The sequence below is a fragment of the Mycobacterium sp. MOTT36Y genome, assembly GCF_000262165.1.
GTDB lineage: Bacteria > Actinomycetota > Actinomycetes > Mycobacteriales > Mycobacteriaceae > Mycobacterium > Mycobacterium intracellulare.
On the sequence record NC_017904.1, the window covers coordinates 57,336 to 114,244 of the forward strand.

Here is a 56,909-nt window from a genome sequence, read left to right on the forward strand (position 1 = left end):
CCGATACGAACAGGAAGCTCAGAAGTCATGGCTCCACCGTAGGCCCCGTCAGGCCACCGGCGCCGCCTCGATCCGTTCGCGCACCACGCAATGCGTTCCGCTGTACACGGTGGGCATGCATTTCATGCAGTGGATGCACAACCCTTCGGTGGCGGAACCCTCTCGAAAACGGTTGACCAGGAAGGGATCTCGTAGCAGTGCGCGGGCCATGGCGACGAACTCGAACCCCTCGGCCAGGGCGTCTTCGACCGTGTCGAGCCGGTTGATGCCGCCGAGAAGGATCAAGGGCATCGACATCGCCGCGCGGAACTGGCGCGCGAGTGCTGAAAAGAACGCCTCTTCGAACGGATAGGCCCGGAACAGCCGCCGGCCCATCACGCGCAGACCCAGGCCGACCGGGCGGGGTTGGGAGGCGATGAATTCGTCCATGGGGACGTCGCCGCGGAAGTAGTACATCGGGTTGAGTAGCGAGCTGCCGCCGGTCAACTGCAACGCGTCGAGGTGCCCGTCGGACTCCAGCAGCCGCGCCGTGGGGATGCTGTCGTTGAGCCAGAAGCCGCCCCGCACCCCGTCGTCCATATTGAACTTGGCGGTGACGGCAACGGAGTCGTCGACGGTGGCCCGGACCCGTTCGGCGACGCGACGGGCCAGTTCGGCGCGGCGCACGGTGTCGCCGCCGTAGCGGTCGGTGCGCCTGTTCAGATTCGGGCTGAAGAACGAACTGAGCAAATAGCCATGGCCCATGTGGATTTCGAGCGCGTCGAATCCGGCGTCGACCGCGTTTTGGGCCGCTGTCCCGAAGCCGTCGACGACCGCGTCGAGTTGTTCGGCGGTGGCCGCGCGAACCAGTCCCATGGCCGGCGCGCTCACCCGGGTGGACGGCGCCAGGGTCGGCGTCCGGTTCGACAGCGTGTTGGCGACCAGCCCGGCGTGGCCGATCTGGGCGCACACGAGCGCACCCGCAGCATGCACGGCCTCGGTCAGCCGGCGCAGCTGGGGCACGCGGTCGCGGTCCAGCACGACGGTGTCGCGGTGAACGCGGCCGCCCGGCGAGATCGCGCAGTAGGCCACGGTCGTCATCGCGGCTCCGCCGCGCGCGACCTCGGTGTGGAAGTCGATCAGCGCGTCGCTGACGGTGCCGCGCGGCATCACGCCCTCGAACGTCGCCGCCTTGATGAAGCGGTTCTTCAGGGTGAGGGGACCCAGCCGCAGCGGGCTGAATGCCAGTTTCGATACCATTGGCACCGAAATATAGCACGACGGGCTGATCACAGATCGGAGAACCACGCATGCGCGTAGCCGTGACGGGCGGAACCGGATATCTCGGCGCGCATACGGTGCGCGCATTGATCCAGGCCGGTCACGAGGTGAAGCTGTTGGCCGCCCCCACCGACCCCACCGCCGTCCTCGACCGGCTACGAACGCTCGGTCCCGTGACGGTATTGACCGGTGACGTGAGGTCCGCCGCGACCGTCGAGGAACTCCTCGCCGGAGCCGACGCCCTATTGCACGCCGCCGGCGTCGTGGGCACCGACGAACGCCGCGCGCAGTTGATGTGGGACGTCAATGCCTATGCGACGGAAGCGATCCTGACCCGCGCGGTCGCCCTCGCGCTCGACCCGGTGGTGTTGGTCAGCAGCTACAGCGCGCTGTTCCCGCCGCCCGACGGCGTCATTTCGCCCGACTCGCCCACGGCGCGCGGCCGCAGCGCGTACGCGAAGACCAAGGGGTATGCCGACCGGGTCGCGCGGCGGTTCCAGGAGACCGGCGCGCCCGTGGTGGTGACGTACCCCTCGAGCGTCGTGGGACCGGCCTTCGGCACCGCCCCCGGCGTCACCGAACAAGGGTGGGCGCCGATCGTGCGGTGGGCGGTGGCACCGAAGGTGCGCGGCGGCATGCAGATGGTCGACGTGCGAGACGTCGCCGACGTGCATGCGCGGATCATGCGGGCCGGCCGCGGCCCGCGCCGCTACGTGTGCGGGGGGCAGCTGCTCACCTTCGACGAGATGATCGACGCGCTCGAAGAGGGGCTGGGCCGGCGGGTGCGGCGCGTGCGGCTATCGCCGGGCGCGTTGCGCGGCATCGGCCGCCTGGCCGACGTCGCCGGCCGATACATCGCGCTCGGCGACGGCCTCAGTTACGAAGCCGCGCTGCTGCTGACCGCCGCCACCCCCACCGACGACAGCAAGACCGTGGGCGACCTCGGAATCGCGTGGCGATCCCCGAAAGCCGCGATCGTCGAATCATTGCGGGTGCGACGCGGCGACGGCCGTGATCAACAGCTGCGCGATCCGGTTTCGTAGGGTCTCGGAGTCGTCCTCGACGGCGACCGTCGTGACGAACAGCGCGGCCCCCGCCGCCATCGCCAGGGTTGCCCGGGCGTCGACGTCGGCTCGGCGGCGCTTGGCGGACGTCGTCGCCTGCACGTCGTCGGCGAAAAGCTGCACGGCCGGCCCGCTGAACCTTGCCCACAGATCCCGGCGTAAGTCGTCGTTTTCGCCGAGGGCCAACAGCAGACCCGGAACCGCGGCCCGCACGTCGGGCCTGGCGAACAGCTCGTGACTTCCGCGCACCACCCAGTCGATCCAGCCGGTCAGATCGGTACCGGAAAACGGTGCCAGATCAGGGGTTTCACCGAGGATCGCGTGCAGCACCAGTTCCGCCTTAGACGACCAGCGACGGTTCAGACTGGATCGCCCGACGCCGGTCCGCACCGCGACGAGGCGCATGCTCAACCCGTCCCACCCGACCTCGACCAACAGGTCACGGGTCACCGACAGCACGCGCTCGTCGATCGAGGTGTCACGCGGCCGCCCGGAGGCCCTGGCGCTGCGGTCGTGGTCGGTCATGACGGCTCAGGGTGCGTCGAGCACCCCGCGCAGCAGGTCGATCAGCGCGAGGGGTTGGTCGCTCTGCACGGAGTGCCCCGAGTTCTCGACCACGTGGGCGCCGCGGAAATGCCTTGCGCGACGGGCGAGTTCGGCCGCGTCGTCGTCGCTGACGAAGCCCGAACTGCCACCGCGCACGAGTGTCACGGGTGCGGACAACGCGTCGACGTCGTCCCACAGGCCGGAGAAGTCGGGGAAGGTGCGGATGGCGTCGTAGCGCCACGTCCAGCTGCCGTTGTCGAGCTTGCGGGAGTTGTGGAACACCCCGCGGCGCAGCGCCTTCACCTCGCGGTGCGGTGCGGCGGCGATCGTCAGGTCCAGCATGGCCTGGAAGCTGGGGAACTCCCGTTCGCCGTGCATCAGCGCGACCGTGCCCTGCTGCTCCTTGGTCATCTCGGAATGGCGTTGCAGCGCCGAGGGGGTGACGTCGATCAGCACGAGTTCCTTGACCAGCTCGGGTGCCACCGCGCCCAGCCGGATCGCGGTCAGCCCGCCGAGCGACATGCCCACGACGAGGTCGGCCGACGGTGCGTGCTGGCGCAGGAGCGGCAGCAAGGTGTCGGCGTTGAGCCGCGGCGAATAGTCGCCGTCCTCGCGCCAGGCGGAGTGGCCGTGGCCGGGAAGGTCGACCGCCAGCGCGGGCTCACCGAGGCCGACGATGACCGTGTCCCAGGTGTGCGCGTTCTGTCCGCCGCCGTGGATGAACACGATGCGCGGCGCGGCGCCGCCCCAGCGCAGCGCGCTGATCTTGCCCTCACCGTTGCCCGATTCGACGCGCTCGACGTCGGGCAGCGGGCCGGACACCCCGGCCTGCTCGGCGTTTTCATGCAACAGCGCGAATTCAGGTAGCTGCGCCAGTTCGTCCTCAGATACGTCGGTCACGATCATTGACCCTAGACCGCTCTAGAGGACATAGCGGCGGCGAATGCCGCGGAAGCGTTCCCACATCTGGGCGGCGCGTTCTCCGGCGCTCACCATGGCGGTTCCTTCGGGGAGCGCGCCGCGCAGCGCGTCATACTTGACCACCCGGGTGTCCAGCGCGGCGGGTTCGCCCTCGAGCATGTGCCGATAGGTCAGGTTGCCGCGTTCGAAGCCCTGGGTGTCGAGCCAGTTGTGCACGCCGGGATCACGGTGAGCCATCACCAGCCGGATGCGTCCGTCGCGGTCGATCTTGGTGCGGCTCGGCGTGTAGCTCACCGGGCGGTACAGGTAGTCCATGCTGTTGAAGAAGACGCCCATGTTGGTGAACATCCACAACCCGTCGTGGGCGTCGAATTCGACGATCAGCGCCTCGTCGGCGGCCAGCTCCCAATACATGTTGGTGGCGGCTCGGCCGCGCTTGGTGTCGGCGTCGGTCGCCCCGGCGCCGGGAAACCTGTTCGGGTGGTCGGCGTCGACGCCGCCGTATTGGAATGGGAACTCGGGCCAATCCGACATCAGGCCGGTGACGAAATCGCCGGCCCACCGCATCGCCTCGACCATGTCGGCGGGCGTGGGCAGCGGTTTGGGGCCGGCCATGTCGACACGCTCGATGCGTAGCTGCGCGGGGAGCTCGTCCCAGCGGTCAAACCCTTGGCGGATGAACAGCTTTCGTGAGTCGGGTGTGGTGGGCAGCCAGTTCGGCCCGCGCTCCGGACCGCCGATGTAGAGCTCGAACGCCCCGTCTGCGCCGGTGCGGAGCTGATGGCCGAGCAGGTTGGCTTCCGGTGTGTCACCGAAGGGTTCGTGCAGCACGCCGGGTCCGGGGGTGCGTCGGCCCTGCACGGTGACGTTGAAGAATCGCGCGGTGCCGCGGGTGCCGGTGAGCCGGTAGGTCGAGTGCCCGTCGATCCAGGCCTGTTGATAGGTGAAGTCGGCGCAGTCACCGCCCAGCTTGCGGGTGGGGCCGCTGAAGGTGTGCAGCGCGGGGTATCCGGTGTCGCGAGTTTCGAGGGCCAGGTCGAAGGCCTGGCCAAGGTTTTGGGTGAGGAACCGGTAGGCGTCGACGCGATGACTGCCCGACGTGGGGTTGGGGTCCTTGAAGACGCGCTCGCCAGCACGCCGCAGCCGCTCACAGAATTCGGTCCACGCCGCCTGCAGGGCCGCGTCGTCCGGACCGTCACCGAAGGCCATGCTCACGCCCCCAGCCTGGCCAGCATCGCGCCGACGACATCGCATGCGCGCCGGGACGATTCGAGCCTGCCCTCGCGGTCGATGCGCGGCCCGATGAGCTCCAGGTCGAAGCCGTGCTTGTAACCGCCGGCGAGCACCCGGGCCACGAACGTTTCGATGGGGATGGCGCCGTCGCCGGGGACCGCCCGGTTCGGCAGCGCCCGGTCGCCGAGCACGTAGTCGCTCAGCTGGATGAGCGCCGTGCGCGGTAGCGCCCGCTGCACCTGGGCATCGAAATCGCCTTCGGCCCAGCAGTGAAACACGTCGATGCACACCTGTAAATCGCACATCTCCGCCAGGGCGACGGTGTCCCGCAGGGTGTGGGCGAGGTGGATGTCGGCGTACAGGCTGGACGCGTTCTCGATCGCCAGCGCCACTCCGGCGGCCTTCGCGCGCGCGGCGCACGGCGCGACCATCTCGCAGAAGCGCTCGGCGCCCTGGTTCCAGGTCAGCTCGCCGCGTCCGCCGGTGAGCATGTAGACCGTGTGCGCGCCCACCTCGGCCGCCGCGTCGATGACGGCGGACAGCGCATCCCGGGCGGCGCGGGCGTCGGAGGTCAAGCAGCCCTCGGCGAAGAGGTGGTACACCGCCTCCACGGTATAGTCGTTGTGCCGCACCGGGTTTGACAACTCCGGGTCGAGCAGCTGGCCGTCCAGGATGCTCAACCGGGATACGCCGAGCGCCGCCCAGTGCGCGTGCAGCTCGGCCAGCGAAGCGCCGTAGAAGGTGACGTTGTGGACGGACAGACGGTGGTGTGCGCCCGTCATGTCAGCCCCGGTTTTCGATCGCGACGCCGAACCGGTCGCGGAAGGGCTTGAATTCGGCGTGCAGGGCGTCGAGGTCTTCTCCGATGTCGGTGAGCAGTTGCGTGGAGTAGTGGAACTTGCCGTAGCGGTCGCCGCGATTGTCGGCCAGGTACGCGCGCATCGCCGCCTCCGCCTCGGCGGTCAGTTCGCGACCGCAGAACGTGTAGTAACGCCGCACGGCGCCAACGTGATCGGCGATGAAGTCGGCGTAGCGGAGGTGCAGGATGCGGGGATCATCGACCAGCGGGTTGCTCATGGTGTTGGCGACGCCGGCCCGCGTCAACTCCAGATGCATCTTGGCCAAGGCGTGCAGGTCGACGGTGCCGACCATGCCTTCGGCGATGTCGGCCATCATCATGGTGCGTGAGGCGGCGACCTGCACGGGGTCGCGGTGCAACCAGACCATCCGCGCGTCGGGATAGGTGTCGAACAGCTCCTTGAGCCGGAATCCGTGAAAGCCCTTCAGCACCCAATACTTTCGCGGCCTACGGTATTGCAGCTGTTGCAGCATGGCCTTGTGTAGCCGGTACTGTGCGGCCGAGTCGGTGGCCAGGCCGCCGACCAGTGACTGCATGGGCACCCGCCACCACGCGGTGGGTGTCATGACGCGGAAGTCGAATGCCCAGGTGCGTTCGTCCTCGGGCAGGCCGTCGCCCAGCATGTCGTTGTAGGGATGGCTGCGCAGCCATTTGGGCATCTTCGCGTTGATCTCGCGCCAGTCGGCGTCGGCGCGTGCCCGGCGCTCGTCGCTGGGTCCCGCAAGTCCCGGCGGCGGGGACGGATACATCACCTCCCAGAACCGTAGCGCCCGAGCGTCCGGGTCGACCGACATCAGGGCGTGCATCAGCGTTGTCCCCGAGCGGGGTTCGCCCGTGACGAACATCGGCGAATCGATCACTTCCTCGGCGATCGGGTATCGGTTGCGGTCTTCGATGAGTTCGAGCCGCGAGGTCAGCAGCCATCGACATACCTGCGCGGCTTCGAATCTGCCGTCGGCGTCCAGGCCGAGGCCGTTGAGATGGTCGACGGCGACGGCGAAGCGCTCCGGCAATGTCGGGTCGCCGTAGTCGTGCAGTCCGGTTTCGGCCTCGGCGGCGGCGAGCAACTCCGTGGCGTCCAAAAGCGTTGTCACGACGGGTCTCCGCAGAGCCGCATGAGTTCGTCCTCGGCGGCACGGACGTTCGCCGCCGAGGTCTGCGCGTAGGCCAATCCGGCCATGGCGCCGTAGTCGAGGATCTTGGGTACGCGCAGGCCGGCGTCCACATAGGTCTTGACGATTGTGGCGACCCCTTTCGGTGTCCCGTGGGGCACGACGGACAGCACCATCTCGGGCCGCACCTTGCCCAGGAACTCGACGATGCGGTCCCGGGTGAGGATCGCGGGGTCGATGTCCTGAAAGCCACGCCAACCGTCGCCCATGGGGTGTTCGAAACCGAAGTCGCGCAACGTCTTCGCGGACACCTGCAGCAGAAACGCCTTGACCAGGGGAGCCTGCAGGATCTCGGCGAGGGCCGCGTCGTCCTCGCCGATCAGGCACACCTGGATGAACGACGGTGTGATCGCCATCGGGTCCCGGCCGGAGCGTTCCGCTGATGTCCTCACCGCGGAGAGCATCTCGGCGTAGTGCTCGGGAGTCCAGGCGCCCGCCGGCCACCACCCGTCGGCGTGCCTGCCGGCGATGTCGAGCATCCGCGGGCCGCTGGCGCCGATCCAGATCTGCGGAGGCCGGCCCTCGTAGGGTTCAGTGTCCAGTCGGGCGTGGTGCAGCGAGTAGAACTGGCCGTCGAAATCGACCGGGCCGTCGCTGCGCCAGAGCAGCCGGATCACCGTCAATGCCTCCTCGAATCGGCTGACCGGACGGGAGAAGTCGAAGCCGTAGGGCAGCGTGTTTTCGCTCTCGCCGCTGCCCAGGCCGAGGATGAAGCGCCCCTTGGCGAGGTGATCGATGGTCAGCGCCGTCTGCGCGAGCATCACGGGATGGCGGCGCACGGTGTCGACCACGGCGCTCACGATCGGCACCCGCTCGGTCAGCACGGCCGCCGCGGCCGCGACCGCGAGCCCGTCGAGGTGACGGTGCGGCGATGGGGACGCGGTGGCCAGGTCGGTGAACTCGGGAGTCCAGATCGAGTCGGGCCAGAAGCTGACCATATGGTCGGGCAGCCAAATCGAGTGGTAGCGGCCGCTGTCGAGTTCGCCGAGCCGCGACAGGTCGAGGGGCAGCGTTGTGCGGAGGAACGCCGCGGGTTGAACGGTCATCGAGAGATGATGCTAAGCACCCGCACAGCGTTGTGTCGATGAATCGGCTATTGCGCCCTCAACCCCGGCCGAGGTGCGCCCTCAACCCCGGCCGAAGTGCGCCCTCAACCCCCGGCCGAAGTACGCCCTCAACCCCGGCCGAACGTCGAGTTGTTGGGCGCCTGCACGGCGTGTCGCCGCAACAACTCGACGTTCGCGGAGCAAGGAAGGAGCGTTAGCCCGAGATGAACTCTTCGAGCTGGGTGCGCGCGATGTCGTCGGGCAGCTGCTGCGGCGGGCTCTTCATCAGGTAGGCCGACGCCGGTATCACCGGGCCGCCGATGCCGCGGTCCTTGGCGATCTTGGCGGCGCGCACCGCGTCGATGATGACGCCGGCGGAGTTCGGCGAGTCCCAGACCTCGAGCTTGTACTCCAGGTTCAGCGGCACGTCACCGAAGGCGCGGCCCTCGAGCCGGACGTAGGCCCACTTCCGGTCGTCGAGCCAGCCGACGTGATCGGACGGGCCGATGTGCACGTCTTTGGTCTTGAACTCGCGCTGCAGGTTGGAGGTCACGGCCTGCGTCTTGGAGATCTTCTTGGACTCCAGCCGCTCGCGCTCGAGCATGTTGAGGAAGTCCATGTTGCCGCCGACGTTGAGCTGCATGGTGCGGTCCAGCTGCACGCCGCGGTCCTCGAACAGCTTGGCCATCACGCGGTGGGTGATGGTCGCGCCGACCTGGCTCTTGATGTCGTCGCCCACGATCGGCACACCGGCGTCGGCGAACTTCTTGGCCCACACCGGGTCCGAGGCGATGAACACCGGCAGCGCGTTGACGAACGCCACGCCGGCGTCGATGGCGCACTGGGCGTAGAACTTGTCGGCCTCCTCCGAGCCCACCGGCAGGTAGGACACCAGGACGTCGACGTTGGCCTCGCGCAGCGCTTTGACCACGTCGACGGGGTCGGCGTCGGACACCTCGATGGTGTCGGCGTAGTACTTGCCGATGCCGTCCAGCGTCGGGCCGCGCTGCACCGTCACGTTGGTGGGGGGCACGTCGGCGATCTTGATGGTGTTGTTCTCCGAGGCGAAGATGGCCTCGGACAGGTCGAACCCGACCTTCTTGGCGTCCACGTCGAACGCGGCGACGAACTTCACGTCGCGCACGTGGTACTGGCCGAACTTCACGTGCATCAAGCCGGGCACGGTGCTGTTCTCGTCGGCGTCGTAGTAGTACTGCACGCCCTGAACCAGCGAAGACGCGCAGTTACCGACGCCGACAATGGCGACTCGTACCTCCGTCGACGCAAGCGGCGCGTTCTGCTCACTCATATGGGCGTTCTCCTAACCTCTGACCTCTGACTGGGATGCTGGGTTCGTGCGGGGGATTATGTTTGCTCGGAGAGGCCGGGCATAGCCCGCTCCGCAGCAATGAGCTCGTTGAGCCACTTGACTTCGCGCTCACTGGACTCGAGCCCCAATTGATGAAGCTGGCGGGTGTAGCGGTCGAACGAGCTACTGGCCCGCGCCACGGCTTCACGCAGGCCCTCCCGCCGTTCCTCAACCTGACGGCGGCGGCCTTCCAGAATGCGCATCCGCGCCTCTGCCGGAGTCCGGTTGAAGAAGGCCAGGTGTACCCCGAAGCCGTCGTCGGTGTAGTTGTGCGGACCGGTGTCGGCCACCAGCTCACCGAAACGCCGACGGCCCTCGTCGGTCAACTGGTAAACGCGCCGGGCCCGCCGGACAGGCGTCCCGGCCGGCGCGGCGTCCTCGGCGATCAACCCTTCGCCCTGCATGCGACGCAGGGCCGGGTAGAGCGAACCGTACGAAAACGCCCGGAACGCGCCGAGTAAACCGGTCAGCCGTTTGCGCAACTCGTAGCCGTGCATGGGCGACTCGATGAGGAGACCCAGGATGGCAAGCTCCAGCATCGATTCACCCCCTCAAAAGACGGTTTGCATGGCTAGTTACGACGGTCCGACGCCTCGCGCAATCGTATCGTCCCGATATATTAGCCACAACACCACTCGGTGTTGGTTTGCAATTCGTCACAGCCCACGAGGGGGTCGAGTTACGCCGGGGGACGGGCGTTACGTGGGCAAACTCATCTGTTTGACGGTGCCGTCACCGCCGAAAGCGATGTAGCCGCCGCCGTAGTCGCTGGAGACATAGAGCGACAGCGTCAGCGCCCCGGGTGTGGTCGGGTCTTTTGCCGGCTCGACGATCAGGTACGTCGATTTCACGTCGGACGGCTTCATGCGCAGGGTCTGCGGGGCGCCGCGCATGATGCCCACCGCCGCGTTGACGTCGAATTTGCTCAGGTCGACCGGCACCGGACCGTCCGAGGAACTCTTGGCCGAGCTGGTCGGATCGCCCCAACCGCCCCGGTAGGTGTAGGCGAGGATCCGCCGGTCGTCGGAGGGGTCCGGGCGGTCCAACGCCGCATACGTCGGGTAGATCACCAGGCGGTAGCCCATGGTGTCGCCGAACCGTTTGCGCATCTGCTCGAGCAATCCCGTGAGCCCGCCGACCGAGTGCAGTTGCGTCGGCGGCGTCAGGACCACGGCGGCGACGCCGTCGGGCTTCGCTCCCGGGTCCGTGGTGAAGTCCAGCGGCGAGCGGGTGTTGCCGTAGAGGCCCCATCCGATGCCCATGCCCAGCAGGACCGAGACGACGAAGGCGGCGGCCGGTGTGGCCCACCCGCCCAGCCGCGATCGCCGGGGCCGCGAGTCGAGGGCGGGCAGTTCCCGCCCGGTGTTGGATTGCAGATCGCGCACCAGAGCCTGCAGGTCGCCCAGCGTCACCGCCTTGGTGGCCGCGCTGACCCTTTCCCGATGCTCCTCGGCGGAGACCTCGCCGTCGCTCAGCGCGTTGTCGAGGATCGTGCAGGTGTCCTGACGGTCGCTGTCCCTGGCGCGGGTGGACGCCGTCAACCCGCCGGCCAGCGGTGTCCCGAGCCATTTCGCCACGGGATGATCGTAGAAGTCCGGCTCGGGTTGGGCGCAGAAATCGACACCGAGCACCGCGGCAGGCCCGCCACAGTTTTGGTTGCGTATCACTGGTCGGGATGGCGTCGTACTCTGGTGGGCGTGCGACTGCAGCGACAAGTGGTGGATTACGCGCTTCGGCGGCGCTCACTGCTGGCCCAGGTGTATTCGGGCCGGACGGGCGTGTCCGAGGTGTGTGACGCGAACCCGTATCTGCTGCGCGCCGCCAAGTTTCACGGGAAACCGAGCCAGGTCATGTGCCCGATCTGCCGCAAGGAGCAGCTGACCCTGGTCTCGTGGGTGTTCGGCGAACACCTGGGCCCGGTCTCGGGCTCGGCGCGGACCGCCGAGGAGTTGGTGATGCTGGCCACCCGCTTCGAGGAGTTCGCGGTCCACGTGGTGGAGGTGTGCCGCACGTGCAGCTGGAACCACCTCGTCAAGTCATACGTGCTCGGCGCGGCGCGCCCGGCATCTCCTCCCAGGGGCAGCGGGCGCTCGCGGGCGGCGCGCAACGGCGCCCGCACGGCCACTGAATGAGCTCGAATGACGAAGGACGGCACAGCCAGTCGTCCGGTGACGAACGTGGGCCAGGGGCCGAGCGGGTGGGCAACCGCGACAACGACGACCGTCCGCAGGATCCCGGACAGCGCAATGCGCCGCGACCGTCCAACCGCCGCCGGCAGGGGCCGCCCGACGATCGCCTGACCACGATCCTGCCGGCGGTCAGAGACGACCGGGCGCCGCGGCGCTCCGACCCGATCGACGAAGTCAAAGCCGCCTTGGCCGGCCCGCCGTCGGCGCCCTTGCGCCGTGACGCGATCGACGAGGTCAAGGCCGCCTTGGACAGCCGCGGCCCGGCGTCGGGCCGGCAGCAGCGCGCCGGCTCCGGAGGTCGCCCACCCGGCGGACCTCCTCCGCCGCCGCGGCCTGGGCGGCCCGGCGGATCCGACGGGCCGGGCAGGCGGGCGGCCGGGCCGTGGCGCGACTGGGCCTGGACCCAGCAGATCAACTGGCTGTGGGTGCGCCGCGCCGCCTACCTGTGTGCGGCCGTGCTGGTGCTGTTACCGATCGTCACCTTCGCGATGGCGTACTTCATCGTCGACATTCCCAAGCCGGGGGACCTTCGCACCAACCAGGTGTCGACCATCCTGGCCAGCGACGGCTCGGAGATCGCCAAAATCATTCCGCCGGAAGGTAATCGGGTCGACGTCAACCTCAACCAAGTGCCCGTGCACGTCCGCCAGGCGGTGATCGCCGCCGAAGACCGCAACTTTTATTCCAACCCCGGCTTCGACTTCAGCGGCTTCGCACGGGCGGTGAACAACAACCTCTTCGGCAGCGGCGACCTGCAGGGTGGATCGACGATCACCCAGCAATACGTGAAGAACGCCCTCGTCGGGTCGGCGCAGCACGGCATCAGCGGCCTGATGCGCAAGGCCAAGGAATTGGTCATCGCCACCAAGATGTCGGGGGAGTGGTCGAAAGACGAAGTGCTGCAGTCCTATCTGAACATCATCTACTTCGGGCGCGGCGCGTACGGCATCTCCGCGGCATCGAAGGCCTACTTCGACAAGCCGGTCGAGCAGCTCACCGTATCGGAGGGGGCACTGCTGGCGGCCCTCATTCGGCGGCCCTCCACCCTGGACCCGGCCGTCGACCCCAAGGGCGCCCTGGCGCGGTGGAACTGGGTGCTCGACGGCATGGTGGAGACCAAGGCGCTGTCGTCGAACGACCGTGCCGCGCAGGTGTTCCCGCAGACCGTGCCGCCCGATCAGGCGCGCGCACAGAACCAGACGACCGGGCCCAACGGGCTCATCGAGCGCCAGGTGACCCGAGAACTGATGGATCTGTTCAACATCGACGAACGGACGCTGAACACCCAGGGGCTTCAGGTCACCACCACCATCGACCCCAAGGCCCAGCAGGCCGCCGAGAAGGCCGTGTCGAAATACCTCGACGGCCAAGACCCCGACATGCGCACGGCGGTGGTGTCGGTCGATCCGCACGACGGCTCGATCCGCGCCTACTACGGCGGCAGCGACGCCAACGGCTTCGACTTCGCTCAGGCCGGATTGCAGACCGGGTCCTCGTTCAAGGTGTTCTGCCTGATCGCCGCGCTCGAGCAGGGGATCGGCCTGGGTTATCAGGTGGACAGTTCGCCGTTGACCGTCGACGGCATCAAGATCACGAACGTCGAGGGCGAAAGCTGCGGGACGTGCAACATCGCCCAGGCGCTCAAGCAATCGTTGAACACCTCGTATTACCGGCTGATGCTCAAGCTCAAGGGCGGACCGCAGGCCGTGGCCGACGCCGCGCACCGGGCCGGCGTCGCGACCAGCTTCCCCGGCGTCCCCCACACCCTGTCCGAGGACGGCAAGGGCGGACCACCGAACAACGGAATCGTGCTGGGCCAGTATCAAACCCGGGTGATCGACATGGCCTCGGCGTATGCCACGCTAGCCGCCTCCGGCGTCTATCACCGGCCGCATTTCGTGCAGAAGGTGGTCAATTCCGACGGCCAGGTGCTGTTCGATGCGAGCAAGTCCGAGGACAACGGCGAGCAGCGCATCCCCAAGGCCGTCGCCGACAACGTCACCGCCGCCATGGCACCGATCGCCAGCTACTCGCGCGGCCACGCGCTGGCCGGCGGCAGGCCATCGGCGGCCAAGACCGGCACCACGCAGCTGGGTGACACCAACTCGGACAAGGACGCCTGGATGGTCGGCTACACGCCCTCGCTGTCGACGGCCGTGTGGCTGGGCACCGCCAGAGGTGACGAACCGCTCGTAACGGCTTCGGGCGCACCGGTTTACGGCTCGGGGCTGCCATCCGATATCTGGAAGGCCACCATGGACGGCGCGCTCAAGGGCACGTCCAACGAATCCTTCCCCAAACCGACCGAGATCGGCGGCTACGCGGGCGTGCCGGCGCCGCCGCCCCCGCCGAAGCCGCCGGCCGAAACCGTCATTCAGCCCACCATCGAAGTGGCGCCGGGCATCACCATCCCGGTCGGACCGCCCACGACGATCACGCTCGCGCCACCGCCGCCCGGCGGCGGCCCGCCGGGTGTTCCGGAGCCGGGCGGCGGTGTCCCGCCGGGTGGGCCCCAAGCGCCGCCCCCGCCGCCGTGACCGGGGACGCGGAACACGGCGCCACCATTTCACCGCGGCCGTTGGCCGCGGACCTACGCAGCGCCGACAACCGAGACTGTCCGAGCCGCACCGACTTTCTGGGCGCCGCGCTCGCCGATGTCGTCGGGGGTCCCGTCGGCCGGCACGCGCTGATCGGCCGCGCTCGGTTGATGACGCCGCTGCGGGTGATGTTCCTGATCGGGCTGGTCTTCTTGGCGCTCGGCTGGTCGACCAAGGCGGCCTGCCTGCAAAGCACCGGCACCGGCACCGGCGATCAGCGCGTGGCCAATTGGGACAACCAGCGCGCCTACTACGAGCTGTGCTATTCCGACACGGTGCCGCTCTACGGCGCGGAGCTGTTGAGCCAGGGCAAATTTCCGTACAAGTCGAGCTGGATCGAGACCGACTCCACCGGCGCCCAGCAGATCCGCTACGACGGCCGGCCCGCGGTGCGGTACATGGAGTATCCCGTGCTGACGGGGATGTACCAGTACGTGTCGATGGCGCTGGCCAAGACCTACACGGCGCTGAGCAAGCTGGCCCCGCTTCCAGTGGTCGCCGAGGTCGTGATGTTCTTCAACGTCTCGGCGTTCGGACTCGCGCTGGCCTGGCTGGCCACCGTCTGGGCGTCCGCGGGCCTGGCCGGGCGGCGGGTCTGGGATGCGGCCCTGGTGGCGGCGTCGCCGGTGCTGATCTTTCAGATCTTCACGAACTTCGACGCGCTGGCAACGGGTTTCGCGATGGCCGGATTGCTGGCCTGGGCGCGGCGCAGGCCGATGCTGGCCGGTGTGCTGATCGGGTTGGGGGCGGCGGCAAAGCTGTACCCGTTGGTGTTCCTGGGTCCCATGCTGCTGCTGGGAATCCGGACCGGGCGGCTGCGGGCGTGGGGCCGCACCGCGGCGGCGGCCGTGGTGACCTGGCTGCTGGTGAACCTGCCCGTGCTGGTGTTCTTTCCGCGCGGATGGTCGGAGTTCTTCCGGCTCAATACGCGACGCGGCGACGACATGGACTCGTTGTACAACGTCGTGAAGTCGTTCACCGGCTGGCGGGGTTTCGATCCCAGGCTGGGTTTCTGGCAACCGCCGACGGTGTTGAACACGGTCGTCGCGGTGTTGTTCGTGACGTGTTGTGCGGCAATCGCATTCATCATCCTGACCGCTCCGCGGCGACCGCGGGTAGCGCAGGTCGTGTTCTTGGTGGTGGCTGCTTTCCTGCTGACCAACAAGGTGTGGAGTCCGCAGTTCTCGCTGTGGCTGGTGCCGCTGGCGGTGCTGGCTCTGCCGCATCGCCGGGTGCTCTTGGCGTGGATGACCATCGACGCGCTGGTGTGGGTGCCGCGGATGTATTACCTGTACGGCAATCCCAATCGTTCGCTGCCCGAGCAGTTCTTCACCACCACGGTGCTGTTGCGTGACGTCGCGGTCATCGCGTTGTGCGCGCTGGTGATCCGCCAGATCTACCGGCCCGACGAGGATTTGGTGCGCTGGGGCGGACGGGTGGACGACCCGGCGGGCGGGCCGTTCGACCGCGCACCCGACGCCCCGCCGGGCTGGCTTCCGGACTGGCTGCGGCCGGTGGGCTCACGCCGCGCGAGCGCCCCCGTGCCCGAGGACGCCGACGAACAACCGGCACTGGCGCCATGACATGACCCAGGTCGCCATCCCGATCTTTCCGCGCTTCACCGCTCTGGACGCGGTGGGGCCCTACGAGGTGCTGCAACGCATTCCGTCGATCGAGGTCGCATTCGTCGGGCACCGCCGCGGTGAGGTGCGGACCGACAACGGAATGCTCGGCGTCACCTGCGACGCCACTTTCGATGAGGTGAGCGCCCCGGAGGTGGTGGTGTTTCCCGGCGGCATCGGTACCCGCCAACTGATCCACGACGAGGCCATCCGGGACTGGCTGCGGGCGGTGCATCCGAACACCAGGTTCACCACCTCGGTCTGCACCGGCTCATTGCTGTTGGCTGCGGCCGGACTGCTCGAGGGGTTGACCGCCACCACCCACTGGGGCGCCGCCGACCTGCTCAACAATTTGGGCGCGCGCTACGTGCCCGAGCGGGTCGTCGAGCACCTGCCGCAGCGGATCATCACCGCGGCCGGGGTGTCCAGCGGCATCGACATGGCGTTGCGGCTGGTGGAGTTGCTCGTCGACCGCCAGGGGGCGCAGGCCGCCCAGCTGCTCATCGAATACGACCCGCAGCCGCCCTTCGATTCCGGTGCGCTCGCCAAGGCCGATCCGGCGACGCTGGCCAGGGTCAAGGAATACATGGCCGCCCGGCGGTAGCGGGGTTGTCCCGTCGCGCGGATTTTCTGGTCAGCCCGGTATCCGGTAGCCTGGGGCGGTTGCCGACGCAGGCGACCCTCCTGCCACGGATCGACCGTGGCCGCTTGAGACCAGAGGAGGTGGTGAGGTTTCCATGCGTCCATACGAAATCATGGTCATTCTTGACCCCACGCTCGACGAGCGCACCGTTGCCCCGTCCTTGGAGACGTTCCTGAACGTCGTCCGCAAGGATGGCGGATCCGTCGACAAGGTCGACATCTGGGGCCGGCGCCGGCTGGCCTACGAGATCGCCAAGCACGCCGAAGGCATCTACGTTGTCGTCGACCTGAAAGCCGAGCCCGCGACGGTGTCCGAGCTCGACCGCCAGCTCAGCCTCAACGAGTCGGTATTGCGCACCAAGGTGATGCGCACCGACAAGCACTAACAATCGTGGCCGCGCCGTGGACCCACGGCGGGGTGCACCTGCGTAGGCTCAGCGAGGACACGCTCATGACATCCACTACCGGAGCGGCGAGCAACAGCGTGGAACGAGGAGGAAACTGTGGCTGGTGACACCACTATCACCGTCGTCGGAAACCTGACCGCAGACCCTGAACTGCGGTTCACTCCGTCGGGTGCCGCCGTCGCGAATTTCACAGTGGCGTCGACGCCTCGGATCTATGACCGCCAGAGCGGGGAGTGGAAGGACGGCGAGGCGCTGTTCCTGCGATGCAACATCTGGCGGGAAGCCGCCGAGAACGTCGCCGAAAGCCTCACCCGCGGCTCCCGTGTGATCGTCACGGGCCGGCTCAAGCAGCGTTCGTTCGAGACCCGCGAAGGTGAGAAGCGCACCGTCGTCGAGGTCGAGGTCGACGAGATCGGCCCCTCGCTGCGCTATGCCACGGCCAAGGTCAACAAGGCCTCGCGCAGTGGCGGTGGCGGCGGCGGCGGCTTCGGCGGTGGTGGCGGCGGTGGATCCCGCCAGCAGGCCGCGCCCGCGACCAGCGCACCGGCCGACGACCCGTGGGGCAGCGCGCCGGCATCGGGCTCGTTCGGCGGCGGCGACGACGAACCGCCCTTCTAAGAACTTCAGCAGTAGAAAAGGGAAAGAAAGACAGACATGGCCAAGTCCAACAAGCGGCGCCCGGCTCCGGAAAAGCCGGTCAAGGCGCGGAAGTGTGTCTTCTGCGCCAAGAAGGATCAAGCGATCGACTACAAGGACACCGCGCTGCTGCGCACCTACATCAGTGAGCGCGGCAAGATCCGTGCGCGTCGCGTCACCGGCAACTGTGTGCAGCACCAACGCGACATCGCCATCGCGGTGAAGAATGCCCGCGAAGTGGCGCTGCTGCCCTTCACCTCCTCGGCGCGGTAGGCGTCGAAGGCCGACTGAAAGTTACGAACGATGAAGCTGATTCTGACGGCTGACGTCGACCACCTCGGTACCGTCGGCGACACTGTCGAGGTCAAGGATGGCTACGGCCGCAACTACCTGCTCCCGCGCGGACTGGCGATCGTGGCCTCGCGCGGCGCGCAGAAGCAGGCCGACGATATCCGCCGGGCCCGCGAAACCAAGGCGGTGCGCGACCTCGGCCACGCCAACGAACTCAAGACGGCGATCGAGGCGCTGGGACCGGTCTCGCTGCCGGTGAAGACCGCGGCCGATTCCGGGAAGCTGTTCGGCTCGGTGACCGCCGGCGACGTCGTCGCCGCGATCAAGAAGGCCGGCGGTCCCAACCTGGACAAACGGATCGTCCGGCTGCCGAAGTCGCACATCAAAGCCCTCGGTACGCACCCGGTGGCGGTGCACCTGCACCCCGAGGTCGACGTCGAGGTCGCGCTCGAAGTGGTCGCGCAGAGCTAAGCGCCCGACATTTGCTCATTCCCGGCGGTGGCCTTGATCGGCCGCCGCCGGGCTTCGTTGCACTGCGTGCTTGCGGCCGCCGTTTGCCCCGGGCGGTCGCGGACGTGCTCCCTAGCGAACTATTTCTGGGGTCCAGCCGAACGGCCCGCGTTACCGGCCCGTAACGCTGGGAAAATGTGGCGGAAAGCCAACACGCCCGGGACGGTAACCGGGCCCGACACGCCGTAGAGATTCTTGTCCACATGGTTTTCATGGCGTTGTATGGCCGGTATCTGCACCGATGTCCTGGCCCTTTGCTTTAATCCACAGGTTCTCCACACCCCGCTCAACACAGGTGTCGATGTATATGCACACACGATGCACAGCTTCATGAACAGCACCCCTTTTACCTAGTAGCCAGCAACGTCTAACGTCGTCCCGGCGCCGAGCGTGAGGCGCTCTGAGGCGGAGGTGTCAGGACCTCGACCTACCCTCAATGTCGGCTATCGAATGTATGTTCGTATGAGTGGAGCACGGGAGAAGGGGATCCATGGCGGTCGTCGATGATCTGACGTCGGGCATGGATGCGTCGTCGCCCAGCGAGGACTTCGGACGTCAGCCACCGCAGGACCTCGCGGCCGAACAGGCCGTGCTCGGCGGCATGCTGCTGAGCAAGGACGCCATCGCCGACGTGCTCGAGCGGCTGCGGCCCGGGGACTTCTACCGCCCCGCGCACCAGAACGTCTACGACGCGATCCTGGACCTGTACGGGCGCGGTGAGCCGGCCGACGCCGTCACGGTCGCCGCGGAATTGGACCGCCGCAACCTGCTGCGCCGGATCGGCGGCGCGCCGTATCTGCACACACTGATCTCGACGGTGCCCACCGCCGCGAACGCGGGCTACTACGCGACCATCGTCGCCGAGAAGGCGCTACTGCGGCGCCTGGTCGAGGCCGGCACCCGCGTGGTGCAGTACGGCTACGCGGGCGCCGAGGGTGCCGATGTGGCCGAGGTGGTCGACCGCGCGCAGGCCGAGATCTACGAGGTCGCCGACCGGCGGACGACGGAGGATTTCGTTCCGCTCGAGGATCTGCTCCAGCCGACGATGGACGAGATCGACGCGATCGCGTCGAACGGCGGTGTGGCGCGCGGCGTGCCGACGGGTTTCACCGAACTCGACGAGGTGACCAACGGTCTGCACGCCGGGCAGATGATCATCGTGGCGGCCAGGCCTGGCGTGGGGAAGGCCCTGGCATTGGATACGCCGCTGCCCACGCCGACCGGGTGGACGACGATGGGTGATGTCGCGGTCGGTGATGAGCTGCTTGGCGCCGACGGGACGCCGACGCGGGTGGTGGCCGCCACCGACGTGATGCTGGGACGGCCGTGCTACGAGGTGGAATTCTCCGACGGGACGGTGATCGTCGCCGACGCCGCGCATCAGTGGCCGACCTCTGGTGGCATTCGCACGTCGGCACAATTGCGCTCCGGTGCGGACAGAATCGTCGTAGCGGGGTCCGCCGGTGGGTACGCCGAACAGCGGTCCGCCACCGGGCTGCTCGTTCCGGTAGTACAGATCGAGTCGGCACGCCGAGTGGCCAGCGTGCCGGTCCGCTGCGTCGAGGTGGACAATCCCGCGCACCTGTACCTGGCGGGTCGCGGGATGGTGCCGACGCACAATTCGACGCTAGGGCTGGACTTTTTGCGGTCGTGTTCGATCAAGCACCGGATGGCCAGCGTCATCTTCTCCCTGGAGATGAGCAAGTCCGAGATCGTCATGCGATTGCTGTCGGCGGAGGCGAAAATCAAGCTCGCGGATATGCGTTCGGGCCGGATGAGCGACGAGGACTGGACGCGTCTGGCGCGGCGGATGAGCGAAATCAGTGAGGCCCCACTGTATATCGACGACTCGCCGAACCTGACCATGATGGAGATCCGCGCCAAAGCGCGCCGGCTGCGGCAGAAAGCTGACCTGCGCCTGGTCGTGGTCGACTATCTGCAGCTGATGTCGTCGGGAAAGAAGGTCGAGTCGCGACAGCTCGAGGTGTCCGAATTCTCGCGCCACCTCAAGCTCTTGGCCAAGGAGCTCGAGGTTCCCGTCGTCGCGATCAGCCAGCTCAATCGTGGTCCCGAGCAGCGCACCGACAAGAAGCCGATGCTGTCCGATCTCCGTGAGTCGGGGTGTCTGACCGCCTCGACGCGAGTCTTGCGCGCCGACACCGGTGTCGAGGTCACATTCGGTGAGCTCATGCGGACCGGCGAGCGCCCCATGGTGTGGTCTCTGGACGAGCGGCTGCGCATGGTTGCCCGCCCGATGATCAACGTGTTCCCAAGCGGCCGGAAAGAGGTATTTCGGCTGCGGCTGGCCTCCGGACGTGAAGTGGAGGCCACGGGGAACCACCCCTTCATGAAACTTGATGGCTGGACTCCATTGGAGCGATTGCAGATTGGTGATCGTATCGCCGCGCCCCGGCGGGTTCCGGAGCCCATCGATACCCAGCGAATGGATGACGCGGAAGTAATTTTGCTCGCGCACATGATCGGCGATGGTTCATGTGTGAAAAGGCAACCTATCCGGTATGCGTCCGTCGACGAGGCGAACCTGGTCGCGGTGACCTGCTCGGCCGCGCATTTTGGTGTGAAGGCGGTTCGAGACGAGTATCCCGCGGCGCGAGTCACAACGTTGCGGTTGCCGGCGCCGGATCGCTTAGCGCGTGGTAGGCGCAACCCCATCGCGGCGTGGCTCGACGGATTAGGCCTGTTCGGAAAGCGCAGTCACGAGAAGCATGTGCCGGAAGCTGTTTTCCGTGCACCCAACGACCAGGTGGCGTTGTTCCTGCGTCACCTGTGGGCGACCGATGGCTCGGTTAGGTGGGACGCCAAGGTTGGTCAAGGGCGGATCTTCTATGCGTCAACCAGCCGACGGCTCATTGACGATGTAGCGCAATTGCTGTTGCGGGTGGGTGTATTCGCGCGGATCAAGCGTGCACAAAAGGTTGGTTACCGCGACTCATGGCACCTGCACATCTACGGGGCGCAGAATCAAGCCAAGTTCCTTCGGCATGTCGGAGTGCACGGTGCGAAAGCGGTGGCCGCGCAGCAGGTCCTGGCTCACCTGGACGGCTTGGTGCGGAATCCAAACCTGGACACTGCGCCCCGAGAGGTCTGGAAGCGCGTGCGGAATGTTCTGGCTGACAGGGAGATAACCCATCGCCAGTTCGCCTCGGCGATGGCATTACAGTTCTGCGGATCGACGATGTGGAAGCACTCGCCGAGCCGGTCCAGGCTGCATCGTGCTGCGGCATTAATCGACGACCGTGAAATTCATGCGTTGGCAACAAGCGACGTGTATTGGGACACAGTTGTAGAGATTACGAGTCTTGGAGAACAAGACGTCTACGACGGGACCGTCAGCGGCACACATAATTTCGTCGCCAACAGCATCAGCGTGCACAACTCGCTGGAGCAGGATGCGGACATGGTGATCCTGTTGAACCGGCCGGACGCATTCGAAAGGGACGATCCGCGCGGGGGAGAGGCGGATTTCATTCTCGCCAAACACCGTAACGGCCCGACCAAGACGGTGACCGTTGCGCACCAGTTGCACCTCTCGCGCTTCGCCAACATGGCGCGGTGACGTCCGACGTCGTTGGTCGAACCGGCGCTACTTTGCGCTCCCGCCACCATCCTTGGTGCTCGCCGCGCAGACGGCAGGCAGGATGAGCGTGTCGATGACTCTGCGGACGAACTTCGCGTCGACGGTTTGACCGCTGATGACCCGCATCAGCCCCATTCCCGTCAAGGTGTCGGCGATAAGGGTCCAGTCCCCGTCGGGTGCGACCTCGCCGCGGGCGGCGGCCTGTCGGAGGATGGCCGTCACCACGCGCCTGCCCTTGAGCAGCATCAACTCGTCGAGGGCCGATGCGAGCTGCTGATCGTGCATCGCCTCCATTGCCACTCGCAGCACCAGATCGCTGGAGATCAGGTCGTCATCGGCGCGCGCCACACGTTCAACCACCGCGTCGAAGTCACCGGCAAGGCTGCCGGTGTCCGGGGCATCGTCGTCGATGAGGTCGGGCCGCCAATACACAAGCGCATCGGTCATCAACGCGGCCTTCGACGCCCAGCGGCGGTATATCGCCGCTTTACCAACACCCGCTCGCGCGGCGATATCGTTCATATTGGTGTCGTTGTAACCGTTTTCGGCTAATGCGGCCAGCGCGGCGTCGAGGATCGCGGGATCGCGGGATCGATCGAGCCGGCCTTGGGTACGTTGGCGCAGTTTTGATTCCGTGTCTGACAAGCATTCCGCCGCGGCGACCAACCCCGCCGCCAGCTTGCCAGACTCGGTCACGGCTCTCACGCCCTCGCTGTCGCAAGGGGCGCAGTGTTGTCGTCGTCGACCGGAGTTGGCTCGGGTCCGCCACGGCCATGCCTGGTGATCTCAAAGGTGTTGAGCGGCCACCAGAACCAGCGGCCCAGCGCGGCGGCAATCGAGGGGGTCATGAACGCCCGCACGATCAACGTATCGACCACCAGGCCGATGCCGATGGTCATGCCGAGCTGACCGACCACGCGCAGGTCGGACACGATCATCGCCATCATGGTGAAGGCGAATACCAGGCCGGCCGCGGTGACGACGCGTCCGGTCGCCCCGATGCCACGGATGATGCCCGTGTTGAGCCCGGCGTGTAGCTCTTCCCTGAAGCGCGAGACCACGAGCAGATTGTAGTCCGAACCCACTGCCAGCAGGATCACCATCGACAACGGGATCACGATCCACTGCACGCCCAGCCCCAGGATGTCCTGCCAGAGCAGCACCGACAAACCACACGCGGTACCCAAGGATGCGGCGACGGTGCAGACGATCACCAGGGCGGCCACCACACTGCGCGTGATCAGCAGCATGATCGCAAAAATCAGGATCATCGCCGCGATGATCGCAATCATGAGGTCGGTGACGACGCCGTCCTGCATGTCGGCATACAGCGATGCCGTGCCGGCGAGTGAGACCTTGGCATTACTCAGCGGGGTGCCCTTGAGGGCATCTGCGACAACACCTTTGAGGCCCCGCACATGGTCGATACCCTCCACCGAGGCCGGGTCGCCCTGGTGGGTGATGATCATCCGGACTGCCTTGCCGTCGGGTGACATGAACATCTTCATGCCACGTTTGAAGTCGGGATTGTCGAACACGTCCGGTGGCAGATAGAACAAGTCGTCATTCTTGGCCTGGTCGAAGTACAGGCCGATCTCCGTCGCGCCTTTGGCCAGCTCCTGCTGCTGGGCCTGGGTGCCGGCCTGGGTGCTATGGGTCGCGATCATGAAGTCGCGCATCTTTGTCATCGAGGTGATGGTGTTCTGCAGCACCGGCAACATCTGCGGCAGCAAATGATCCAACCGATCCAAATCGGTGGTGAGGCCTTGTATTTGGTCGGCGAGGGCGTCGATTCCGTCCAGGGTGTCGAAGACTGACCGCAGTGAAAAGCAGATCGGGATGTCGTAGCAGTGCTTTTCCCAGTAGAAGTAGCTGCGAATGGGTCTGAAGAAATCCTCGAAATCGGCGAGGCTTTGCCGCAATTCGTTGGTGGTGTCCACCATCTCGTGCGTCCTGCCAACCATGCTGTGCGTGGTTTCGGTCATCTCCTTGGTGATGGTGTACATGCGTTGCATGTTGGCGATGGTCCGGCTCATCTCGTCGGCCTGTTCGAGCATCTGCGCCGAGTTGTCGTTGTTGAACTTCGCGGCCTGCAGGGTGCCGGCGTTTTGCGCACCAAGCAGGAAGGGGATCGAGCTGTGCTCGATCGGTGCGCCCAGCGGGCGGGTGATGGTCTGCACCCGATCGATGCCCCGCATGCGAAAGACATTCTTGGCGACCTTTTCGATCACGAGCATGTCCGCGGGGGTACGCAGATCGTGATCGGCCTCGAGCATCAACAGCTCGGGGTTCATGCGGGCCTGGGAGAAATGCCGGTCCGCGACGCCCATGGCCTCGTTGGCGGGCATATCGGCGGGGGTGAACTTCTGGTCGTTGTACTGCGGCACATACGTCATCAGGGCGACGAAACCCACGACGGCGATCACGCAGGTCACCAGGACGATCGGGATGGGCCAGCGAACCACGGAGGTGCCGACCTTGCGCCAACCCGGCGAGGAGACCACGTTGTGCTTGGGGTCGAGCAGACCGAACTTCGATGCCACCGTCAGGATCGCCGGCGCCAGCGTCAGGGCTGCGGCGATGATCACCCCAACTGCGATCGCGCAGGGCAGACCCATGGTCTGGAAGTAGGGCAGCGTGGTCATGGTGAGGCACAAGCAGGCACCGACGATGGTCAGCCCGGAACCCAGGATGACATGCGAGACACCGCTGTAGGCGACATAGAACGCCTCTTCGGAATCGAGGCCTTTCGATCTCTCCTCGTGATATCGCCCGAGTAGGAAGATTACGTAATCTGTCCCGGCGGCCAAGGCCAGCATGGTCACCATGCTCACCGCGTACGGCGTCAAGCCGATGATGTTCAGGTTGCCCGCCGTGGCCGTAATGCCCTGTGCGGCAAATAGTTCCAGGCCGATGATGACCATGGAAACCAGCATCGTCACGACGGAGCGGTAGACGATCAGAAGCATCACAATGATGACGCCGACCGACACCAGCTCCATGATCGCCATGCTTTGGTGCCCTGCCACGCTGGTGTCGGCATTGAGCACGGTATTACCGGCGACATGGGCCTTGATACCCGGAGGCGCTGGTACCGACGCAACGATGTCACGCACGGCTGCCACCGACTCGTGGCTGGGCGTCGTGCCCTGGGGGCCATTGAGGAAGATCTGCACGTAGGCGGATTTGCCGTCCACGCTCTGAGAGCCCGCCGCGGTCAGCGGATCACTCCAGAAGTCCTGGACGTTCTGCACGTGCTGATGATCGGCTTCCAGCTTGGCGACGATCTTGTCGTAGAACTTGTGCGCCGCGTCGCCGAGCTTGTCCTTGCCCTCCAGCACGACCATCGCTGTGGAGTCGGAATCGTACTGCTGAAACACCTTGCCGATGTGCAGCATCGCCCGATACGAATCCGAATTGGTGGGGCTGATAGGCACTGAACGCGTCGCCGCGACGGCATCGAGCGACGGGGTCAAGATGCCCAGGCCCACCGCGACGAGCACCCAGAACACGATGATCGGTACCGAGAAGATCCGGACCATCCGACCAACGAACGGGCGGTGCGGCTTCGTGTGCAAGTTGCTCATACGGATTTCACCAAGCAGTAGATGAACGGTTTGATGGCGTCGGTGCTCGTCCTGCTGTCACGCACCTGACCGTCGACGGTCACCTGACACCGAAGATCGTGGGTGCCCCGATCGCCCTGGGCCAGGATGTTGGCCGACATCGACGGCAGCGTCGTCACGATCGTGAAAGACCAGGGCAGCGGGGCGTTTTCGATGAGATGGGGTTGTCCGTTCTCATCGAGGTAGTTGAGATTCGCGGTCCCACCCGCCCCGGTGACCTCGTACCGGATGTGCTTCGGATTGAAGTTCGCGGTAATTCCGGATCCCTCCGCCAGATTCGGGCCGTGATGCCCGGTGGACTCCCGGATGCGGGTGATCGCGTACGCGCCTAGTGCCACGACCACCACCAGCAGCAGCGGGATCCAGAACCGTCTCAACACTCGAAACACCGCGTGCGTTCCCCCAGCTTTCGTTGCGTTCAGTCAGACGCCGGACAGCCCGGTTGACGCGAGAAGATGGCTGCCAACCGAAGCGAAACTCGGGTTCCGAGTCAGCGACGGTGGCTACGCTAACACCGTCGCGTCAACCACGCCAACCGACCCGGGGGGCGTTGACGGGGTGGCGAGCTGTGTGCGCAACGGAGCCGTGATCGCATGGCCTTCACGCCGTAGCCGGTCGATTGGCATCGCGTCGAGCGGCGCGTAAAGGAGTCGTCCACCGCCACGCAGGTTGGCAACCTACGGTGATGATCGACGCGTAAATCTCGTCCGGTGGGTGCCCCCGGCGCGGCGCCGCCGTAGAAGACGGATTCAGGGACTCCAATTGTGGGGTAGGCTGAAGGGCGAATGTGTTCTGCATTCGCGAAAGTAAACGAAAGAAGTACAAGAGATATGACGCAAGGAACCGTGAAATGGTTCAACGGCGAAAAGGGCTTCGGCTTCATCGCCCCCGATGACGGCAGTGCGGACGTCTTCGTCCACTACTCCGAGATCCAGGGCGGTGGCTACCGCTCACTGGAGGAGAATCAGCGGGTTCAGTTCGAGGTAGGACAGGGCGCCAAGGGCCCCCAGGCCACCGGAGTGACCGCGGTCTGATCTTTACGTAATCTGTGGGCCGGCAAGGGATTACCCTTGTCGGCCCACAGATCGTTTACGGCCGGTGCCGCGGGCCCCGCGGCTCGGTCGACAAGCTGCGCGACGTATTTGCGGCCCATGCCGCGGTGGGGCGCGCCGACCAATTGCACCCCATAGGTGCCGGCCCCAATCCTGGCCTCAATCGCGAACAGCCGGGTCATATCATACTCGAAGTACTAATGTCCATCGAATTCTATTGGCAGAACGATGTTTTCGGCGACGCACTGGTTGAGCGGTGGAAGTTCGTCAAGGGTAGGACCATCCCTGATTCCGAAACCCGAGCAGCGGGATAGCGACGGAAGCTGTGCGACTGGTTCACTCTGGAGGCGGTGGTGCCTCGCCACAATCGGTAAGCCTCGGCTGGGAAAACGTCACCGAGCCGACACCGCCGAGGGTCATCCCGTTGTCCGCGAGCGTCATGGTGGTCGTGTACGGGCAGGTCTGAATTCCGGTCAGCCCGGTCAAGAACTCGACTTCGTAGGCGTACAGGAACGAACGCACGAGCTGGTCGGCATTCCACGGCACATCCAGCGCGAAGCCGAGGGATGACGCCGAACGTGCTCCGAGGACCCGTGGTCCCACCTCGCCGATCCCTGGTGTCAGGCGGAACGGGGTTCCGTCCTGCTTCGTGCCCGACACACTGCCGCTGCGGATGCGGTAACCGGTGGCGCCCGAAGGTACGAGCGGGCCTCTCGGGATCTTGGTGCTGAACAGAATCGAGTAGTTCGTACCTCCGGCGATGGCCGTTGTGCTGAAACTCGTCGAGGTGAATTCCTGGGGTAGCTGCACCGCGCAGTTGCCGACCATGCCGGATGGATCGCTGCACTCCGAAGGCTCGGCCAACGCGGCGGGTACGACGAGCGCGGCGCCCACGACGGGCACCGATAACGCGGCGCCCCGCATGAACACCCGGCGGGAGAAAGCGTCGTTGATGATGTCGGTCAATGCGAGCGCCTCCTTCGTGTGTCGGCCGACGCTACCGCGATAGCCTAGTCCGGCAGCGACAATGGCGCGACCACCCGGGAGCGGTCAGTAATCCCAGACGGTCGGTACGCACCGAAAGACGTTGCCGGCGACCGCGACCCGGCACACTGACGGGAACGGCAAGTGGGTGGCCACCAGCGACTCGCCTGTCGAGGCCAACTCCCGCAGGAGACGCACCCGAACGCGGGCCGCCTCCTCGGGGTCGTGCTCGAATCCGTTGTGCCACTCGGGGTTTTCGAATCCGACCTGAAACACGGCGTCACCCGCGAATGTCAGCCGGTCGCCGCCCGAAGCCAGGCGGACCACACTGTGCCCGGGGGTGTGACCACCGGTGCGGGTGACGAACACGCCCGCCGCCACCTCGTAGTCCGTCTCGAACGTCCGGAGCCGGTCGCGGTACTCGTCCAGGAATCGCGAGGCGACCGAGCGAAGCACGTCCGGTATCGGCTCCGGCATGGTGGTGTGGGAGAAGTCGGGTGCCTCCCAGAAATCGGCTTCTGCGGCCGCCACGTGGATCCGCAGGTCCGGACGCAACCGGTCCTTCAGCCCTTCGGTGAGCAGCCCGCCCACGTGATCCATGTGCAGGTGGGTGAGCACCACGTCGGTCACGGATGCCAGATCGACACCCGCGGCCTCCAGTCGCTTCGCCGTTTGCCCCGCCCGCGGGAAGTCCGGGAACTCCAGCCCCAGCCCGGCGTCGACCAGGATGGTCCGGTCACCACTACGCACCACGACCACGTTCAGCGGCCAGTCGACCACCTCAGGCGGCAGGAAGTTATCGCCCAGCCAGCCTGCCAGCTCGGCGGGGGCGGCGTTGGTGGCCAACGTCGAGGTGGTTATCGGTAGCACCCCATCGCTGATCACCAGCACGTCAATCTCGCCGACCCGCACCGCGTAGCGCGACGGCACCAACTCGTCCGCCGGGGCCATCCGGGCGTCTGAGGCGTGCGCCAGGCTCATCTTCGTCTCCTCGATAGTTGAAGGGCGGACCCGAACGGGCCGGCGAGGAATGGTGGAAAATTCATGCCGGTCCGGGTCGCACGGCATGAGCTTCGCGTGTCCAGGCAGTCCTTCGCGCCCTTGAAAGTGCGTAGTCCGTGTCCCGGCGTGCGTAGTCGAACACGCGGCCTCTCGCAGGTTGATCACAACGAGGCCAGCCGTCCTGAACGAACACGCCCGCCTTGATGAGGTCGACCCCACGGTGTGCTATACAGATGTACAGCGAAGCCATTACTTCAGCGGAAGGACCGTCATGACCAACGGCGACGAGCTCAAGCAACTGCAGCAGCGGGTGCAGTACCTCGAGGATCGCACCGCCATCCTCGACTGCGTGATGAACCAGTCCCGTGGGCATGACCGCCACGACACGGAACTGATGGGCAGCGTCTATTTCGAGGACGGCGTGGACGAACACGGCCCGACCGTGAAACTCGGCCCCGAATACGGGGATTGGGCCAACAACGCGCACAGCATGGTCTTCGAGGACCACCTGCACAACATCACCACCCACACCTGTGAGATCAATGGCGACGAAGCCCATGCGGAGAGCTATGTCATCGGGGCGATGCGGGCCAAGGGCGGCAAGATCGTGTCGCTGATGGGCGGCCGTTACCTCGATCGCCTCGAGCGCCGCGACGGGGTCTGGAAGATCGCGCTGCGCCGCTGCACCCTCGAGTGGATGATGAGCGGCGATTCCTCGGCGATGGCATCGGGCGCCGTCAAGGGCTTCATCAAGGGCAAGTGGGACCGCACCGATCCCTCCTACGCCCGTCCGCTGACGATCGAAGACGTCCCCGCCGAACGGTGGTGAACCTCAGCGACGAGGTAGATCGCCTCGGTTGGAATCCGGTCTGTGGTTACAACCCCAGCAGACCTCGCGTCTCGCCTGTGTCTCAGACACCTGCGGGGCCGGGCCCGCCGTGCATGTACAGCGTCTGGCCCGAGCAGTAACTGGACGCATCGGAAGCGAAAAACAGTACCCCGTAGCCAATCTCATCCGGCTCGGCAACGCGACCCGAGGCGTTGGTCTGTCCGATCACGTTGACGTCGAAGCCCTGACGCTCTGCGTCGGCTTCTAGGCCGGGCGTGCGGATGGCGCCGCAGGCGATGCAGTTGACCCGCACGCCCTTGCGGGTCCAGGCCGCGGCCATCGAGCCGGTGAGGTTGTTCAGCCCGGCCTTCGCGGCGGCATACACCGGCGCCTGGGGCATGGCCAACAGGCCGGCGCCGGACGAGATGTTGACGATGGCGCCCTTGCCCGCGGCGATCATCGGCTTGGCGGCCGCGCGCGACAGATACCACGCACTGGACAGGTTCAGGTCCAGCACCCGATGCCACTCGTCGTCGGTCCACTTCATCAGGGATTTGGTCTCACCGCCACCGGCATTGTTCAAAAGCACATCCAGGTGGCCAAATTCGGCCAGCGTCGTATCGACGAGGGACTGGCACGCCGCGGCATCGGTCACGTCGGTCGGCACGGCCAGTGCCCGCCGTCCCAGTACCTCGATCTCGGCGGCCGTGGCCTTCAGCGGCTCCTCCCGCCGTCCGGCGAGCACGACGTCGGCGCCGTATTCGGCCAGGACCAGTGCCGAAGCCCGGCCGATCCCAGTGCCGCCGCCGGTGATGACGGCAACCCGCCCCTGCATCGAGAACCTGTCGTCCACAACACCACTTCCCATCGTCGCGACCGGCAACAGACGCAATACGACTGTACAACATCAGCGAAATGCGGCCGCCTTGTCTACGGCGTACGTATCGCTGTACATTCGTACAGCACACACCCAATGTCGGTGCGGCAAGGAGCGTGTCTGAGATGAGCCGAGTGGCGGTGGTGACCGGCGGCGGATCGGGCTTGGGTCGGTCGATCTGCACGATGCTCGCTGCCGACGGGCACCGGGTGGCCGTCCTTGATCTGAACGAGGAGGCAGCCACCCAGGTCGTCGCCGAAATCCACGAGGCGGGAGGCAAAGCCGTCGCGGCCGGTGTCGACGTATCGGAGGAAGCGTCGGTTCACGCCGCGTTCGACACGGTGCGAGCACAGTTCGGGCCCGTCGAGATCCTGGTGACCAGCGCGGCCATCGGCGGGTTCACGCGGTTCGACCAGATCACCCTGGCGGAGTGGAATCGGTTCCTCGCGGTGAACCTGACCGGCACCTTCCTGAGCCTGCAGGCCGGCCTCGCGGACATGGTCCCCGCCGGATGGGGGCGCATCGTCACCATCTCGTCGGCGGCCGGCCAACAGGGCGCGCCACGTCAGGGCCATTACTCGGCCACCAAGGGCGGGGTGATCGCGTTGACGAAGACCGTCGCGCGGGACTACGCCGGAAAAGGCGTCACCGCCAACACCATTCCGCCATTCGCGATCGACACCCCGATGCTGCGCGAACAACAGCGGCTGGAAAAGCTGCCGCCGACCGAGTACCTGACGCGGGCGATTCCCGCCGGCCACCTGGGCTCGCCCGAGGACGTCGCCGGATTGTGCTCCTACCTGTGCACCGACGCCGCGGGCTACATCACCGGCCAGGTGATCGGCGTCAACGGCGGTGCCGTCATCTAGGCCGAATGCCAAACGAATCGCGCCGCTCGGCAATAACTTTGGAGGCAGCAGATGGACGACCTGTACTACGATCCCTGGGATGTCGAGATCGACCTCGACCCCTACCCGACGTATCGCCGGCTTCGCGACGAATCCCCGCTCTATTACAACGAGCGGCACAACTTCTGGGGCATCAGCCGCTACGCCGACGTCGACGCGGGGCTCAAGGACACCACTCGCCTGAGCTCGGCCAAGGGCGACATCCTCGAAGTCGTGCTGACAGATCCGATGATCCCGGCAGGCGTCTTCATCAATGAAGATCCCCCGGTGCACACCATCCACCGCGCCATCGTGTCGCGCGCATTCACACCGAAGAAGATGCGCGCCATCGAGGACAAGGTGCGCGCGTTCTGCACCGCCTGCCTCGATCCGCTGGTTGGCGGTGAACGCTTCGACTTCGTCCAGGACCTCGGGGCCGAACTCCCTATGAAAACGATCGGGATGCTCGCCGGCATCCCGGATTCCGAGCAGCCCGCGGTGCGCGCCCACGCCAACGCGGTGCTGCGCAACGAAGCCGGCAAGCCTATGCACGTCGACAAGGAGCACTACTTCACCGGCGAGATGTTCGGCGAATACGTCGAGTGGCGCGAGAAGCACCCGTCCGAGGACCTGATCACCGAGCTGCTGAACGTCGAATTCGACGACGAAACCGGAACCACGCGCAAGTTGACCAAGCAAGAGCTGGTCATCTTCCTCGCCGTCGTCGCCGGCGCCGGCGTCGAGACCACCGGTCGGCTGTTCGGGTGGATGGGCAAGGTCCTGGCCGAACACCCCGACCAACGCAAGGAACTCGCCGAAGACCACTCCCTGATCCCGACGGCGATCGAGGAACTGCTGCGCTTCGAGCCGCCCGGGCCGCACGTCGCGCGCTACGTCGCGACCGAGGATGTCGCGTTCCAGGAGCAGATCGTGCCGGCCGGCAGCGCGATACTGCTGATGCTCGCCTCGGCCAATCGCGACGAACGGCACTTCGAGGACCCCGACCGGTTCGACATCCGCCGTAAGCCTGGCGGACACCTCACCTTCGGTCGCGGCGCCCACTTCTGCGTCGGCTCACCACTGGCCCGCCTCGAGGGCCGCGTCGCGCTCGAGGAGGTGCTCAAGCGATTTCCCGAGTGGACCATCGACATGGACAACGCGCGTCGTTCGCGCACTTCGACCGTCCGGGGCTGGGACTCCATGCCCGCGATCGTCGGCTGACCCGACAGACAGGAGAACTCTCATGTCGTCCGCACCGTGCGTGGCCGTCGTGACCGGAGCCAGCCGCGGCGCCGGAGCCGGCATAGCCCACGCCCTCGGACAGCACGGCGCCACCGTGTACGTCACCGGCCGCAGCGAGAACGCCGGCGACGCCGCCCTGCCCGGCACCATCCACCGGACGGCCGAAATGGTCAGCGCCGCAGGGGGACAGGGCATCGCCGTGCGTGTCGATCACGGCGACGACGAACAGGTCAAGGCGCTGTTCACCCGGATCGAGCAGGAACAGGGCCGCATCGACATCCTGGTGAACAACGCCGCCCTCATCCGCGACGAAATGATGGGGCGCACCAAGTTCTGGGAAGAGCCGCTCAATGTCATCGACACCCTGGATGTCGGCGTGCGCAGCAGCTACGTCGCCACCGTCTATGCCGCACCCCTGATGCTCCCGCAGCGACGCGGCCTGGTGGCCTTCACCTCCTCGTCGGGCTCGGTGCACTATGCCTTCGGACCCGCCTACGGAGTGCCGAAAGCCGCCGTCGACAAGATGGCCGCCGACATGGCCGTCGACTTCAAAGACACTGGGATCACGGCGGTATCGATCTGGATGGGATCGCTGCTCACCGACCGCGTCCGCGCCATCATCGCCAGCAACCCCGAGAAATTCGGGCACATCCTCGACAGCGCCGAAACACCCGAGCTCACCGGACATGTGATCTGGGCGCTCTACAACGACCACCAATGCATCGAACTCAGCGGCCAGACGCTCATCGGCGCGGAACTGGCCGTCAAGTACGGCATCCACGATGAAGACGGCCGGCAACCACCCTCCTACCGCGACCTGTTTGACGTCCATCCACACACCCAGTGTGCGCACGTGATGCGCTAGCCGAGCGGCACCGCGGTGTCGCTATGCAGTTGCGCTGCGCCCTGATTCGATCCGGCTTCCCTGGAGAAGTCCGCCCTGAACGCTACGGTGAACGCCGTTGGGCGGTCTTACGTTTCGGCGCTGGGGCCGGTTCGATCGAGTCCAGGTACTTCTCGAAGGCGTTGGTGACTTCCTTGTGGGCGGTCTTGACGCCGATGCCCTCTTCGAGGTTAAGGAACTTGGGCAGCCCGGAGATCAGCAGTTGCAGGGCGGGTAGCGAGAAGTGTCCACCCGGGCGTGCGCTCTTGCCGAATTTGGCGACGAGCGCATCGACCTGACGTTTGCGGTTGGCCTGGGTCACCGCGGCGATCTCGGCCTGGATGGATTTGCGGTGGTTGCCCAGAGCCATGAATTCCGTCATCAACGCGCCCGATGCCTCGGTACGGCTGAACTCCCACAATGCGCGGAGTGGATCATCGGGGCGCGATTCGAGCACTTTGTCGAGGAGCCGTCGGCTGCGTTCGGAATAGCGGCGGATCGCCGAGAGAAAAATGTCGTCGAGTGTCGGGAAGTAGTACTGGACCAGGCTGGGCGTGACCCCGGCGGCCGAGGCCAGGGCGCGGTAGGTCACGCTCGCGTATCCCTCGTCGAGCATCATTTTCTCGACATGGTCGAGCAGGGTGTCCCGGGTCTTGGACGTCTCGGCGCCCACACGCCGCGCGGATGCTGCCATGTTCTCCTCGTTCAGCCGGTTCGTTGTATTGTGACACCGGTGGCACGCTGTACAGGCGTACAGTGCCGGGCGATTCTGAGATTGTGGCGCGGGGGTCTTGCGCCGAAGGGGGGGCGCCGTCGCCCGGTCACGTCAACCCGATCTCCCGCTGCATGCGGTGGCCGGCAACATCTCTCGACAACTGGCCGCCGAAAATCTTCGCCAGGCCCTTGCCAAGATCGCCGACCCGAGCTATATAAAAACTATGCCGCAAGGCATAGATAACCGATGCGAACAGACACCAGATGGGAGTGTTGGAGGTGACGACCATGTTGGTTCGTAGCGATCCGTTTCGTGACCTCGACCGCTTCACTCAGCAGCTATCGGGCACCGCGGCACGTCCTGCCGCGATGCCGATGGATGCCTGGCGCGACGGCGAGCAGTTCGTGGTCGAATTCGATCTGCCGGGAATCGATGAGCAGTCGCTGGACCTCGACATCGAGCGCAATGTGGTGACGGTGCGCGCCGAGCGCCCCGACGTCGATCCAAGCCGGGAGATGCTGGCAACCGAACGGCCGCGTGGGGTGTTCAGTCGGCAACTGGTGCTCGGCGACAATCTCGACACCGAACATATCGACGCGTGTTACGACGCCGGGGTACTGCGGTTACGTATCCCTGTGGCCGAGAAGGCCAAGCCACGCAAGATCGCGGTCAACCGCGGGGATAGGCAGCAGACCGCAATCAGCGCCTGATGGGCCGGTGCCATGCTGACAGAACGTGAGTTGGTGATGACGCACTGCGGCACCGGGACAGCGGCGCCCGGCACCGACGCCGAGGGATCAGCAGGCCGGCAGACGGGGCTCTTGCTGGCCGATGATCCGGAGGTGGCGGTCCTGATTGCCGAGGTCGACGCCATCTTGTGCGCGGCGTCAGTCACCCTGCTTCGTCGGCCACCGGCGCCACCAGTGGCCGGGTGCGCCCTGCTTGGGCCCCGGTCACCTGGTCGGTCCTGGGAGGTATGCGCACCGCCATGGCGCGCGCCCGCGCCCAATGTGCGCGCCGTGCAGCGCAGCCCTCCGCGGCGACCGTCGGCCAAGCCCGGTAACACCAGGATGGAGAAAGGCAGGTGATGAGATCACAACGAGGATGAATGGGCCAGTCCGCCGCGCCCGGGCAACTCCGTGGGCACTACCTCGATCCTGCACGGATGAGGTTCGGCCACTGCCATAGCCAGGCGACTCGTCCGGGGGCGGGCGGCCCACCCTCACAAAGCCAAACATGTTGACAGTCGGGGTTATTCATCAGTCGCGAAGGAGGGTAACCGTGATCGAACCAGCCATGCTCAACAGCCGTGCGCGCAGATACTTCGGTGCGCGGGACAGCTTTTTGCCAGTGGAGGCCGACCCCGCCGACTGGGCAGAACAGCAACTGTCGGTACCCCTGCCCGACGACGAATATCCCCATCTCGGTGGTGACCGCCGCGTCCTGATCTCGATGTCGGGCGGCGCCGACATCGACTGATATCGCATTGCGTTGAGGTCCAGCTTGTTTGAATCGGCAGGTTCCGTGCCTCACGACCTGGCCTGAGACTTGTTGGCCGGAGTGTGGCCGGCGCGTGACCCTCCCGCGACCGTGACGAAGGACGCTCATCACGTGACGGTAATCGCGGCGATCTGCGCGCTCACGACAGCGACGTGCATCGGCTACTACGTCGGCCGCCGTGCGCGTCCCACGCGGCCGAGCTGGAAGAAGCGCACCAGCAGGATCGCGCTGGGCAAGCTGGCGATCAACCTGGTCGCGGTGGTCACGGCACGCCGACTTCGGCAGAGCCTGCAGCTCGAGCGGATGTTCGCGAGTGGGCGAAGATCGAGACCGGTTGCCCCACTTGACCTTCTGCGGGGTAGCGTCGTGCGGATGCGGTCCTACTAGCCTGCCCGAAGCATGCACGCCGCATCGAACTCGCCGCGACGAAGGAAGAGAGCTGGCATGGCTGCGCTGCAGGACAAGGTGGCGCAACGGTTTTCGGCATCGGTCGCGACGCCGGACGCCTGGCCGGCGTCTTCGCCGACGTGGAACGCGGCCGCCACGCATCGGTGGACATCGCTTCGCCCCGGGCCTGCAGGGACGCGGTCGAGCAGTGCGTCAACGAATTCGGCGGCTTAGACATTCTCGTCAACGTCGCCGGCAAACACCAGATGCGCCGCACGGAGTCGATGTCCGACGCCGACTGGGAGCAGGATGTCGCCGTCAACCTGAACGGCCCCTTCTTTCTCTGCCGGGCCGCGCTGCCCCGCCTGCTGGAGCGAGGCGGAAACATCGTCAACGTCAGCTCGATCGCCGGTGTCGAGGGCCAGGCGTACTCGGCCGGCTACTGCGCCGCCAAGCATGGGCTGATTGGCCTTACCCGCGCGCTGGCCGTCGAATACACGGCGGATCGCCTGCGCGTCAACGCCGTGTGCCCGGGCGGGATGCTCACACCCCAAATCGAACAGTTCAGCGCCCCGGACAATCCGAACTACGACCTGATCATGCGCACGGCCTCCCCACGCGGCATGATGCAGCCGCTCGACGTCGCCAACGTGATCGCCTTCCTTGCCAGCGACGCCGCCGCGGCCATCCACGGCGCCGTCTATCGCGTCGACAACGGCAAGGGCGCCGGATAACGGTTGGGGCACGTTTCGGTCAACCGTCGACATGTCATGCGCCGCCACGGTTCTCGTGGCCGACAATTCGGGACATGAGGCAGTCGCGGGAGCCCGACGTTGGCGCGTGAGATCTCACGGCAGACGTTTCTGCGGGGCGCCGTCGGGGCGCTAGCCGCGGGGGCGGTGCTCGGCTCACCCCGTGCTTTCGCCGATCCCAGGCCGTCCGGGTGGGAAGGCCTTTCCACCGCGCTCGGCGGCAAGGTGCTGCTCCCGGACAGCCCCCAATTCGCCAGTGCCAAACAGGTTTTCAACACCAACTACAACGGGTCCACGCCGGCGGCCGTCGTCACCCCCACGTCGGCGGCCGACGTGCAGAAGGCGATGGCGTTCGCCGCCGCCCACAACCTCAAGGTCGCTCCGCGCAGTGGCGGGCACTCCTACATCGGAGCGTCGACCGCCAACGGGACCATGGTGCTCGATCTGCGCCAACTGCCCGGGGACGCCAACTACGACGCGGCCACGGGGCAGGTCACGGTGACGCCGGCCACCAGCCTCTACACGATGCACCGGACGCTTGCCGCGGCCGGCCGGGGCGTCCCGACGGGCACCTGCCCATCGGTCGGCGCCGCGGGGCACGCGCTGGGCGGCGGCCTGGGTGCCCAGTCCCGGCACGCGGGTCTGCTCTGCGACCAGCTGACATCGGCGTCGGTCGTGCTGCCCAACGGCCAGGCGGTCACCGCATCCGCGGCCAGCAACCCCGACCTGTTCTGGGCGCTGCGCGGCGGCGGTGGCGGCAACTTCGGTGTGACGACCTCGCTGACCTTCGCGACGTTCCCCACCAAGGACGTCGACGTCGTCAACCTCAACTTCCCGCCGGAGTCGTTCGCCCAGGTCCTCGTCGGATGGCAGAACTGGCTGCGCACCGCGGACCGAAACAGCTGGGCGCTGGCCGACGCCACCGTCGACGCGACGGGCACGCATTGCCGAATCATGGCGACCTCCCCGGCCGGATCCGGCAACAGCACGGCGGCGGCCATCACCCAGGCGGTCGGAATGCAGCCCTCCGGCACCGAGAACCACACCTTCAACTACATGGACCTGGTGAACTACCTGGCGGTCGGGAACCTCAACCCGTCACCGCTCGGCTACGTCGGCGGATCCGACGTCTTCGCCACCGTCAACGCGGGCGTCGCGCAGGGGATCGCCGCGGCGGTCAACGCCTTTCCCCGCGGCGCCGGGCGCATGTTGGCGATCATGCACGCGCTCGACGGCGCCCTTGCCACCGTGGCGCCGGGGGCGACGGCCTTTCCCTGGCGCCGGCAGTCGGCGCTGGTGCAGTGGTACGTCGAAACCGGCGATCCTGCGGCCGCGACGAATTGGCTCGGCACGGCACACCAAGCGGTGCAACAGTATTCGGTCGGCGGCTACGTGAACTACATCGAGGCCGGCCAGTCGCCGGCGCGCTATTTCGGCCCGAACCTGTCTCGGCTGAGCGCGGTGCGGCAAAAGTATGATCCCGGCCGGGTGATGTTCTCCGGGCTGAATTACTAGGCGGCGGGCAGGGCCCGCAAGTCGGTGATTAGACCAGCTTTGCACGGGGTACTTCCACTGCATCTGTGCGAATGAGGGGTTTGGTGAATGGCAGTGGAACACGGTCGCGCACGGTGCCCGCGATGCATGGCATGGGCGCAGTACAGCTTTCTAGAGCGCGACGACAAGCTCGAGTATCAGGTCCGTTGCGATGCGTGCGGCAACGTCTACTCCGAAGTCACCACCGCGTCGACCGCCACGACGCCGGCCGCCTAGCCGCCCGACCTGCTGCGTTACGGAATTTAACCCTCGTGTAAAGTCGAGGACGCGAGCCAAGACGCCCCCAACCCGGAGTAGCGCCTAGTGCGCGCAAACGCCGTGCGGAACGCGTTGAAAGGGGCGGCGTGGACGACATTTTGGCGCGAGCCGGCATCTTCCAGGGAATTGCACCCGACGCGGTCGCCGCGTTGGCCCGCCACCTGCAGCACGTCTCCTTCCCGCGCAGGCGCACCGTCTTCGTCGAGGGCGAGGCGGGCGACGACCTCTTCGTGATCTTGGCGGGTTCGGTGAAGATCCGTCATCAGACCGCCGACGGCCGTGAAACCGTCTTCGCGGTGCTGGGCCCCGGCGACGTGTTCGGCGAGCTCGCACTGTTCGATCCGGGCCCGCGAACCTCGACGGTGATCACGCTGACCGAGGTGGAGACCGTCAGGATGGACCGCCACGCCCTGCGAACATGGATGGCCGAACGCCCCGAAATCGCGGAGCAGCTGCTACGGGTGCTGGCGCGTCGGCTCCGGCACACCAACAACACGCTGTGCGACTTGATCTTCACCGATGTGCCCGCCCGGGTCGCCAAGCAAATCCTCGATCTGGCAATGCGTTTCGGTACCAACAGCGGGGGACCGGTGCGCGTCGAGCATCACCTCACGCAAAAGGAGCTCGCTCAACTCGTCGGTTCCTCGCGCGAAACGGTCAACAAGGCGCTATCGGATTTCACCCAGCGCGGCTGGATCCGGCAGCAGGGCAAGGCCCTGATCATCGACCAGCCCGCGAAGCTGGCCCGCCGCGCACGGGCCTAGGTGATCGACCAGAATTCCAGCAGCGTCCGTAGCGTCGCGACCAGGGGAAGCGGCTGGTCCAGCATCGGGTGATGACCGGCTTCGGCCAGCTCGACAAACGGGCCCCTCAGCTGCAGGAGGGAGCGAATCCGTTCGGCCATGGCGGGCGGCACCAATCCGGCCTCGCAACGCAAATACCCTACGCGGCAGCGCATCGCGGCGAGCATGCTCTCCAGCGATTCCTCGTCAGCGGGCGTCGGATCGAGATACTCACCGCCGTAAATCGCCGGATCGAATTTCCAAACCCAGCCCCCGTCGGACTTGCGTACCGACTCCGCCGCGATATGCCGGCGGACATAGGGGAGGATCAACTCCTGCGACGGCACGGCCGTAAACCGGGCCAGGATCTCGTCTTTCGTCCGATATTCGGTGTGTTTGTGCCGGCGTAGGCGTTCTTCCTCCGGCGCACGCTCCCACAGCGGCGAATCGATCACCAACATGCTGTTGATCTGCCGGCTGTGGTGCATCGCCGTTGTGGATGCGACCCAACCGCCCATGCTGTGGCCGACGATGGTCGGCCTCCCGGCGGGGCCCGCGGCGGACGCGGCGGCCATCACTTCGCTCGCCCAGATCCGCAGGTCATAGTTGGCGCGCGACCCGCTGTCGCCATGGCCGGACAGATCCAGCGCAATCACCCGGTGGGTACGGGAAATGAACGGCGCGATGTGGTCCCACCAACCGGAGTGGGCTCCGCCGCCTTGGATCAGCACCACCGGCGGCTGGTCGGCGGCACCCCAAATGCGTAGGTGGATACGGCAGCCGTCGACATCGACCTCGCCGTGCTCGGGCTGTTGATCGAGTGCGGCAGTGAACCACGCCGGTGTAACGGGTAGCTGGCGCGAACGGGAGAACAGTTTGACCCTCCCTATTCGTGATGCAGGTCAGCCGCGCCGACGCCCCACTTTAACTGCAGCGGAACAATTTCGAAAGCATGCTCGCGCATCCACGGCGGCCCTGTGGGTGGCAGCGAATCATCGGAATGGACGCCAGGAGGGCCACCCATGTCCCAAAAGCTGTGCATAGATCCAACTTTCACCGTGTTGAGGTGCGTGCCGTTGTCCGGGAGGGACTGCGATCTCCACGGATCCCGCCGGTCGGCCGTGGCGGAAGCCGTATTATCATCGCCTTAATATTCTTACCATAACCTTAGATTTGCGGTATGCTGCTGCGGCATGGGTCACACCACAAACCGTGTGGGCTCCTCTGTTCACAGGCCTGTGCCGTGAACGCCTCGCGTGAGCACGCCGTTGTGCTAGGTGCGGGGATCGCGGGTCTGCTTGCCGCGCGGGTACTTTCGGATGTCTACGACTCGGTGTGCGTCATCGAGCGTGACAAGACTCTCGGCCTTCCCATTCACCGGAAGGGTGTGCCACAAGGGCGTCACATCCACAATTTCCTGAGCCGCGGCACGCAGGTGCTCGCCGAACTGTTTCCCGGGCTGATTGACGAGCTGGGCGCCGCCGGTGCGGTTGTCATCGACGACGGCGACTTGTCGCGGCTTTATGTGCGGGCGGGCCGCTACGAGCTCCAACGTGCGGGCACGTTGACCGGTCCCACGGCGGTGACGTTGTGCCTGGCGACGCGACCTTTTGTGGAGTCCCATGTGCATCGACGCGTCGCGAATCTGCCCAACGTGCGGTTTCTCGAGGGCCATGAGGTGATCGAGCCGCTCACCGAGGCAAATGCCATTGCCGGCGTGCGAATAGTGCAGCACGACAACGGCACGCCGGGGGACCTGGCCGCCGATCTGGTCGTCGACGCGATGGGCCGGTCCGCCCGCACCCCGGCGTTTTTAGAGGGGATGGGCTACGGACGCCCGCCCGAGACGCGCTCCACCGCCATGCTGGGCTATTCCAGCCAACTGCTGAGCATCCCTAACGGATGCATCAACGAGCAGATGGTCGTGTTCAACCTCGGGCTCCGTGGCAAGCCCGGCGGGCTGCTGCTGGCCTGCGAGAACGACACCTGGATGTTCGCGGTCGCCCGCACCATCGACACGGGCGGGGCGCCACCCGATTTCGCCACCATGCTTGCGCTGGCCGAGGGTGCATTGCCCCCGGAAATCATGGACGGGCTACACCGCGCGCACCCGCTCGCGGACATTGCCACCTTCCGCAATCCCGCGGCGGTTTGGCGGCGCTACGACCACATGACGAGACTCCCCCGCGGACTGCTCGTCATCGGCGATGCGCTCTGCAGCCCTAACCCGGTGTACGGGCAAGGCATGACAATGGCGGCGCAGCAAGCGCTGGCACTGCGTGACTGCCTACGCGGCGGCGACGCCGACTTGGCCCAGCGCTTCTTCCTCATGGCGGCACGCGGCATCCGGCCGACATGGGCGATGAATCAGGCCAACGACCGCAACCGGTCGTCGAACCGCAAGCCTTCCCTGCAACGGTGGCTGCGGGGCCGTCTGGTCGGGGCGATGCTGAACGCCGCCGGCGACGACACCGCGGTCACCGAACGCCTGCTGCGGGTCACTCACCTCGTCGACCCACCGGTGCGGCTGCAGGACCCCACGTTGTTGCTTCGCGTCCTTCGAGCCAACTTGCGGCAACGATTCCGACGGGCGCAGCAGCATCGACACCATCGATTGCGGGAGGCATTGTGACGACCGGTGAGCGGCGGGCCGACGAAGACGCGATCCGCGGGCTGATCGATCAGCAGGTAAGGGGTTGGGCGGCAGGCGATCCCGACGCCTACGCCAGTGTCTTCACCGCGGATGCGGACTACGTCACCTTTCTGGGCGCCCACCATACGGGCCGCGACGCGATTGCGGCGTCGTACGCCCCGCTGTTCCGCAAGCTCCTCAAGGGCACCCGGCTACGGATCGACGTCGCCCAGCTCCGGTTTCTCACACCCGACGTGGCGCTGATTCACGCGAACGCGACGGTGGTGAGGCGGCGACGCAACCGGCGCAATGCCCGGGTGAACACCAGTGTCGCCGTGCGGACCGACGGGCGCTGGTTGCTCGCGTCTTCGCAAAACACCACGCATCGCCCGTTCGCAGAAGCCCTTATGGCCAGGTTCTTTTCCTGAAGGCCGCGACCATCGGCCGTCGTGCGGCTAGCCTTCTGTGGTCGTGAGGCTAAGAATGGCCACGCCCGAGGACGCGGGCGCCATCGTGGACATCTATCTGCCGTATGTGCGGGACACGGCCGTGTCCTTCGAGACGGTCGCCCCGAGCGTTCAGGAGATGCGGTCGAGGATGACCACCACGCTGGCAACGCTGCCCTGGCTGGTCGTCGCGGACAGTCGAGGCCCCAAGGGATACGCCTACGCAAGCCCACACCGGGCACGGGACGCCTACCGTTGGTGCGTCGATGTTTCGGTGTACCTCGACACATCCGTTCAGGGCCGGGGACATGGCCGCCGAATTTACACGGCGCTGCTGAATGTGCTTGCCGCACAGGGGCACATCAATGCCTATGCCGGCATCACGCTTCCCAACGCTGCCAGTGTCGGTCTGCACGAAGCCTTGGGCTTCACCCCGGTCGGCGTCTTTCGCGACGGGGGCTTCAAGCGACAAAGATGGTGGGATGTCGGCTGGTGGCATCGTCGCTTGGCCGACCCGCCCGCGTCCCCGCGCGAACCGAGGCCCTGGCCCGAACTGGCCGATCGGGCCGTCGACTCCGCGCTCGAGGGTAACGGCTCGCCTCAGGAGAGTTCACCACCATGACCGCCCTGTTGTGGGACCAGCACACGTGCCTGCCGCTCGCCACCGACGCCGACATCGGGCCGTTGAATCGTTACCAATTCGCCGGTGGCACGGTGCTTTCGGTCAACGCGGGATATTCACCACACAGCTTCGGCGACGCCGTGGCGCTGCTGGATCACTATCGTGCCGCGATCGACGACCACCCCGGCCTGGAATTGGCGGCCACCCTCGGTGAGGTAGACGCGGCGACCCAAGCCGGGCGCATCGCGGTCGTCTTCGACCTGGAAGATTCACGCCCGCTTGACGACGACCTGGAGAATCTGCGGAGGCTGGCGAACCTGGGAGTGCGCACCCTGTTGCCGACCTATAACAACGCCAACCGCGCGGGCAGCGGCTGCCTCGACCGCACCGACGGCGGCCTCACCGCCTGGGGCCGTGCGATCGTCGCGGAACTGAACACGGTCGGCATCGTTCCCGACGGGTCTCACTGCAGTGCGCGCACCGGTCTCGACATGTGCGAGGTATCGACCGGCCCGGTCATTTACAGCCACTCATGCATGCGCGCGTTGTGGGACCATCCCCGCAACATCACCGACGATCAGGCCAGGGCCTGCGCGCAGACGGGCGGTGTCATCGGCATCACCGGCGTCGGCATCTTCCTCGGACCCAACACGCCCACGCTGGAAGCGATGACACGGCACCTCGAATACGCCGTCGACCTCGTCGGCATCGAGCACGTCGGTATCAGCACCGACTTCTGTTTCGACGCCGCCGATTTCGCCAACGAGCTGCGCCGCAATCCCCACCTGTTCGACGCCAGCTACACCCGCTGGGGCCCGATCCAGTGGGTGCCGCCGGAAACCTTTGTGACACTCGGTGAGCACCTGCGGGGAAGGGGATGGAACGGTCGTGACATCCACGCGGTCCTCGGTGGCAACTTCTATCGGGTGGCCAAACAAGCCTGGCGCGCCTGAACAGGCCACCGGCGCATCACTTCACGGCAGTTCGACCTTGCTGGCCAGCCATCGGCCGTCCACCTTTTCCATCGTCATCTTTACCCTGCTGCGGTCCAGCTGAGGTGCCGGCGCCGCACCGTTGCTCACCGACTGATCCACGAACAGCACGACGTCCACCTTGTCCTCGGTCGCCGACTGGACCGCCGCGTCGACGACGTTGCCGTGCGCCGCCGCCTTGTTGTCGATGAGCGTTTGGCGCAGCTGGGCGCTGGATTTGGTGTACATGTCCTTGAACTCGCCGGTCGAGCCGTCGAGGACTTCGGCGAAGTTCTTGTCGATCGCGTTGGTGTCCACGCTGGTCAGCGCGAGGATGTATTTCTTTGCCGCAGTGAGTGCTTGGGCCGCCGCCACGTCCTTCTGGTGATGCTGGAACAGCAACCAGCCCTCGTATCCGGCGCCGGCGAGTACGACCGCCAGAATCAGAGCGGCCGCCCAACGAGCGACGTTGACGCGCCGGCCCTTTCGCTTGCTCGGACGCTGATCGTCTTCCCCGTCGGCAGAGCCCTCACCGGGGTCCGTGTCCGGGGAGGCGTCGGCCGGTGGACGGCTGACGTCGTCGTCCTCGGCCTCCGCCGCTTCCGTGTCTTCGGCAACTTCTGTGCCTTCTGCGGCGATGCGGAAGCGACTCACCAACCACGTCCGTGGGTTGCCGACTGTTCGTAGCGATGGGCGATGGTTCATCAGTTACATGCGCCGGAGTCACGCAGCGCGTTCGCCCAGCCGATGGCCGAGACGATATTCGCGTGGGTGACGCCCGACGGATCCTTTCTCTTGATGCTGTCGCTGATCCGGGACAACTGAAATGCCAAGTGGACCATGGATTCCCCGCCGTATAACGGCGAATAGGGGCCGAAGTTGTCGGGTTCGTTGGTGATGATCAGTGGCTTCACCCGCGGGCCCAGAAAGGCCGTCGACCGATCGATGTTGGCGACAACGGCATCGGCGTTCCGCTGCATGCCGCCGGCCGTGTAGTCGTCATGGTGGTCACCGAGGTGGCGATTGAAGTCGTTGATCTGGCCCATCAACGGATCGAATTGGGACTTGAACCATTGGCAGGAGTCGGACATTCCGCCGATCATCTCGGGGGTCACCCGAGAGGTGAACGTGTTGTAGGGCCAGACGTCGAAGTTCGGTGACCAATCGCTGGGCGCGGGCGTGAACGCCGGCTGCGGTGGGGGAGGTTCACCCGGATCGGCGTAGGCGGTGCCGGAAAGCACGACGGCGGTCGCGAGCAGCGCCTGGCCGGCACACACGATGCCTCCGCCCGCCTGTCGCAACCTCGCCAGAATCATCCGCGCCTTCCCCGAGAACACGATAACTCGCGACCGCTCTAACCAACCATTTAGTCGACAAATGTCCAGTAACATCTGTGGCCTGGAACGGGATCTTCTCGCGAAGTCGGCGTCGCGTCAAGGACCCGCTGGCAGGCGAAGATGCGAAGTGACCACGGGTCATAGCGGCACCAGGCGGGGCAATTGAGCGCCAAATCTGCACAAAGTGCAAAGTGAGATCTTTCGCATAGCCTGAATAGCGGTTAACATAGCCGCCCGTGGGGGCACAGCAAAGGTTCACCGATGAACAGCCGTACCGGCGAGTGACCGCGCCGAGGCGCATCCGGCGATGACCGCCCAGGACGATCGCCCGCTCACCGAGGATCGGGCGCCCGACAGTGTGGCCACCATCCAGGAGTGGTCCGCGGGCTATGTGGTGCGGCACCCCCTCGCCTCGCTGAACACACTGGGCGAGCAGTACATCCTCGCGGTCCGCACGGTCGAGTACTGCATGGTCGACCTGTTCACCGGCCGCTTCCAGTGGGCGGAGTTCGTGCGGCAGGGGGCCTTCATGGCGGCGACCGCCGTGCTGCCCACGGTCCTGGTGGCGCTGCCCATCGGGGTGACGCTGTCCATCCAGTTCGCCCTGCTGGCCAACCAGGTCGGCGCGACCTCGCTGGCGGGCGCCGCCAGTGGGCTCGCCGTGATCCGTCAGGCCGCCTCGCTGGTGGCCGCGGTGCTGATGGCATCGGCCGTCGGGTCCGCCATCACCGCGGACCTCGGGTCTCGGACCATGCGCGAAGAAACCGACGCCATGGAGGTCATGGGGGTCTCGGTAATCCGCCGCCTGGTCGTCCCTCGCTTCGCCGCCGCCATCATGGTCGGCGTGGCGCTGACCGGAATCACCTGCTTCGTCGGCTTTTTGGCCAGTTATCTGTTCAACGTCTACTTCCAACGCGGCGCACCGGGAAGTTTCGTGGCGACGTTTTCGTCGTTCGCCACCACGGAGGACATGATCGTCGCGCTGCTCAAGGCCGTGATCTACGGAGCCATCGTGGCGGTAATCGCCTGCCAAAAAGGGCTTTTCACCAAGGGCGGGCCGGCGGGCGTGGCCAACTCGGTGAACGCGGCCGTGGTGGAGTCGATTTTGGTGCTGATGATCGTCAACGTCGGGATCAGCCAGTTGTACAACACGCTGTTCCCCAGGACGGGACTGTGAAATGACGGCCTCCGCATACGTTCCCGGACTCGCACGACCGTTCATCGGCGCGTACCGGGTCGCGGCCGCACCTACCATGCGGCTGGGACACATGCTGGTCTTCTTCGTCCGTGCCGTGCTCGCGGTGCCGATCGTGCTTCGGCAATACCGCACGGAATTCCTACGATTGCTGTCGAACATCGCCTGGGGCAACGGCTCGATCGTGGTCGGCGGCGGCACCGCCGGCGTCGCGGTGGTCCTCGGCTTCACCGCCGGCGCACTGGTGGCCGTGGAGGGATACAACTTTCTCAACCTGCTCGGCCTCGGCCCCGCCACCGGGATCATCTCGTCACTGGTCAACACCCGCGAACTGGCGCCCATCATGGCCTCCCTGGCGTTCGCGATGCAGGCCGGCTGCCGGTTCACCGCCCAACTCGGCGCCATGCGCATCGCCGAAGAGATCGAAGCCCTGGAATCCCTGGCGATACGCCCCATCCCGTTCCTGGTCACGACGAGGCTGATGGCCTCCGTCATCGCCGTCATCCCGCTCTACATCGCCTGCCTCGCCGTCACCTACCTCACGTGCCAGGTGGTCGCCAACATCATCAGCGGCGGATCGATCGGCCCGTACCTGCACTACTTCACCATGATGCTCAGCACCAAGGACATCGCCTACTCGGTACTCAAATGCGTTGTCTTCGTGTGGCTTTCCTCCACCGTGCAGTGTTACTACGGGTTCTACGCCGCGGGCGGACCCGAGGGCGTGGGCGTCGCGGCCGGCCATGCCATGCGGGCGAGCATCACCGTCGTGATCATGGTCAACATGTTGCTCACGATGGCGCTGTGGAGCATCGACGCCGGCGCGAGATTCGGTGGCTGAATGGCCAATTCGCTAGATTTCGACGGGCGGGGCCCCACCGACCAACAGCTGGTGGCCCTGGGCGCGACGGTGCTGCTGATCGCGGGACTGATCACGGGAAGCCTGCTGCTGAAGTCCACCGGCCGGCTCAACGACTACATCCGCGTGGTCGCCGAGCTGACGAACGTGGGCGATGGGCTGCCGGCGCGGTCCGATGTCAAATACCACGGGCTGCTCGTCGGCGCCGTCGACAACGTCGTCCCGGCGGCCTACGGCAAGCCGAACTACGTGCACATCAACCTCAAACCCGAATACGCCAAGGACATCCCGAGCGCGGTGACCGCGCGCGTGGTGCCCAGCAACGTGTTCGCGGTCTCGTCGGTGCAACTCGTCGACGGCGCCCCGAGCCCGAGCATCCGCAACGGGACGCGCATCCCCGAGGACCTGCAGCTGTCGACGGTGATCTTCCAGACCACGATCAGCAAGCTACGCGACATCCTGGCCGCGACCGGCCGGGGCCGCGAAGACCACAGTGTCGGCATCCTGGCCGCCGTCGCGGCCGCCACCAACAACCGGCGCGGCACCTTGCTCAACGCCGGCGCGCAGCTGACCCGGGTGCTCGACGAGCTCAATGCCATCGTGACCACCTACCCCGGCCCGTCCACGGTCTCCGCGCTGCTGGACGCCACCCGCGGCCTGCAGGCCACCGCGCCCGACCTCGTCGACGTCTTGCACGACGCGGTCAAACCGATGCAAACCCTGGCCGAAAAGCACGAGCAATTCCGGTCTCTGGTCACCGGCTCGCGCCACACCTTCGGCGTGAACCGGCAAGCGTTCGACAACCACACCGACCAGCTGATCGAGATGAGCCAGAACCTCACGCCCGCCCTCGGCGTGTTCGCCCTGAACAGCGACAAATTCGTCCCCATCTTCACTCGGCTGAACCGGCTGTCCGACAAGTTCTTCGAAGAGGTGTGGGACCCGGAAATGGACACCGGGAACATGCGAGTCAATCTGGCGCTCACCCCGACCTACACCTACACCCGCGCCGATTGCCCGCGGTATGGTCAGTTGCTCGGGCCGAGCTGCTACACCGCCCCGACCATCGCGGTGCGCCCGGACCTGCCCGAGGTGTTGTTGCCGCAGAACTACCACGCGCCAGCGGATTTGGCGCCGCCCCCGGGCACGCAGATCGGACCCGATGGCAACCTCACCGCGGTGGGCCCGCCCCTGTTCAACCCGAATCCCAGCCTGGAAGACCCCAACCCGCCGTTGCCGTGGTGGCCGTGGCAGATCGGCCCGACACCCCGCGTCCCGGGGACCGCCGACCCCGACGACGCGCCGCCGGCACCGGCGCCGGGACCGCCTCCCCCGAGTCCGGGCCCGCCCGACGCGGCCGCGCCGGCGGCCTACGGCGGCAACGTCGGCCCGGTGGGCAGCCAACACGAACGTGACCAACTCGGCGCGATCACCGGCCAGGGTCGTCCGGCGTCGGTGGCGACGCAACTGCTGCTGGGCCCGGTGGCGCGCGGCGCCACGGTCTCCCTGAAACCACGGCAACCGCAGCCGGCGCCGGGTGGTGAGCCGAAATGAAGGTACGCGGACCGCTGATCGGGCTGTCGCTGTTCATGGCGATCGCCATCGCCGTGACGTGGATGGTGTACGCCACCCTGCGGCGCGACGTGGCTGGGCCGACCACGCGGTACGCGGCGATGTTCACCGACGTGTATGGACTACGCATCGGTGACGACGTCCGCATGGCCGGCGTGCGGGTGGGCCGCGTCGAAAACATCGAACTGGCCGGCAAATTGGCGAAGGCCTCGTTCATCGTCGAGAACGACCAGCACCTGTACGGCAACACGGTCGCATCGGTGACCTACCAGAACATCATCGGGCAGCGGTATCTGGGGTTGTCGCTCGGCGAAACCGGCAGCAGGGGAACGCTTTCGGCGGGCAGCGTGATACCGGTGCAGCAGACCGACCCCTCCTTTGACGTCGGCAAGCTGCTCAACGGTTTCGAGCCGCTGTTCACCCTGCTCAACCCCAAAGACGCCGACGACCTGACCAAGGGGGTCCTGCAGTCGCTGCAAGGCGACCAGGCGTCCATTCCGCTGCTGGTGCAGCAGACCTCGACGATCACGCGGACGCTGTCGGCGCGCGACCAGTCGTTGGGCGACCTCATCAGCAATCTCACCAAGGTCACCGACACCGTCGCGCGGCAAAACGACGACCTCGACCACGCCCTCGATCAAACCCGCTCCGCGGTAGCCAATTTCGATGCCCGCCGCCCGGCGCTGCAGGACTCGGTGGGTTCGATCGCCCGGGTTACCCGCCGCCTCGCGGCGATCGCCGACGACGTCGACCCGTCATTGAACCAGCTGATCACCCGGGAGCCGGGATTCAGCAAGCACCTGGCCGGAATCGAGCCCCAGCTGGCGTTCACCGGTGACAACCTCCCCCTATTGCTCAAGGGTTTCGCGCGGGCGCTCAGCGAGGGTTCCTACGGCAACGCCTACGCGTGTGACCTGAACGCGACGGGCTTCTTCCCCGGGCTCAACGACATCACCACGTTCATCGTCAACGCGGCCACGCCCGGAAACGCGTATCCGATCACCACGAAGAACATGGGGTGGCACACCCCGCGATGCAGGAACATGGCCAATGGCTGACGCACTGAGAACCCGATGGCTGCGCTGGCGACCGCTCGAGTCCTACAACAGGACCTGGCTCGGGCTGGGCGGGCTGGCGGTGGTCGCGGTCCTCGTCGCGGTGTCGCTGGGGATCAAGCTTCTCGGCGTCGGTTACACCCATTACACCGCCGAATTCCTGCAAGCCGCCACGCTGCGGCCCGGAAACCCCATCACCATCGCCGGGATCGAGGTCGGGCACGTCACCAGCATGAAACTCGACGGCGATCACGTCGAAGCGGGCTTGAGCGTGCGGGACAACGTCGCGCTGGGCAAGGACACCCGGGCGGTCATCAAGGTGATGACCATCCTTGGATCGCGCTATCTGGAGCTGGTGCCCGACGGCCCGGGATCGATTCCGGGCAAGACGATCACCCTGTCCCACACGGCGGTGCCCTACGACCTGCAGTCTCTGCTCGAAGACGCCACCACCACATTCGAGCAGGTCGATTCCGACCAGTTCGCGCAGTCGCTCGCCGTGCTGGGCAAGCAACTGGGCGGGGTGCCCCCGCTGGTTCCGCAGGCGGTCGCGAACCTGCAGACGTTGTCGACGATCACCGCCGACCGCCGGGGACAGCTCGGCACGCTGCTGAAAAGCACTCAGCGAGTGGTCAATACGCTGCGGCGCCAGCAGACCAACATCGGGCATCTGATGGATCAAGGGCAGGACCTGCTCGGCCACCTGGTGGCCCGCCAGGCCACCTTCCACGCTATGTTCGCGGCGCTGACCGAGCTGGTCGATCAGCTCGACAAGGTCGTCGTCACCAACCGCCCCATGCTCGACGAATTGTTCGTCAACCTGCATGACCTGACGAACATGATCGGCCAGCACGACGACTTGGTGCGCAACACGCTGCAGGTCGCCCCGGTGGCGCTGCGGGGCTTGACGAACGCCACCGGCTACGGTCCGGTCGTCGAATTCAACCTGCCCAACGGGCTCGCCATCGACTCGTGGATGTGCGCCATCAGTGGGCGCGCGAAGGAATTCAAGATGATCCAGTACTTCAAGGACTGCAAATGATTTCCGGTCGGCGCAGGCTCATCGCCGTCGCGGCCGTGGCAGCCGCGGCGGCGGCCGTCGCCATCGGCTTGGTAGGGCACTATGTCAAATCCCGACTAGACACGATGACCGTGATCGCTCAATTCGACAGCGCCGCCGGCCTTTACGAGGGAAACGTGGTAGCGGTGCTCGGCATGCCGGTGGGGAAGGTCAGCAAGGTCACGTCCAAAGGCAGTTACGTCGAGGCCGAGCTGACGCTGGACAAGAAGGTCAAGATCCCCGCCGCGGTCCGTGCCGTCACGATCACCACCTCGATACTCACCGACCGCCAGGTTGAATTGACCCCGCCATACCGGAGCGGACCGGTGCTCAAGAACCACGACACCATCGGACTGACCAGGACGAAGACGCCCGTGGCGTTCGACCGCGTGCTCGACATGCTCGACAAAGTCTCCAAATCGCTCAAGGGCGACGGGAAAGGCGGCGGCCCGGTCGCCGACCTGAGCGACGCGGCGGTCGCCATCACCGATGGGAACGGCAAGAAGATCCTGGCCGCCCTCGACGAGCTTTCCAAAGCGCTGCGCCTCAGCTCCGAGCGTGGCGTCACCACCCGCGAGCAACTGACCACCATCATCACCGACCTCAGCTCGATCACCGAGGCGGCCGCGCGCAACGACGCCAAGGTACGCGAGTTCGGTTCCACCACACGGCAGCTCAGCCAGATCCTGGCGGACGAGAAGTTCGGCACCGGCGCCACCGGGCGGACCATCAACCGGATACTCGAAGAAGTCACCACGCTGATCGAGAACAATCGCGACAACCTCAAGCAGGCCGTCCGCAACGGGGACACGGTCGCCAAGACGGTTGTCGCGGATCAGCGCGTCGTGGCCGAGATGCTGGACGTGCTCCCGCTGACACTGGAAAACCTGTACAACACCGTCGACCGCACCAATGGCGCGATCCGTGTGCACGGCCTGCTCGACAAGGCGCTCACCGACAGCCAGTCGGCCAAGGAGCTGTGCAATCTGATGCACCTGCGCCAATTGGGCTGCAGCACAGGGACGCTCCAGGATTACGGCCCGGACTTCGGGCTGACCTACATCCTCGACGGCCTCTCGGCGATGGGGCAGTAGCGATGACCTGGGGCAAGCACAAGGCAGCGGCGGCGGCGCTGAGCGCGGTGATGGTCAGTGCGGGCTGTGCCACCAACGGCCTGGCCAGTTTGCCGCTGCCGGCACCGGGAATCGGCGGCGGTGGATATTTGCTCAACGCCGTGTTCTCCAACGCCCTGAATCTGCCCGCCCATGCCAAGGTCAAACTCGCCGGAGCCGACGTCGGGCAACTCGAGAAGATGGTCGCGCGCAACTACACCGCGGTGACCACCCTGCGCATCATGGACGGCGTGCGCATCCCCGTCGGCAGCACCGCGGAGCTGCGATCCGCGACACCGCTCGGCGACGTGTTCGTCGCCATCAAGCCACCGACCCCGGTGGACCCGAATGCGCCGCTGCTCAAGGGCGGCGAAACCATCGGGCTGCCGGCCACCCGCGCCGCCGCCACCGTCGAGAGCGTGCTCAGCTCGGCCGCGCTGCTCGTCAACGGCGGTGCGGTCCGCAACTTCACCAACATCGTCAACGGCGCCGGGAAGGCGACAGGCGACCAGGGACGCGCGTTCGGCGACCTGATCAACCGGACCAATCTATTGCTGGGCAAGCTCAACGCCCGATCGGAGCAGATCGACGCGGCGGTGACCGAGACGGCGGGCCTGGCCGATCGCCTGGATGAGAAGAACCAGGCGATCACCGAGGTCTTGCAGGCCGTCGGCCCGGCCACGAACGTGTTGTCCAGCAACGCCGATGAAATCGCCGACGTGGTCGACGAACTCGGCGCCACGACCCGGCAGCTCTCCAAATTCCCCTCCATCGCCGGCACCGACAAGACAGGCCGCAGCGTCATCAAGGACGCCAACACCATCGCCGCCGCCTGGAACGACGTGGTGCTGAGCCCCGATACCAGCCTCGCCGCGCTGAACCGGCTGATCCCGCCGTTCGTGAAAACCACGTCCAGCGACGCCATTTCGGTACGCGGAAGCTTCGACCGGCTGGTCATGGGATCGCGACCCGGTACCGGGGCGGAGACCGGGGGGTTCAAGGGCGACCCGGCATTTCACGGACCCATGCGCCGCGACTGGAACTACATGATCGGCTCCATCAAGTACGTGCTGTGGCGCCTGCAGGAACGCGTCGTGGGTCGCGGGCCGCAAACGCCGATGGGCCAGACCCCGTGGACGCCGAGCGGTCCGCCCCTCCCCCCGGCGCCCGGGGGAGAAGCGCCGCCCGATCCCATCAACCCGGAGCCACCGCGATGATCGACACCCTCGCTCGAATCATCGTCGCCGCGGTCCGAGCCGGCCACCGCCAGCGCGCCTGGCTGTCCGGCCTCGCCTTGGTGCTCACCCTCGTGGTCGGCCTGGCCTACCTGGCGATCGGCGCACTGCGCATCAATCCGCTGGACTCCACCTTCCAGGTCACGATCCGGCTGCCCGAATCCGGCGGGTTGCTGGCCAACCAGGACGTCTCCGTCCGCGGGATCCGGGTCGGGCGGATTCAGTCGCTGCGACCCACACCCACCGGTGTCGAGGTGATCGCAAACATCAACGCGAACACCAAGATTCCCGCTGTCAGCCCGGTGCGGGTGTCCGGACTCTCGCCCGCCGGCGAACAGTACATCGATTTCGAGCCCGCCTCCAACAGCGGACCGTTCCTGTCGAACGGCAGCGTGATCGGCCCACAGCGGACCACGACTCCCATCCCGCTGTCCCAGGTGCTGGCCGACGCCGATGGGATGCTCGCCCAAGCCGACCCGAAGAAGCTCGAAATCGTGAAGCGCGAACTGAGTTTGAGCAAGGAGGGCCCGCAAAAGCTCACCGACATCATCGACGGTTCGACGTTCCTGCTCTCCACGATGGACCCGGTGCTGCCGCAGACCGTCAGCATGCTCAAGACCAGTCGCGTCGTCCTGACCACCCTCTCCGACAAGAATGCCGGGCTCGCGGTCGCCGCACGCAATGTCGGCGACCTCATGACCGGTGTGAACAAAATGGACCGCGGCTATCGCAAATTCGTCGACCAGACACCGCACGCGATGTCGTCGGTGGACAACCTGTTCGACGACAACTCCGACACCATGGTCGGGCTGCTGGCCAACCTGGTGACCACCGCGCGGATCATCTATGTCCGGGTTCCTGCCTTGAACGCGGTCTTCCCGAACTACCGGGGGTCCACGCTCGAGGCCCTGATGACGACCATGCACGAGCACGGGCTGTGGGCGACAGCCGACATCTACCCGCGCTACACCTGTGACTACGGCACCCCGCGCCGGCCGTCGTCGTCGGCGGACTACCCCGAACCGTTCCTGTACACCTATTGCCGCGACGACGATCCCCAGGTGTTGATCCGCGGCGCCAAGAACGCCCCCCGGCCGGGCGGCGACGACACCGCGGGCCCCCCGGCCGGCGCCGACCTCGGCCAAACCGCGGATCCAACGCCCAAGGGCCGGTTCACCATTCCCACGCCGTACGGCGGACCGGTGCTGCCGATCGAACCACCCCACTGACCTACCGACGCCCAGACCTCGAGGAGAAACCGTGACCGTGACCGCCGACCAAGAATGCGACACCACCGAGGACATCGAGAAGCCGCCCGACGACGGCGAAGACGCGTCGGATGCCGGGGAGAAGGGCCCGAAAACCGCGGCGCGCCAGTGGAAAAGGTACGCCGGCGTCGCCGTGGTGGCCGCCGTCTACCTGGGCGCATTCGGCCTTGCGGGCGGGCTGGGCTGGAAGCTGTGGGATGAGCACACGGTGACTCAGGCCGGGCAGGCGGCCCAGCGAACCGCGATCGATTATGCCCAGGTGCTGACCAGCATCGACTCCAACCAGGTCGACCAGAACTTCTCCGCCGTACTCGACCGCGCCACAGGGGAATTCAAGGACACCTACACCAAGGCCAGCGTGCAGCTTCGGCAGCTGCTGGTCGACAACAAGGCCACCGCGCACGGCACGGTCGTCGACTCCGCGATCGAATCCCTGAGCAAAACCAGGGTGGTGGTGTTGTTGATGGTCGACCAGACGGTCAGCAATGCCGTGCGTCCCGACGGCCGCGTCGACCGGAGTCGGATGAAGATCACGATGGACAATGTCGGCGGCCATTGGCTGGCCAGCAAAGTCGAACTCCCCTAGGGCGTTTCGGTCATGCGGATTATCCGGCTCTCGGCCAGTGTCGCGGCGGTGGCCGCGGCGGTGGCCACGGCGGTGTTGACCGCGCCGCCGGCGTCGGCGTCGGCGCAGTCGTTTTGCGGCGACCTCGGCGGCGACTGGGACGGACAGTACTGCCACGCCTCGGTGACATCCGAGCGAAAAGCCGTGCGCGACATCAAGATGGCCCTGCCGGGCGATCTGGTCGAAAACCCGACCAGCGGCCCCGCGATCCGCGAGTACCTGCACACCCTGATGAACAACTGGCGCGCGAAGGGCGCCTCGATGGTCCAAGACAGCTGGGGCGAGGAGAACTTCCAAGTCTTCTCGCATGGGCGCGCGCTCAGCGTGGCCTTCCACGAGGACTACCACGCCGACGGGCCGTCGTTCAACAACGCCTATCGCACGTTCACCTTCGACATGGCGTCCGGACGGCCGCTGCAGCTGGCTGACATCACCAAACCCGGTGTCGCCCCGCTGACCGCTATCCCTCCGTTGGCCGAACCCTTCATTCAGGAGGCGCTCGACCGCGCCGCGTGGCAACACACCCCGGGGACATATCCGTTCACCGTCGACCGCTGGACACCGGACAACGTGTTCTCCGGGGGCTACAAGGCGTGGGCGCTCACGCCCGACGAGCTGATTCTCTACATGCCGGACTACCCGGTCGGGCACGACTCCCCGATCCAGTACGGGCAGTCCCAGCAATGGTTTATGGACGGAGGCACCGCCCAGCCACACATCCCGCTCAGCGCGCTCAGCCCGGTGCTGCGGCCGGAATTCGGCGGGGCGTAACGGGGTTAGACGTCCAATGACCTCGCGTACGACGCTGCGCCCGGCCGGGCGGCCCCACCTTGCCGTCCCCACAAAACCGGCGGTCCACCGATCGCCCGATCAGCCGCCGCTGCGGCTACGGTGATCTGTATGCCATCGGCTAGCCGCTCGTCTGCGGATCACGTCAAGCGGCGCCCGAAGGACCGCAAGATCCAGATCGCCCGCGCCGCCACCGATGCCTTCAGCGAGCTCGGCTACCACGCCGTCAGCATGGAGAACATCGCGGCGAGGGTCGGGATTTCCGCGGCCGCGCTGTACCGGCATTCGCAAGGCAAATACGACCTGTTCCGCGATGTCGTCTTGGCGCTGGGCCAGCAACTGGTCGACGCGACGGCGTTCGCCGACGACGTGCCCGCCGACGCCGATCCCGAAAAGGTCCTCAGCGCGCTCACCCGTGCGCTGATCGACACCACCATCGTCAACCGCACCACCGGCGGGCTGTATCGGTGGGAAGGCCGCTATCTGCGCGGGGACGACCAACGCGCTTCGGCGGAGCAGATCAAGCGGATCAACCGGCGCCTGCAGCGGCCGTTGGTCAGGCTGCGCCCCAAACTCACATCGCGGCAACGCTGGTTGCTGTCGGCGGCCACGTTGAGCGTCATCGGCAGTATCACCGACCATCGGTCCCGCCTCGGCAACGCGGAGATCCGGGCAGCGCTCACCGATATCGCGACCGCGGTGTTGCACGCCGAGTTGCCGGCGCAGCACCCACGCGGCTCCGAACCGCTGCGGACGTCGACGCTGACCAGCGCCGCGGGCAGCTACGAGCTGCTGCTCCATGAGTCGATGCGCCTGTTCAACGAGCGCGGTTACCGCGA

General features: G+C 66.3%; 59 protein-coding genes (2 of these 59 cut by a window edge). 37 read left to right on the plus strand and 22 right to left on the minus strand.

Annotated features, from left to right (window positions below):
• Both W7S_RS00285 and W7S_RS00290 read right to left on the minus strand, forming a co-directional pair.
• A protein-coding gene (locus W7S_RS00285; RefSeq protein ID WP_020821284.1) for an LLM class F420-dependent oxidoreductase crosses the window boundary here: on the minus strand, nt 1-29 show its 5' end (the start). The gene continues 757 nt to the left of window position 1, outside the view; only the first 29 of its 786 coding nucleotides appear in the window; its start codon is at nt 27-29; the stop codon falls past the left edge of the window.
• A gap of 19 nt (nt 30-48) precedes the next feature.
• The gene (locus W7S_RS00290) at nt 49-1,239 is read right to left on the minus strand and encodes an NADH:flavin oxidoreductase (RefSeq protein ID WP_014710758.1); all 1,191 of its coding nucleotides are present in this window, start codon (nt 1,237-1,239) and stop codon (nt 49-51) included.
• Nucleotides 1,240-1,289: 50 nt separating this feature from the next.
• On the opposite strand from W7S_RS00290, the gene W7S_RS00295 reads away from it, so the two are divergent.
• Entirely contained in the window at nt 1,290-2,303 is a 1,014-nt protein-coding gene (locus W7S_RS00295) for an NAD-dependent epimerase/dehydratase family protein (protein ID WP_014710759.1), read from the plus strand.
• Here the strand turns inward: W7S_RS00295 and W7S_RS00300 are convergent.
• The 9 genes from W7S_RS00300 to W7S_RS00340 all read right to left on the minus strand — a co-directional run bounded on the left by W7S_RS00300 (nt 2,244) and on the right by W7S_RS00340 (nt 11,047).
• Nucleotides 2,244-2,849, minus strand: a complete 606-nt coding sequence (locus W7S_RS00300; protein WP_009954176.1) for a TetR/AcrR family transcriptional regulator — start codon at nt 2,847-2,849, stop codon at nt 2,244-2,246. The two genes, W7S_RS00295 and W7S_RS00300, sit on opposite strands and share 60 nt — an antisense overlap.
• A gap of 6 nt (nt 2,850-2,855) precedes the next feature.
• Nucleotides 2,856-3,776, minus strand: coding sequence for an alpha/beta fold hydrolase (locus tag W7S_RS00305; protein ID WP_014383591.1), 921 nt, complete (start codon nt 3,774-3,776; stop codon nt 2,856-2,858).
• A gap of 15 nt (nt 3,777-3,791) precedes the next feature.
• A complete protein-coding gene (locus W7S_RS00310) occupies nt 3,792-5,000 on the minus strand; it encodes a DUF1214 domain-containing protein (RefSeq protein ID WP_014710761.1) in 1,209 nt (402 codons plus the stop codon).
• A gap of 2 nt (nt 5,001-5,002) precedes the next feature.
• Nucleotides 5,003-5,806 carry a sugar phosphate isomerase/epimerase gene (locus tag W7S_RS00315; protein WP_008262655.1) on the minus strand — a complete coding sequence of 268 codons (804 nt, stop codon included), beginning with the start codon at nt 5,804-5,806 and terminating at the stop codon, nt 5,003-5,005.
• A gap of 1 nt (nt 5,807) precedes the next feature.
• Nucleotides 5,808-6,977, minus strand: a complete 1,170-nt coding sequence (locus tag W7S_RS00320; protein WP_008262657.1) for a sulfotransferase — start codon at nt 6,975-6,977, stop codon at nt 5,808-5,810.
• Nucleotides 6,974-8,101, minus strand: coding sequence for an LLM class flavin-dependent oxidoreductase (locus W7S_RS00325; RefSeq protein WP_008262659.1), 1,128 nt, complete (start codon nt 8,099-8,101; stop codon nt 6,974-6,976). The genes W7S_RS00320 and W7S_RS00325 overlap by 4 nt, the downstream gene beginning before the upstream one ends.
• A 214-nt stretch (nt 8,102-8,315) precedes the next feature.
• A complete protein-coding gene (locus W7S_RS00330) occupies nt 8,316-9,410 on the minus strand; it encodes an inositol-3-phosphate synthase (protein WP_008262662.1) in 1,095 nt (364 codons plus the stop codon).
• A gap of 56 nt (nt 9,411-9,466) precedes the next feature.
• Complete coding sequence (locus W7S_RS00335; RefSeq protein ID WP_008262664.1) at nt 9,467-10,009, minus strand: PadR family transcriptional regulator; 543 nt, start codon at nt 10,007-10,009, stop codon at nt 9,467-9,469.
• Between the two features lie 159 nt (nt 10,010-10,168).
• A complete protein-coding gene (locus tag W7S_RS00340; protein ID WP_014710762.1) occupies nt 10,169-11,047 on the minus strand; it encodes a DUF1707 domain-containing protein in 879 nt (292 codons plus the stop codon).
• Nucleotides 11,048-11,167: 120 nt separating this feature from the next.
• Here W7S_RS00340 and W7S_RS00345 point away from each other — a divergent pair, with 120 nt between their 5' ends.
• The 9 genes from W7S_RS00345 to W7S_RS00385 all read left to right on the plus strand — a co-directional run bounded on the left by W7S_RS00345 (nt 11,168) and on the right by W7S_RS00385 (nt 21,941).
• A complete protein-coding gene (locus W7S_RS00345) occupies nt 11,168-11,602 on the plus strand; it encodes a DUF5318 family protein (RefSeq protein ID WP_036389608.1) in 435 nt (144 codons plus the stop codon).
• Nucleotides 11,599-14,196, plus strand: a complete 2,598-nt coding sequence (locus W7S_RS00350; protein ID WP_148277764.1) for a transglycosylase domain-containing protein — start codon at nt 11,599-11,601, stop codon at nt 14,194-14,196. Before W7S_RS00345 ends, W7S_RS00350 begins: the two co-directional genes overlap by 4 nt.
• The gene (locus tag W7S_RS00355) at nt 14,193-15,839 is read left to right on the plus strand and encodes a glycosyltransferase family 87 protein (RefSeq protein WP_014710764.1); all 1,647 of its coding nucleotides are present in this window, start codon (nt 14,193-14,195) and stop codon (nt 15,837-15,839) included. The genes W7S_RS00350 and W7S_RS00355 overlap by 4 nt, the downstream gene beginning before the upstream one ends.
• 1 nt (nt 15,840) lies before the next feature.
• Nucleotides 15,841-16,482, plus strand: coding sequence for a DJ-1/PfpI family protein (locus W7S_RS00360; protein ID WP_008262689.1), 642 nt, complete (start codon nt 15,841-15,843; stop codon nt 16,480-16,482).
• Nucleotides 16,483-16,615: 133 nt separating this feature from the next.
• The gene (gene rpsF / locus W7S_RS00365) at nt 16,616-16,906 is read left to right on the plus strand and encodes a 30S ribosomal protein S6 (protein ID WP_007771721.1); all 291 of its coding nucleotides are present in this window, start codon (nt 16,616-16,618) and stop codon (nt 16,904-16,906) included.
• Between the two features lie 117 nt (nt 16,907-17,023).
• Complete coding sequence (locus W7S_RS00370; protein ID WP_014710765.1) at nt 17,024-17,545, plus strand: single-stranded DNA-binding protein; 522 nt, start codon at nt 17,024-17,026, stop codon at nt 17,543-17,545.
• A gap of 36 nt (nt 17,546-17,581) precedes the next feature.
• Complete coding sequence (rpsR, locus tag W7S_RS00375; RefSeq protein WP_003874730.1) at nt 17,582-17,836, plus strand: 30S ribosomal protein S18; 255 nt, start codon at nt 17,582-17,584, stop codon at nt 17,834-17,836.
• 30 nt (nt 17,837-17,866) lie between these two features.
• A complete protein-coding gene (gene rplI, locus W7S_RS00380; protein ID WP_008262694.1) occupies nt 17,867-18,325 on the plus strand; it encodes a 50S ribosomal protein L9 in 459 nt (152 codons plus the stop codon).
• 529 nt (nt 18,326-18,854) lie between these two features.
• On the plus strand, nt 18,855-21,941 hold the full coding sequence (locus tag W7S_RS00385) for a replicative DNA helicase (protein ID WP_014710766.1): 3,087 nt from the start codon (nt 18,855-18,857) through the stop codon (nt 21,939-21,941).
• Between the two features lie 27 nt (nt 21,942-21,968).
• On the opposite strand, the gene W7S_RS00390 is transcribed toward W7S_RS00385, so the two are convergent.
• From W7S_RS00390 to W7S_RS00400, 3 genes are read right to left on the minus strand one after another with little or no spacing between them, the layout of a single operon-like run.
• Nucleotides 21,969-22,658, minus strand: coding sequence for a TetR/AcrR family transcriptional regulator (locus tag W7S_RS00390; RefSeq protein ID WP_014381579.1), 690 nt, complete (start codon nt 22,656-22,658; stop codon nt 21,969-21,971).
• Between the two features lie 5 nt (nt 22,659-22,663).
• Nucleotides 22,664-25,549, minus strand: a complete 2,886-nt coding sequence (locus W7S_RS00395) for an RND family transporter (RefSeq protein ID WP_014710767.1) — start codon at nt 25,547-25,549, stop codon at nt 22,664-22,666.
• The gene (locus W7S_RS00400) at nt 25,546-25,968 is read right to left on the minus strand and encodes an MmpS family transport accessory protein (protein WP_014383602.1); all 423 of its coding nucleotides are present in this window, start codon (nt 25,966-25,968) and stop codon (nt 25,546-25,548) included. The genes W7S_RS00395 and W7S_RS00400 overlap by 4 nt, the downstream gene beginning before the upstream one ends.
• Before the next feature lie 450 nt (nt 25,969-26,418).
• Here W7S_RS00400 and W7S_RS00405 point away from each other — a divergent pair, with 450 nt between their 5' ends.
• Nucleotides 26,419-26,622: a cold-shock protein gene (locus W7S_RS00405; RefSeq protein ID WP_009952110.1), complete on the plus strand. Its 204-nt coding sequence runs from the start codon at nt 26,419-26,421 to the stop codon at nt 26,620-26,622.
• A gap of 354 nt (nt 26,623-26,976) precedes the next feature.
• On the opposite strand, the gene W7S_RS00410 is transcribed toward W7S_RS00405, so the two are convergent.
• On the minus strand, nt 26,977-27,606 hold the full coding sequence (locus tag W7S_RS00410; RefSeq protein WP_008262709.1) for a hypothetical protein: 630 nt from the start codon (nt 27,604-27,606) through the stop codon (nt 26,977-26,979).
• An 84-nt stretch (nt 27,607-27,690) separates the two neighbouring features.
• Nucleotides 27,691-28,605 (minus strand): MBL fold metallo-hydrolase, encoded by a 915-nt coding sequence (locus W7S_RS00415; RefSeq protein ID WP_009952109.1) that lies wholly within the window; start codon nt 28,603-28,605, stop codon nt 27,691-27,693.
• Nucleotides 28,606-28,897: 292 nt separating this feature from the next.
• On the opposite strand from W7S_RS00415, the gene W7S_RS00420 reads away from it, so the two are divergent.
• Nucleotides 28,898-29,455, plus strand: a complete 558-nt coding sequence (locus tag W7S_RS00420) for a nuclear transport factor 2 family protein (RefSeq protein ID WP_014381582.1) — start codon at nt 28,898-28,900, stop codon at nt 29,453-29,455.
• Nucleotides 29,456-29,537: 82 nt separating this feature from the next.
• On the opposite strand, the gene W7S_RS00425 is transcribed toward W7S_RS00420, so the two are convergent.
• Entirely contained in the window at nt 29,538-30,308 is a 771-nt protein-coding gene (locus W7S_RS00425; RefSeq protein WP_014383605.1) for an SDR family NAD(P)-dependent oxidoreductase, read from the minus strand.
• A 149-nt stretch (nt 30,309-30,457) separates the two neighbouring features.
• On the opposite strand from W7S_RS00425, the gene W7S_RS00430 reads away from it, so the two are divergent.
• The 3 genes from W7S_RS00430 to W7S_RS00440 are packed head-to-tail and all read left to right on the plus strand — an operon-like array spanning nt 30,458 to nt 33,326.
• On the plus strand, nt 30,458-31,201 hold the full coding sequence (locus tag W7S_RS00430; protein WP_009952105.1) for an SDR family NAD(P)-dependent oxidoreductase: 744 nt from the start codon (nt 30,458-30,460) through the stop codon (nt 31,199-31,201).
• A 51-nt stretch (nt 31,202-31,252) separates the two neighbouring features.
• Nucleotides 31,253-32,440 (plus strand): cytochrome P450, encoded by a 1,188-nt coding sequence (locus W7S_RS00435; protein ID WP_014381584.1) that lies wholly within the window; start codon nt 31,253-31,255, stop codon nt 32,438-32,440.
• A gap of 22 nt (nt 32,441-32,462) precedes the next feature.
• On the plus strand, nt 32,463-33,326 hold the full coding sequence (locus tag W7S_RS00440; RefSeq protein ID WP_014710769.1) for an SDR family NAD(P)-dependent oxidoreductase: 864 nt from the start codon (nt 32,463-32,465) through the stop codon (nt 33,324-33,326).
• Nucleotides 33,327-33,408: 82 nt separating this feature from the next.
• On the opposite strand, the gene W7S_RS00445 is transcribed toward W7S_RS00440, so the two are convergent.
• Complete coding sequence (locus tag W7S_RS00445; RefSeq protein WP_008262744.1) at nt 33,409-34,038, minus strand: TetR/AcrR family transcriptional regulator; 630 nt, start codon at nt 34,036-34,038, stop codon at nt 33,409-33,411.
• Between the two features lie 127 nt (nt 34,039-34,165).
• The gene (locus tag W7S_RS25745) at nt 34,166-34,348 is read right to left on the minus strand and encodes a hypothetical protein (protein ID WP_014710770.1); all 183 of its coding nucleotides are present in this window, start codon (nt 34,346-34,348) and stop codon (nt 34,166-34,168) included.
• Between W7S_RS25745 and W7S_RS00450 the strand changes: the two genes are divergently transcribed.
• From W7S_RS00450 to W7S_RS00475, 7 genes are all read left to right on the plus strand, one after another.
• Nucleotides 34,347-34,769, plus strand: a complete 423-nt coding sequence (locus W7S_RS00450; protein ID WP_014710771.1) for an Hsp20/alpha crystallin family protein — start codon at nt 34,347-34,349, stop codon at nt 34,767-34,769. The genes W7S_RS25745 and W7S_RS00450 overlap by 2 nt on opposite strands.
• Before the next feature lie 571 nt (nt 34,770-35,340).
• Nucleotides 35,341-35,538 carry a hypothetical protein gene (locus W7S_RS00455; protein WP_014710772.1) on the plus strand — a complete coding sequence of 66 codons (198 nt, stop codon included), beginning with the start codon at nt 35,341-35,343 and terminating at the stop codon, nt 35,536-35,538.
• A gap of 132 nt (nt 35,539-35,670) precedes the next feature.
• Entirely contained in the window at nt 35,671-35,946 is a 276-nt protein-coding gene (locus tag W7S_RS00460; RefSeq protein ID WP_014383609.1) for a hypothetical protein, read from the plus strand.
• A 23-nt stretch (nt 35,947-35,969) separates the two neighbouring features.
• Nucleotides 35,970-36,680 carry an SDR family oxidoreductase gene (locus W7S_RS00465; protein ID WP_050989362.1) on the plus strand — a complete coding sequence of 237 codons (711 nt, stop codon included), beginning with the start codon at nt 35,970-35,972 and terminating at the stop codon, nt 36,678-36,680.
• Between the two features lie 99 nt (nt 36,681-36,779).
• Nucleotides 36,780-38,213, plus strand: a complete 1,434-nt coding sequence (locus W7S_RS00470; protein WP_009952095.1) for an FAD-binding oxidoreductase — start codon at nt 36,780-36,782, stop codon at nt 38,211-38,213.
• Between the two features lie 126 nt (nt 38,214-38,339).
• Nucleotides 38,340-38,468 carry a hypothetical protein gene (locus tag W7S_RS27665; protein WP_008262754.1) on the plus strand — a complete coding sequence of 43 codons (129 nt, stop codon included), beginning with the start codon at nt 38,340-38,342 and terminating at the stop codon, nt 38,466-38,468.
• A 128-nt stretch (nt 38,469-38,596) separates the two neighbouring features.
• Nucleotides 38,597-39,274 (plus strand): Crp/Fnr family transcriptional regulator, encoded by a 678-nt coding sequence (locus W7S_RS00475; RefSeq protein ID WP_009952093.1) that lies wholly within the window; start codon nt 38,597-38,599, stop codon nt 39,272-39,274.
• On the opposite strand, the gene W7S_RS00480 is transcribed toward W7S_RS00475, so the two are convergent.
• Complete coding sequence (locus tag W7S_RS00480) at nt 39,271-40,026, minus strand: alpha/beta fold hydrolase (protein WP_014710774.1); 756 nt, start codon at nt 40,024-40,026, stop codon at nt 39,271-39,273. The two genes, W7S_RS00475 and W7S_RS00480, sit on opposite strands and share 4 nt — an antisense overlap.
• 509 nt (nt 40,027-40,535) lie before the next feature.
• Here W7S_RS00480 and W7S_RS00485 point away from each other — a divergent pair.
• The 4 genes from W7S_RS00485 to W7S_RS00500 are packed head-to-tail and all read left to right on the plus strand — an operon-like array spanning nt 40,536 to nt 43,945.
• Nucleotides 40,536-41,924 (plus strand): NAD(P)/FAD-dependent oxidoreductase, encoded by a 1,389-nt coding sequence (locus W7S_RS00485; protein WP_014710775.1) that lies wholly within the window; start codon nt 40,536-40,538, stop codon nt 41,922-41,924.
• On the plus strand, nt 41,921-42,352 hold the full coding sequence (locus W7S_RS00490; RefSeq protein WP_009952089.1) for an SgcJ/EcaC family oxidoreductase: 432 nt from the start codon (nt 41,921-41,923) through the stop codon (nt 42,350-42,352). The genes W7S_RS00485 and W7S_RS00490 overlap by 4 nt, the downstream gene beginning before the upstream one ends.
• A gap of 55 nt (nt 42,353-42,407) precedes the next feature.
• Nucleotides 42,408-42,992: an arsinothricin resistance N-acetyltransferase ArsN1 family B gene (locus W7S_RS00495; RefSeq protein WP_014710776.1), complete on the plus strand. Its 585-nt coding sequence runs from the start codon at nt 42,408-42,410 to the stop codon at nt 42,990-42,992.
• On the plus strand, nt 42,989-43,945 hold the full coding sequence (locus W7S_RS00500) for a dipeptidase (RefSeq protein ID WP_009952086.1): 957 nt from the start codon (nt 42,989-42,991) through the stop codon (nt 43,943-43,945). Before W7S_RS00495 ends, W7S_RS00500 begins: the two co-directional genes overlap by 4 nt.
• A 21-nt stretch (nt 43,946-43,966) precedes the next feature.
• Here W7S_RS00500 and W7S_RS00505 read toward each other — a convergent pair whose 3' ends face one another.
• Nucleotides 43,967-44,668 carry a hypothetical protein gene (locus tag W7S_RS00505; protein ID WP_026071081.1) on the minus strand — a complete coding sequence of 234 codons (702 nt, stop codon included), beginning with the start codon at nt 44,666-44,668 and terminating at the stop codon, nt 43,967-43,969.
• Nucleotides 44,668-45,279, minus strand: a complete 612-nt coding sequence (locus tag W7S_RS00510) for a hypothetical protein (protein ID WP_014710777.1) — start codon at nt 45,277-45,279, stop codon at nt 44,668-44,670. Before W7S_RS00510 ends, W7S_RS00505 begins: the two co-directional genes overlap by 1 nt.
• 328 nt (nt 45,280-45,607) lie before the next feature.
• On the opposite strand from W7S_RS00510, the gene W7S_RS00515 reads away from it, so the two are divergent.
• From W7S_RS00515 to W7S_RS00565, 11 genes are all read left to right on the plus strand, one after another.
• Nucleotides 45,608-46,477 (plus strand): ABC transporter permease, encoded by an 870-nt coding sequence (locus W7S_RS00515; RefSeq protein WP_008262772.1) that lies wholly within the window; start codon nt 45,608-45,610, stop codon nt 46,475-46,477.
• Nucleotide 46,478: 1 nt separating this feature from the next.
• The gene (locus W7S_RS00520; protein ID WP_014710778.1) at nt 46,479-47,336 is read left to right on the plus strand and encodes an ABC transporter permease; all 858 of its coding nucleotides are present in this window, start codon (nt 46,479-46,481) and stop codon (nt 47,334-47,336) included.
• Nucleotides 47,337-48,908 carry an MlaD family protein gene (locus tag W7S_RS00525; RefSeq protein ID WP_014378793.1) on the plus strand — a complete coding sequence of 524 codons (1,572 nt, stop codon included), beginning with the start codon at nt 47,337-47,339 and terminating at the stop codon, nt 48,906-48,908.
• Nucleotides 48,905-49,984, plus strand: coding sequence for an MlaD family protein (locus W7S_RS00530; protein WP_014378794.1), 1,080 nt, complete (start codon nt 48,905-48,907; stop codon nt 49,982-49,984). The genes W7S_RS00525 and W7S_RS00530 overlap by 4 nt, the downstream gene beginning before the upstream one ends.
• On the plus strand, nt 49,977-51,023 hold the full coding sequence (locus tag W7S_RS00535) for an MCE family protein (protein ID WP_009955638.1): 1,047 nt from the start codon (nt 49,977-49,979) through the stop codon (nt 51,021-51,023). Before W7S_RS00530 ends, W7S_RS00535 begins: the two co-directional genes overlap by 8 nt.
• On the plus strand, nt 51,020-52,135 hold the full coding sequence (locus W7S_RS00540) for an MCE family protein (protein WP_014378795.1): 1,116 nt from the start codon (nt 51,020-51,022) through the stop codon (nt 52,133-52,135). Before W7S_RS00535 ends, W7S_RS00540 begins: the two co-directional genes overlap by 4 nt.
• Nucleotides 52,136-52,137: 2 nt before the next feature.
• Nucleotides 52,138-53,370 carry an MlaD family protein gene (locus W7S_RS00545; RefSeq protein WP_014378796.1) on the plus strand — a complete coding sequence of 411 codons (1,233 nt, stop codon included), beginning with the start codon at nt 52,138-52,140 and terminating at the stop codon, nt 53,368-53,370.
• A complete protein-coding gene (locus W7S_RS00550; RefSeq protein WP_014381598.1) occupies nt 53,367-54,617 on the plus strand; it encodes an MlaD family protein in 1,251 nt (416 codons plus the stop codon). Before W7S_RS00545 ends, W7S_RS00550 begins: the two co-directional genes overlap by 4 nt.
• A 31-nt stretch (nt 54,618-54,648) precedes the next feature.
• A complete protein-coding gene (locus W7S_RS00555) occupies nt 54,649-55,242 on the plus strand; it encodes a hypothetical protein (RefSeq protein WP_014710779.1) in 594 nt (197 codons plus the stop codon).
• 12 nt (nt 55,243-55,254) lie between these two features.
• Nucleotides 55,255-56,052: a mannan-binding family protein gene (locus W7S_RS00560; protein ID WP_014710780.1), complete on the plus strand. Its 798-nt coding sequence runs from the start codon at nt 55,255-55,257 to the stop codon at nt 56,050-56,052.
• Between the two features lie 129 nt (nt 56,053-56,181).
• On the plus strand, nt 56,182-56,909 hold the 5' portion of the coding sequence (locus tag W7S_RS00565) for a TetR/AcrR family transcriptional regulator (protein WP_009955629.1). 532 nt of this gene lie beyond the right edge of the window; the window shows 728 of its 1,260 coding nt (coding positions 1-728); the start codon lies at nt 56,182-56,184; its stop codon lies beyond the right edge, outside the window.

Excerpts from the sequence above, each read along its gene's own strand:
- W7S_RS00290 (WP_014710758.1), bottom strand. The coding sequence starts at position 1,239 with ATGGTATCGAAACTGGCATTCAGCCCGCTGCGGCTGGGTCCCCTCACC.
- W7S_RS00295 (WP_014710759.1), top strand. The coding sequence starts at position 1,290 with ATGCGCGTAGCCGTGACGGGCGGAACCGGATATCTCGGCGCGCATACG.
- W7S_RS00300 (WP_009954176.1), bottom strand. The coding sequence starts at position 2,849 with ATGACCGACCACGACCGCAGCGCCAGGGCCTCCGGGCGGCCGCGTGAC.
- W7S_RS00305 (WP_014383591.1), bottom strand. The coding sequence starts at position 3,776 with ATGATCGTGACCGACGTATCTGAGGACGAACTGGCGCAGCTACCTGAA.
- W7S_RS00310 (WP_014710761.1), bottom strand. The coding sequence starts at position 5,000 with ATGGCCTTCGGTGACGGTCCGGACGACGCGGCCCTGCAGGCGGCGTGG.
- W7S_RS00315 (WP_008262655.1), bottom strand. The coding sequence starts at position 5,806 with ATGACGGGCGCACACCACCGTCTGTCCGTCCACAACGTCACCTTCTAC.
- W7S_RS00325 (WP_008262659.1), bottom strand. The coding sequence starts at position 8,101 with ATGACCGTTCAACCCGCGGCGTTCCTCCGCACAACGCTGCCCCTCGAC.
- W7S_RS00330 (WP_008262662.1), bottom strand. The coding sequence starts at position 9,410 with ATGAGTGAGCAGAACGCGCCGCTTGCGTCGACGGAGGTACGAGTCGCC.
- W7S_RS00335 (WP_008262664.1), bottom strand. The coding sequence starts at position 10,009 with ATGCTGGAGCTTGCCATCCTGGGTCTCCTCATCGAGTCGCCCATGCAC.
- W7S_RS00350 (WP_148277764.1), top strand. The coding sequence starts at position 11,599 with ATGAGCTCGAATGACGAAGGACGGCACAGCCAGTCGTCCGGTGACGAA.
- W7S_RS00360 (WP_008262689.1), top strand. The coding sequence starts at position 15,841 with ATGACCCAGGTCGCCATCCCGATCTTTCCGCGCTTCACCGCTCTGGAC.
- rpsF (WP_007771721.1), top strand. The coding sequence starts at position 16,616 with ATGCGTCCATACGAAATCATGGTCATTCTTGACCCCACGCTCGACGAG.
- rpsR (WP_003874730.1), top strand. The coding sequence starts at position 17,582 with ATGGCCAAGTCCAACAAGCGGCGCCCGGCTCCGGAAAAGCCGGTCAAG.
- rplI (WP_008262694.1), top strand. The coding sequence starts at position 17,867 with ATGAAGCTGATTCTGACGGCTGACGTCGACCACCTCGGTACCGTCGGC.
- W7S_RS00385 (WP_014710766.1), top strand. The coding sequence starts at position 18,855 with ATGGCGGTCGTCGATGATCTGACGTCGGGCATGGATGCGTCGTCGCCC.
- W7S_RS00395 (WP_014710767.1), bottom strand. The coding sequence starts at position 25,549 with ATGAGCAACTTGCACACGAAGCCGCACCGCCCGTTCGTTGGTCGGATG.
- W7S_RS00405 (WP_009952110.1), top strand. The coding sequence starts at position 26,419 with ATGACGCAAGGAACCGTGAAATGGTTCAACGGCGAAAAGGGCTTCGGC.
- W7S_RS00415 (WP_009952109.1), bottom strand. The coding sequence starts at position 28,605 with ATGAGCCTGGCGCACGCCTCAGACGCCCGGATGGCCCCGGCGGACGAG.
- W7S_RS00420 (WP_014381582.1), top strand. The coding sequence starts at position 28,898 with ATGACCAACGGCGACGAGCTCAAGCAACTGCAGCAGCGGGTGCAGTAC.
- W7S_RS00430 (WP_009952105.1), top strand. The coding sequence starts at position 30,458 with ATGAGCCGAGTGGCGGTGGTGACCGGCGGCGGATCGGGCTTGGGTCGG.
- W7S_RS00435 (WP_014381584.1), top strand. The coding sequence starts at position 31,253 with ATGGACGACCTGTACTACGATCCCTGGGATGTCGAGATCGACCTCGAC.
- W7S_RS00440 (WP_014710769.1), top strand. The coding sequence starts at position 32,463 with ATGTCGTCCGCACCGTGCGTGGCCGTCGTGACCGGAGCCAGCCGCGGC.
- W7S_RS00445 (WP_008262744.1), bottom strand. The coding sequence starts at position 34,038 with ATGGCAGCATCCGCGCGGCGTGTGGGCGCCGAGACGTCCAAGACCCGG.
- W7S_RS00450 (WP_014710771.1), top strand. The coding sequence starts at position 34,347 with ATGTTGGTTCGTAGCGATCCGTTTCGTGACCTCGACCGCTTCACTCAG.
- W7S_RS25745 (WP_014710770.1), bottom strand. The coding sequence starts at position 34,348 with ATGGTCGTCACCTCCAACACTCCCATCTGGTGTCTGTTCGCATCGGTT.
- W7S_RS27665 (WP_008262754.1), top strand. The coding sequence starts at position 38,340 with ATGGCATGGGCGCAGTACAGCTTTCTAGAGCGCGACGACAAGCTCGAG.
- W7S_RS00495 (WP_014710776.1), top strand. The coding sequence starts at position 42,408 with ATGGCCACGCCCGAGGACGCGGGCGCCATCGTGGACATCTATCTGCCG.
- W7S_RS00500 (WP_009952086.1), top strand. The coding sequence starts at position 42,989 with ATGACCGCCCTGTTGTGGGACCAGCACACGTGCCTGCCGCTCGCCACC.
- W7S_RS00505 (WP_026071081.1), bottom strand. The coding sequence starts at position 44,668 with ATGAACCATCGCCCATCGCTACGAACAGTCGGCAACCCACGGACGTGG.
- W7S_RS00510 (WP_014710777.1), bottom strand. The coding sequence starts at position 45,279 with ATGATTCTGGCGAGGTTGCGACAGGCGGGCGGAGGCATCGTGTGTGCC.
- W7S_RS00515 (WP_008262772.1), top strand. The coding sequence starts at position 45,608 with ATGACCGCCCAGGACGATCGCCCGCTCACCGAGGATCGGGCGCCCGAC.
- W7S_RS00520 (WP_014710778.1), top strand. The coding sequence starts at position 46,479 with ATGACGGCCTCCGCATACGTTCCCGGACTCGCACGACCGTTCATCGGC.
- W7S_RS00525 (WP_014378793.1), top strand. The coding sequence starts at position 47,337 with ATGGCCAATTCGCTAGATTTCGACGGGCGGGGCCCCACCGACCAACAG.
- W7S_RS00530 (WP_014378794.1), top strand. The coding sequence starts at position 48,905 with ATGAAGGTACGCGGACCGCTGATCGGGCTGTCGCTGTTCATGGCGATC.
- W7S_RS00535 (WP_009955638.1), top strand. The coding sequence starts at position 49,977 with ATGGCTGACGCACTGAGAACCCGATGGCTGCGCTGGCGACCGCTCGAG.
- W7S_RS00540 (WP_014378795.1), top strand. The coding sequence starts at position 51,020 with ATGATTTCCGGTCGGCGCAGGCTCATCGCCGTCGCGGCCGTGGCAGCC.
- W7S_RS00545 (WP_014378796.1), top strand. The coding sequence starts at position 52,138 with ATGACCTGGGGCAAGCACAAGGCAGCGGCGGCGGCGCTGAGCGCGGTG.
- W7S_RS00550 (WP_014381598.1), top strand. The coding sequence starts at position 53,367 with ATGATCGACACCCTCGCTCGAATCATCGTCGCCGCGGTCCGAGCCGGC.
- W7S_RS00560 (WP_014710780.1), top strand. The coding sequence starts at position 55,255 with ATGCGGATTATCCGGCTCTCGGCCAGTGTCGCGGCGGTGGCCGCGGCG.